The 50833-nt window shown below is 52.6% G+C and carries 48 protein-coding genes and 2 tRNA genes; 26 read left to right on the top strand and 24 right to left on the bottom strand.

The features are described from left to right. Nucleotides 1-306: 306 nt before the first annotated feature. Complete coding sequence (locus ACQY36_RS03155) at nucleotides 307-1620, top strand: ATP-dependent DNA helicase (protein WP_428077676.1); 1314 nt, start codon at nucleotides 307-309, stop codon at nucleotides 1618-1620. A 62-nt stretch (nucleotides 1621-1682) separates the two neighbouring features. Here the strand turns inward: ACQY36_RS03155 and ACQY36_RS03150 are convergent, their stop codons facing one another. The 4 genes from ACQY36_RS03150 to ACQY36_RS03135 all read right to left on the bottom strand — a co-directional run bounded on the left by ACQY36_RS03150 (nucleotide 1683) and on the right by ACQY36_RS03135 (nucleotide 5545). Then, complete coding sequence (locus ACQY36_RS03150; protein ID WP_428070843.1) at nucleotides 1683-2897, bottom strand: iron-containing alcohol dehydrogenase; 1215 nt, start codon at nucleotides 2895-2897, stop codon at nucleotides 1683-1685. An 81-nt stretch (nucleotides 2898-2978) separates the two neighbouring features. Continuing rightward, nucleotides 2979-3923, bottom strand: coding sequence for an NAD-dependent epimerase/dehydratase family protein (locus ACQY36_RS03145; protein WP_428077674.1), 945 nt, complete (start codon nucleotides 3921-3923; stop codon nucleotides 2979-2981). 141 nt (nucleotides 3924-4064) lie between these two features. Further along, the gene (locus ACQY36_RS03140; protein ID WP_428077672.1) at nucleotides 4065-4958 is read right to left on the bottom strand and encodes an HAD family hydrolase; all 894 of its coding nucleotides are present in this window, start codon (nucleotides 4956-4958) and stop codon (nucleotides 4065-4067) included. 188 nt (nucleotides 4959-5146) lie between these two features. Continuing rightward, complete coding sequence (locus ACQY36_RS03135; RefSeq protein WP_428055243.1) at nucleotides 5147-5545, bottom strand: DUF302 domain-containing protein; 399 nt, start codon at nucleotides 5543-5545, stop codon at nucleotides 5147-5149. A 275-nt stretch (nucleotides 5546-5820) separates the two neighbouring features. Here ACQY36_RS03135 and ACQY36_RS03130 point away from each other — a divergent pair, with 275 nt between their 5' ends. The 13 genes from ACQY36_RS03130 (at nucleotide 5821) to ACQY36_RS03070 (ending at nucleotide 16758) form a co-directional block, all read left to right on the top strand. Beyond that, a complete protein-coding gene (locus ACQY36_RS03130) occupies nucleotides 5821-7053 on the top strand; it encodes a multidrug effflux MFS transporter (protein ID WP_428070851.1) in 1233 nt (410 codons plus the stop codon). Between the two features lie 129 nt (nucleotides 7054-7182). Beyond that, nucleotides 7183-7560 (top strand): MerR family transcriptional regulator, encoded by a 378-nt coding sequence (locus tag ACQY36_RS03125; protein WP_428055239.1) that lies wholly within the window; start codon nucleotides 7183-7185, stop codon nucleotides 7558-7560. Nucleotides 7561-7570: 10 nt separating this feature from the next. Next, a complete protein-coding gene (locus ACQY36_RS03120; RefSeq protein ID WP_428055237.1) occupies nucleotides 7571-8110 on the top strand; it encodes a flavodoxin family protein in 540 nt (179 codons plus the stop codon). 190 nt (nucleotides 8111-8300) lie between these two features. Continuing rightward, the gene (locus tag ACQY36_RS03115; protein ID WP_428077670.1) at nucleotides 8301-9392 is read left to right on the top strand and encodes an MBL fold metallo-hydrolase; all 1092 of its coding nucleotides are present in this window, start codon (nucleotides 8301-8303) and stop codon (nucleotides 9390-9392) included. Between the two features lie 17 nt (nucleotides 9393-9409). Continuing rightward, nucleotides 9410-10141: a carboxymuconolactone decarboxylase family protein gene (locus ACQY36_RS03110; RefSeq protein WP_428077669.1), complete on the top strand. Its 732-nt coding sequence runs from the start codon at nucleotides 9410-9412 to the stop codon at nucleotides 10139-10141. Between the two features lie 173 nt (nucleotides 10142-10314). After that, nucleotides 10315-10722 carry a cupin domain-containing protein gene (locus tag ACQY36_RS03105; protein ID WP_428055496.1) on the top strand — a complete coding sequence of 136 codons (408 nt, stop codon included), beginning with the start codon at nucleotides 10315-10317 and terminating at the stop codon, nucleotides 10720-10722. A 20-nt stretch (nucleotides 10723-10742) separates the two neighbouring features. Beyond that, nucleotides 10743-12503, top strand: coding sequence for a 1-deoxy-D-xylulose-5-phosphate synthase (locus ACQY36_RS03100; protein ID WP_428077667.1), 1761 nt, complete (start codon nucleotides 10743-10745; stop codon nucleotides 12501-12503). Continuing rightward, nucleotides 12500-13126: a flavodoxin family protein gene (locus tag ACQY36_RS03095; RefSeq protein ID WP_428077666.1), complete on the top strand. Its 627-nt coding sequence runs from the start codon at nucleotides 12500-12502 to the stop codon at nucleotides 13124-13126. The genes ACQY36_RS03100 and ACQY36_RS03095 overlap by 4 nt, the downstream gene beginning before the upstream one ends. Further along, the gene (locus ACQY36_RS03090; RefSeq protein ID WP_428077664.1) at nucleotides 13123-13722 is read left to right on the top strand and encodes a flavodoxin; all 600 of its coding nucleotides are present in this window, start codon (nucleotides 13123-13125) and stop codon (nucleotides 13720-13722) included. The genes ACQY36_RS03095 and ACQY36_RS03090 overlap by 4 nt, the downstream gene beginning before the upstream one ends. 13 nt (nucleotides 13723-13735) lie before the next feature. Beyond that, the gene (locus ACQY36_RS03085) at nucleotides 13736-14362 is read left to right on the top strand and encodes a flavodoxin (protein WP_428077662.1); all 627 of its coding nucleotides are present in this window, start codon (nucleotides 13736-13738) and stop codon (nucleotides 14360-14362) included. Nucleotides 14363-14465: 103 nt separating this feature from the next. Next, a complete protein-coding gene (locus ACQY36_RS03080; protein ID WP_428077660.1) occupies nucleotides 14466-14966 on the top strand; it encodes an RNA polymerase sigma factor in 501 nt (166 codons plus the stop codon). Further along, nucleotides 14963-15448 (top strand): hypothetical protein, encoded by a 486-nt coding sequence (locus ACQY36_RS03075; protein ID WP_428055222.1) that lies wholly within the window; start codon nucleotides 14963-14965, stop codon nucleotides 15446-15448. The genes ACQY36_RS03080 and ACQY36_RS03075 overlap by 4 nt, the downstream gene beginning before the upstream one ends. A gap of 11 nt (nucleotides 15449-15459) precedes the next feature. Then, nucleotides 15460-16758 (top strand): cytochrome c biogenesis protein, encoded by a 1299-nt coding sequence (locus tag ACQY36_RS03070; protein ID WP_428077658.1) that lies wholly within the window; start codon nucleotides 15460-15462, stop codon nucleotides 16756-16758. 171 nt (nucleotides 16759-16929) lie between these two features. Here ACQY36_RS03070 and ACQY36_RS03065 read toward each other — a convergent pair whose 3' ends face one another. The 8 genes from ACQY36_RS03065 to ACQY36_RS03030 all read right to left on the bottom strand — a co-directional run bounded on the left by ACQY36_RS03065 (nucleotide 16930) and on the right by ACQY36_RS03030 (nucleotide 25324). Next, the gene (locus ACQY36_RS03065) at nucleotides 16930-20004 is read right to left on the bottom strand and encodes a type I restriction endonuclease subunit R (RefSeq protein ID WP_428077678.1); all 3075 of its coding nucleotides are present in this window, start codon (nucleotides 20002-20004) and stop codon (nucleotides 16930-16932) included. A gap of 10 nt (nucleotides 20005-20014) precedes the next feature. Beyond that, nucleotides 20015-20872, bottom strand: coding sequence for a hypothetical protein (locus tag ACQY36_RS03060; RefSeq protein WP_428077656.1), 858 nt, complete (start codon nucleotides 20870-20872; stop codon nucleotides 20015-20017). Nucleotides 20873-20902: 30 nt separating this feature from the next. After that, nucleotides 20903-21331 (bottom strand): hypothetical protein, encoded by a 429-nt coding sequence (locus ACQY36_RS03055; protein ID WP_428077654.1) that lies wholly within the window; start codon nucleotides 21329-21331, stop codon nucleotides 20903-20905. Nucleotides 21332-21334: 3 nt separating this feature from the next. Then, entirely contained in the window at nucleotides 21335-22603 is a 1269-nt protein-coding gene (locus ACQY36_RS03050; protein ID WP_428077652.1) for a restriction endonuclease subunit S, read from the bottom strand. 48 nt (nucleotides 22604-22651) lie between these two features. Then, nucleotides 22652-22960, bottom strand: a complete 309-nt coding sequence (locus ACQY36_RS03045) for an HNH endonuclease signature motif containing protein (RefSeq protein ID WP_428077650.1) — start codon at nucleotides 22958-22960, stop codon at nucleotides 22652-22654. A 136-nt stretch (nucleotides 22961-23096) separates the two neighbouring features. Further along, a complete protein-coding gene (locus ACQY36_RS03040) occupies nucleotides 23097-23231 on the bottom strand; it encodes a hypothetical protein (protein ID WP_428077648.1) in 135 nt (44 codons plus the stop codon). A gap of 362 nt (nucleotides 23232-23593) precedes the next feature. Beyond that, nucleotides 23594-25114: a type I restriction-modification system subunit M gene (locus ACQY36_RS03035; protein ID WP_428077646.1), complete on the bottom strand. Its 1521-nt coding sequence runs from the start codon at nucleotides 25112-25114 to the stop codon at nucleotides 23594-23596. A 120-nt stretch (nucleotides 25115-25234) separates the two neighbouring features. Next, nucleotides 25235-25324, bottom strand: a tRNA-Ser gene (locus ACQY36_RS03030). 180 nt (nucleotides 25325-25504) lie between these two features. Here ACQY36_RS03030 and ACQY36_RS03025 point away from each other — a divergent pair. Next, a complete protein-coding gene (locus ACQY36_RS03025) occupies nucleotides 25505-26263 on the top strand; it encodes a hypothetical protein (protein ID WP_428070875.1) in 759 nt (252 codons plus the stop codon). A gap of 59 nt (nucleotides 26264-26322) precedes the next feature. Here ACQY36_RS03025 and ACQY36_RS03020 read toward each other — a convergent pair whose 3' ends face one another. Next, complete coding sequence (locus tag ACQY36_RS03020; RefSeq protein WP_428077644.1) at nucleotides 26323-26589, bottom strand: hypothetical protein; 267 nt, start codon at nucleotides 26587-26589, stop codon at nucleotides 26323-26325. A 126-nt stretch (nucleotides 26590-26715) separates the two neighbouring features. Here ACQY36_RS03020 and ACQY36_RS03015 point away from each other — a divergent pair, with 126 nt between their 5' ends. The 6 genes from ACQY36_RS03015 to rdgB all read left to right on the top strand — a co-directional run bounded on the left by ACQY36_RS03015 (nucleotide 26716) and on the right by rdgB (nucleotide 35976). Next, nucleotides 26716-28368 (top strand): phosphoethanolamine transferase, encoded by a 1653-nt coding sequence (locus ACQY36_RS03015; RefSeq protein ID WP_428077642.1) that lies wholly within the window; start codon nucleotides 26716-26718, stop codon nucleotides 28366-28368. Between the two features lie 115 nt (nucleotides 28369-28483). Further along, entirely contained in the window at nucleotides 28484-29569 is a 1086-nt protein-coding gene (locus ACQY36_RS03010; RefSeq protein WP_428070881.1) for a glycerol dehydrogenase, read from the top strand. Nucleotides 29570-29702: 133 nt separating this feature from the next. After that, nucleotides 29703-32420, top strand: coding sequence for a valine--tRNA ligase (locus tag ACQY36_RS03005; RefSeq protein WP_428077640.1), 2718 nt, complete (start codon nucleotides 29703-29705; stop codon nucleotides 32418-32420). Next, nucleotides 32420-33778 (top strand): peptidase T, encoded by a 1359-nt coding sequence (pepT, locus tag ACQY36_RS03000; protein ID WP_428077638.1) that lies wholly within the window; start codon nucleotides 32420-32422, stop codon nucleotides 33776-33778. The genes ACQY36_RS03005 and pepT (ACQY36_RS03000) overlap by 1 nt, the downstream gene beginning before the upstream one ends. Before the next feature lie 187 nt (nucleotides 33779-33965). Continuing rightward, a complete protein-coding gene (gene pepT / locus ACQY36_RS02995; protein WP_428077637.1) occupies nucleotides 33966-35360 on the top strand; it encodes a tripeptide aminopeptidase PepT in 1395 nt (464 codons plus the stop codon). 1 nt (nucleotide 35361) lies between these two features. Next, entirely contained in the window at nucleotides 35362-35976 is a 615-nt protein-coding gene (gene rdgB, locus ACQY36_RS02990) for an RdgB/HAM1 family non-canonical purine NTP pyrophosphatase (RefSeq protein ID WP_428070887.1), read from the top strand. A 282-nt stretch (nucleotides 35977-36258) separates the two neighbouring features. On the opposite strand, the gene ACQY36_RS02985 is transcribed toward rdgB, so the two are convergent. From ACQY36_RS02985 to ACQY36_RS02970, 4 genes are all read right to left on the bottom strand, one after another. Continuing rightward, nucleotides 36259-37044 carry a prepilin peptidase gene (locus ACQY36_RS02985; RefSeq protein ID WP_428077635.1) on the bottom strand — a complete coding sequence of 262 codons (786 nt, stop codon included), beginning with the start codon at nucleotides 37042-37044 and terminating at the stop codon, nucleotides 36259-36261. A gap of 69 nt (nucleotides 37045-37113) precedes the next feature. Continuing rightward, a complete protein-coding gene (locus tag ACQY36_RS02980; RefSeq protein WP_428055195.1) occupies nucleotides 37114-37530 on the bottom strand; it encodes a type II secretion system protein in 417 nt (138 codons plus the stop codon). A gap of 8 nt (nucleotides 37531-37538) precedes the next feature. Beyond that, complete coding sequence (locus ACQY36_RS02975) at nucleotides 37539-38768, bottom strand: M20 family metallo-hydrolase (protein WP_428077633.1); 1230 nt, start codon at nucleotides 38766-38768, stop codon at nucleotides 37539-37541. A gap of 19 nt (nucleotides 38769-38787) precedes the next feature. Then, nucleotides 38788-39540, bottom strand: a complete 753-nt coding sequence (locus ACQY36_RS02970; protein WP_428072189.1) for a Nif3-like dinuclear metal center hexameric protein — start codon at nucleotides 39538-39540, stop codon at nucleotides 38788-38790. 25 nt (nucleotides 39541-39565) lie between these two features. Here ACQY36_RS02970 and ACQY36_RS02965 point away from each other — a divergent pair, with 25 nt between their 5' ends. After that, nucleotides 39566-41470, top strand: a complete 1905-nt coding sequence (locus tag ACQY36_RS02965; RefSeq protein WP_428072186.1) for an N-acetylmuramoyl-L-alanine amidase — start codon at nucleotides 39566-39568, stop codon at nucleotides 41468-41470. A 38-nt stretch (nucleotides 41471-41508) separates the two neighbouring features. On the opposite strand, the gene ACQY36_RS02960 is transcribed toward ACQY36_RS02965, so the two are convergent. Continuing rightward, the gene (locus ACQY36_RS02960; protein WP_428077631.1) at nucleotides 41509-42129 is read right to left on the bottom strand and encodes a hypothetical protein; all 621 of its coding nucleotides are present in this window, start codon (nucleotides 42127-42129) and stop codon (nucleotides 41509-41511) included. Nucleotides 42130-42610: 481 nt separating this feature from the next. Here ACQY36_RS02960 and ACQY36_RS02955 point away from each other — a divergent pair, with 481 nt between their 5' ends. After that, nucleotides 42611-43132: a hypothetical protein gene (locus ACQY36_RS02955; protein ID WP_428077629.1), complete on the top strand. Its 522-nt coding sequence runs from the start codon at nucleotides 42611-42613 to the stop codon at nucleotides 43130-43132. 12 nt (nucleotides 43133-43144) lie between these two features. Further along, nucleotides 43145-44113 (top strand): outer membrane beta-barrel protein, encoded by a 969-nt coding sequence (locus ACQY36_RS02950; RefSeq protein WP_428077627.1) that lies wholly within the window; start codon nucleotides 43145-43147, stop codon nucleotides 44111-44113. Between the two features lie 87 nt (nucleotides 44114-44200). Here the strand turns inward: ACQY36_RS02950 and ACQY36_RS02945 are convergent. The 5 genes from ACQY36_RS02945 to ACQY36_RS02925 all read right to left on the bottom strand — a co-directional run bounded on the left by ACQY36_RS02945 (nucleotide 44201) and on the right by ACQY36_RS02925 (nucleotide 47445). Further along, a tRNA-Leu gene (locus tag ACQY36_RS02945) sits at nucleotides 44201-44284 on the bottom strand. A 210-nt stretch (nucleotides 44285-44494) separates the two neighbouring features. Further along, nucleotides 44495-45403: a PfkB family carbohydrate kinase gene (locus ACQY36_RS02940; RefSeq protein ID WP_428077625.1), complete on the bottom strand. Its 909-nt coding sequence runs from the start codon at nucleotides 45401-45403 to the stop codon at nucleotides 44495-44497. 3 nt (nucleotides 45404-45406) lie between these two features. Further along, complete coding sequence (locus ACQY36_RS02935) at nucleotides 45407-46090, bottom strand: SurA N-terminal domain-containing protein (protein WP_428055177.1); 684 nt, start codon at nucleotides 46088-46090, stop codon at nucleotides 45407-45409. Nucleotides 46091-46108: 18 nt separating this feature from the next. Then, on the bottom strand, nucleotides 46109-46507 hold the full coding sequence (locus ACQY36_RS02930) for a bactofilin family protein (protein WP_428055175.1): 399 nt from the start codon (nucleotides 46505-46507) through the stop codon (nucleotides 46109-46111). Nucleotides 46508-46524: 17 nt separating this feature from the next. Then, nucleotides 46525-47445 (bottom strand): M23 family metallopeptidase, encoded by a 921-nt coding sequence (locus ACQY36_RS02925; RefSeq protein WP_428055173.1) that lies wholly within the window; start codon nucleotides 47443-47445, stop codon nucleotides 46525-46527. A gap of 63 nt (nucleotides 47446-47508) precedes the next feature. Between ACQY36_RS02925 and ACQY36_RS02920 the strand changes: the two genes are divergently transcribed. Together ACQY36_RS02920 and ACQY36_RS02915 are read left to right on the top strand one after the other, a co-directional pair. Then, a complete protein-coding gene (locus ACQY36_RS02920) occupies nucleotides 47509-47991 on the top strand; it encodes a TlpA family protein disulfide reductase (protein WP_428077623.1) in 483 nt (160 codons plus the stop codon). 32 nt (nucleotides 47992-48023) lie between these two features. Continuing rightward, nucleotides 48024-50030, top strand: a complete 2007-nt coding sequence (locus ACQY36_RS02915; protein WP_428077621.1) for a DUF2339 domain-containing protein — start codon at nucleotides 48024-48026, stop codon at nucleotides 50028-50030. A gap of 55 nt (nucleotides 50031-50085) precedes the next feature. Here ACQY36_RS02915 and ACQY36_RS02910 read toward each other — a convergent pair. Next, nucleotides 50086-50833 (bottom strand): type IV pilin protein (locus tag ACQY36_RS02910; protein ID WP_428077619.1); only part of this gene is annotated, 748 nt, incomplete at its 5' end.

Raw genomic sequence — 50833 nt, 5'->3', positions numbered from 1 at the left:
TGCCGGCCAATGCCCATAAAATCCAGTTTTACGCGGCGCGTTTTACAACTCGCTATCGCTCAAACAAATAAAACGCTTCTCCCGCGTAAAACGGATTTTATAGACGGGCTATGGCCGGAACCACAACGGCAACAACAGGGCTAAGATCTGCATAAAACGGCAAAACGACTTTCCAGGCCTGCAAGGCCCCCTTCCAGGGGACGGTTCTCTATGCGGATATATCCGACTAATTGAGCCACACTGTTTAAACAATATTGCCAAATAACGTAAGCAAAGCCCCGGAGTGTTTAATTGCTATAATAAAGTATGTCCGCAAGCAAACCGGAAATCATCCTGACCGACGAATTCAAAGACGCGTTAACCCTCTTGGAATCCCAGCCGCCCGTCAAACCCCTCATTTTTATCACGGGGCGCGCCGGCACGGGCAAGACCACGCTTCTTCGGTATTTCGCCCGGCATTCCGCACAAAACACCGTGGTGCTGGCCACCACGGGGCTGGCGGCCATCAATGTGCGCGGGCAAACCGTTCATTCGTTTTTTCACTTAAAACCCGGCAACCTGCTGGATAAAGCCAATCTAAAACGCCTGCCGCGCAAAACCGTGGACGCGGTGGACACCATCATCATTGACGAAGCCTCCATGCTCCGCGCCGATTTGCTGGACGCCATAGACCATATCCTGCAAATTTCCACCCACTCGCAGGAACCGTTCGGCGGGAAAAAAATTGTGCTGTTCGGCGATTTATTCCAGCTGCCGCCCGTGGAGGAACAGGCTTCCGGCGGACTGTTTGACTATTTCCGCGAGGTTTACCCCAGCCCGTATTTTTTTGAAGCCCACGTGCTGCGCCGCCTGCCGACCGAGGTGTTTGAACTGCGGCGCATTTTCCGCCAGAAAGCCGACCCGGATTTCGCACGCCTTTTAAACCTCATCCGCGAAGGGCGGGTAACCCAGCCCGAGCTGGACGCCCTGTTAAACACCCGCAAAACCTTTGAACTGCCGGAAAAATTTGACGGGAGCATCATCCTCGCGCCCACCAACCGCGACGCGGCCTGGCGCAACGTACACTACCTGTCCATGCTGCCGGGGCGGGAATTTACTTACACCGCCACGGCGGACGAATCTTTCCGGAACAAAACCACGCCCGCAGAACAGGTGCTTCGCCTAAAAAAAGGCGCCAAAATTATGATGCTGGTAAATGACGACAACTGGGTAAACGGCGATATCGGCACCGTCTACGATTTGGGGCCGGATTTTATTAAGGTGGAGCTGAACGGCTGCGTGTACCAGGTGGAACCGCACGTGTGGGAAGACGTACGCTACGAATTTAACGCGCTTTCGCAAAAACTCCAGCCCAAAGTGAAAGGGTTTTTCAAACAATATCCGTTAAAACTGGCCTGGGCGATTACCATCCACAAATCCCAGGGGCTGACGTTTGACAGCATTTACCTGGACATCGGGCGCGGCGCGTTTGCGCCGGGGCAGACGTATGTCGCCCTCAGCCGCTGCCGCACGCTGGCCGGCGTGCACTTAAAAAAGGACATTTCCGTCAAAGACGTTCTGTGCGACGCGCGCGTCAAACAATTTTTTGAATATGTGCGCGGAAACCGCATTTTAAAATAATATCCCTTTTTACAAACCAAAAGCCCCGGCCGAAAGACCGGGGCTTTTTCCCTTCCAAATACTTATTTATTGTACGGTTTGAGCGATTCGGTATAAATCGCGCGGACCGATTCTTTGGTGGCTTCCGTCGGAGCAATGCCCAACAGTCCGCCCAAAGACGGCGTGTTGAAAGCCAGGTCAACCAGCTTGTCCACGTCTTCGGCTTTGAAGCCTTCGTCTTCCAGTTTATGCGTAGAACCCACGGAGAACAGCCATTTTTCCACGCCCTGGGCCACTTTGTCGGCTTCGCAGGGGCAGCCGGTCAGGCCGGGCACGATGGGAGCCAGCACATCGGCCAGCGTAGCCGGTTTGGCGGCATAGATGTTCTTGATAACGGCGGGCAGCAGCATCGCCAGGCCCAAGCCGTGCGTCAGGTTCGGGTTCACGCCGGAAAGCGGATGCTCCAGGGCGTGCGTGTAGTGCAGGAGGCCGTTGTCAAAGCTGATGCCGGCAATCAACGCCGCATAAGCCAGGAAGTAGCGCGCTTCCAGATTGTTCGGGTCTTTCAGCGCTACGGGCAGGTATTCCGCCACCAGCTTTACGACGGAAATAGCCAAATCAATCGCATAAGGCGAGGTGGCCTTGGTGGTGGAGGCTTCCACCACGTGGTTCACCGCGTCAATGGATACGTAGCGGGTCTGGTTTTCGGCCAAGCCCGTCATCAGGGCCGGGTCGTCAATGGAGTAGAGCGGATAGATGCAGTCGTACGCGATGGCGGGTTTGAAGTTCTTTTCTTCAATGCTCACCACGGCAAAGCGGTTGGCTTCGGAGCCGGTGCCGTGCGTCAGGTTGATGGCGATGATGGGCGCGGCTTCGGTCGGCGTAAACTGGAACTCGTAGAGTTCTTCGGCCGTCTTGCCCGGATTTTTCATCAAAATAGCCACGCTTTTGCCCGCGTCAATGGCGGAACCGCCGCCAATGGCCAGCATCGCCTGCGCGCCGAAATCGGCGGCCATTTTGGCGGCTTCGTTGACGTGGTGCGTATTCGGGTTCGGGGTTACCTGGTCGTAATGGACGTAGGTAATGCCGTTCTCCGCAAACGCTTTGGTAACGTGGTCCCACGCGCCCGTTTTTTTGTAGGCGCCGCGGCCCGTCATCACGATAAGTTTACTGATCCCCCGGGCTTTTAAATCTTTGCAAATATCCGAGATTTTCGCAATCGCGCCCACGCCGAAATAAACCAGCGTGCGGCTGCGGATCTCGCGTACTTCGTTAATATTAATGTCTTTTTCCCACATAAATTCCCCTCCTTTAATATGGTACTTCCATCTCTTTAAATATACCATATTGCAAGGACGCGGGAAACACCTTCAAAAGGGCTAGTTTTTAGGAAGGGAAGCGGCGGTTTGCCACAGGCGGAGCAGACCGTCTTTTAACGCCACGCGGGGCGTAAAACCCAGGCGTTTGAATTTGGAAATATCCGCCGAAGAGGTGCGCACGTCTCCCGCGCGTTTGGGCTTAAAAACGCGGGCCAGTTTTTTACCCGAAATCCGTTCAATCAGCCGGATGAGCGCAAGCAGGGAATGGCTCCCGCCAAAGGCTACGTTGTACGTCTCGCCGGGTTTGCCTTTCCGGGCGGCCAGCACATTGGCGCGGGCCACGTCCTCCACCGCGATAAAATCGCGGCTTTGGCGGCCGTCCCACTCCACGCTTAATGTCTCGCCCCGGCGGGCGAGATCTAAAAATTTGGCGATGACGGCCGAATACGGCGCATGCGGGTTCTGGCCCGGGCCGTACACGTTAAAATAACACAAACAAACGGTTTCCAATCCGTAAACGGCGGTATAAAAGCGGCAGAGTTCTTCGCCGATTTGTTTGGAAAGCGCATACGGAGAGCCGGGTTTTTTGGGGTTAGTTTCTTTGCACGGCTTGGAAGACGTGCCGTATACACTGCACGAAGAAGCGAACACCACGCGCTTTACACCCGTACGCCGGGCGGCTTCCAGCACGTTGGCGGTGCCCGTTACGTTAATCCGCCAGGTATCCAGCGGCTCCTCCACCGAACGCGGCACGGACACCAGCGCGGCGTGGTGCAACACATAATCCGCCCCTTTAAACGCTTGTAACAAGGCCGGCAGTTCGCGCACGTCCCCCTCCACCAGACGGATGTGTTTTTTTACATCTGCCAGGTTAGACGCAGCGCCGGACGAAAAATTATCCACCACGGTTACGCGCTGGCCCAAAGAAACGAGTTCTTTTACAATGTGCGAGCCGATAAACCCGGCCCCGCCCGTAACCACCCAATGTTTAACGTTTGCACGCACGCGCCCCACCCCGGTAATTAAAATAAAATTATGTTTTATTATAACTTTTTTGGCGCACCGCCGGAACCGGAGAACCCGCGGCGCGTGAGATAAAAAAATCCCGCCGGTAAAAAAACCGGCGGGAATGCGGAAAGGAAAAGCTCAGCGGCCTTCAATACGGCACGCTGTGAAAGAGGGAATATAATAATCCGCCAGGCGGCGCAGGACAGGCTGGTCCGCCGCGGCGTGCGCGTCCGATATGCCCGCCGTTAAAAAGCCGGCTTTTTTAGCGGTTTGAAGCGCGTACAGCGCGTCTTCGGCCACCAGCGTGCGGGACTTGTCCGTCCCCAGGCGTTTTAACGCGGCCTCATACACGGCGGGGCTGCGCTTGCCCGCGCCCACTTCGTCGCACGTAATAATAAAATCAAACAGTTCCATAAGCCCCGTCCGCTCCAGAGCCGCCTGCGCCAGCTCCCGGTCCGAAGCCGTCGCCACGCACAATTTAACGCCCTGGGCTTTTAAAAAACGCAGCAGTTCGGGCACCCCGGGTTTGGGTTCCAGGTCGCGATAATACCGCTCGCGGATGGGCTGCAAGGTAAGCCGCAGGATTTCTTCCGGCGTCTGCGGCAGGTTAAAGCGTTCTTTCACCAGGCGTGCGCCGTCCATAAGCGACAGTTTAACCAGCTCCTCGTCCAGCCCTTCCGGCGGCGTAATGCCCTGCGTACGCAAAAAGTTGGAACCGGAATGCTCCCACGCCGAAAGCGAATCCAGCAGCGTACCGTCCAAATCAAAAATAACGGCGTCCACCGTTTTTTTACCGGGGAACACCGGCATACGCGGCGGGGGCGCAATTACCAGGCGCGACAAATCCGGCACTATCGGCACGGCGGAAGAAACGGACGGCACGGCCGAAAAAGCGGAAGAAACAGAAGGCAGCGGGTAGCGTACGGACTGAGGGCTCTTCCACACGCCGGCGGGACGCACGCCAAGACCGGGCACCCCGCCTACCCAGCGGTTGGAAAGCGTTTGGGCGGCTTCTTTGCTAAGCGCGCGCACAGCGGGCAGCAACTGCTTTTGCGCAGATACGGGAGAGTAAAAAAATAAACAGAAACATACAGCTAAGAACGGCCGAAAACGGTGTAAACGATTCATATTTATATTTTACTCGTTTCTGAGGATACCCGGCAAGCCGCATAAAGCGTCCCCGGCCGCGGCCGGAGACGCTGAAAGCGGACGGTATAAACTCAGCACCTATTGCTTTTTTTCTTAGCGGGATGGCAGGCGCGGTGGGAAATGTTTTCCATCATATGTTCCAGATACGCAATTTCCGGCAGATTCTTAACGCCGTAGCGTCTGGCCATCTGGGCGATGCGTACGTAACCGACCCACACGCGTTTTTTGGCGTCTTCCCACACCAGCATTCTAAGCGGCAGGAGTATCCCCAGGCGCTGTTCGGCCTGCAAAAGACGCGTACGCATAGCGGGAGAACCAAACATAATTGTAACGGTCGGGCGGAGTTTCAACCCCATCTCCAAAGCGGCTTTTGTATGGTCAAACACAAAAAATACGGGGATCATCTTCTCTTGCAGGATACAGCGCACGCGAGCGATGGTCTCCTCTACCCCCAAACAGCTTTGGACCATATATAACTCTTTATCAACAATATCTCGGGTTTTTGTGCCGGTGCCAGTCATAACGTTACCTCCTTTCTCTTGGCTTCCGCCCCGGGCGGATGAAGACCAACATTTTTTATTGTACTTTAACGGCCGCGCCCCGGCGGACGAAATAAAGGGTTAGTTTGCCGTTTTTTTCGGGCGTCTTCCAAACCGCCGCCGCACGCTTTTTATACGCGCAAACACCTGCCGGACAATTGACGTAAATTTGAAACTTCTCTTCTTAAAAAGATAAAATATTAAAGATGAAACACCTCAAAAAAACCTGGCAGGGATCCTCCGCAAAAAGGCGCAATACGGCCTTGTTTTTATTTGTCTTTCTGGGTATGCTTACCGCGTTTGGCCCGTTCGTAACCGATATGTATCTGCCCAGCCTTCCGGCGATGACATCCTATTTCAACGCCGGAACTTCCGCCGTACAGCTGGGGCTGACGTTTTCCATGCTGGGCCTGGCCGCCGGGCAGATTCTGTTCGGCCCGCTAAGCGACAAATACGGCCGCCGCGCGCCGCTGCTTATTTCCATGTGGCTGTTTTTGGCTTCCACGCTGGCGTGTATTTTTGCGCCGAACATCCAAACGTTCGTCGTGCTGCGTTTGGTGCAGGGCATGGCCGCCGCGGGCGGAATCGTGATTTCCCGCTCCATCGCTACGGATAAATTTAAAGGCGCCAACCTCGCCAAAGCGCTCGCCATTATCGGCGCGATTAACGGTATTGCCCCGGTGGCCGCGCCCGTACTGGGCGGGGCGGTGTTAAAAGTAACCGGCTGGCGCGGCGTATTCGGCATTTTGTTTGTACTGGGCCTGGCGCTGACCGCCGCCTGCGTACACTTTAACGAGTCGCTTTCCCGCGCCAAGCGTTCCCGCGAAAAGCTGTCCCAAACGTTCAGCCTGTTTAAAACCGTGCTCCGCAAGCGCAAATACGTGTTTTGCGTATTGCAAATGGCGTTTGCACTGGCCATTTTATTCGGATATATCGCGGCTTCGCCGTTTATCATCCAGCAGCACTACGGCTTCAGCCCGTTTGCCTTCAGCCTGTTTTTTGCCGCCAACGCGGTAGCCATCGGCACCGGGGCGGGAATATCCGTTAAATTTAAACGCCTGGAAAATTGCATTTTAACCAGCTGCATCGGCATGTTGGTTTTCAGCGGCCTCTCCCTTGCGGCGATGGCGGCGGGCGCGGGCGTAGCCCTTTTTGAAGGACTGCTGTTTGCCCTGCTTTTCACGGTGGGCATGACGCTTACCGCGGCCACCACGCTTGCGATGGACGCCGCGCGCGATCAGGCGGGCACGGCTTCGGCGCTTTTAGGCGCGGCGGGCTTCCTGTTCGGCAGCGTTGTGTCCCCCTTGGTCGGGCTCGGGGATATTTTGATTTCCACCGGCACGGCGTTCGTCGTGTGCGCGGCGGGCTCGTTCGTTTGCGGCCTCATCGCCATCCGCCGCGAACCCTGCACCAAATGCGCCGGGGAGGCGGCCGTTTAAACTGTTTTTATTCCGCTAAAAAAGCTCCCGAAAGGGAGCTTTTTTGCATACCAGATTTAAAAAGCTTGACTTGGAGCCCGCTCCAGGTATTACAATGTAAGCAGTACTATTTTCCCGGGAGAAGAATATATGACTATTTCAGAAGTAAGCGAAAAATACGGCCTGCCCGTTGACACGCTGCGCTACTACGAAAAAGCGGGGCTCATCCCGCCCGTCAACCGCAAAGAAAGCGGCATACGCGATTATACGGAAGCGGACTGCGGCTGGGTGGAATTTATTAAATGTATGCGCTCGGCGGGACTTTCCATTGAAATGCTGACGGAATACATCCGCTTATACGGGCAGGGCAACCGCACCCTGCAAAAGCGCAAAAACCTGCTGGTGGCGGAGCGGGACCGCCTGGCCCAGCGCATAGCGGAAATGCAAAAAACGCTGGACCGCCTGGACCACAAAATAGCCGTTTACGACGATAAAATCGTGGCGTGTGAGAAAAAACTTTTAAAATAAGGAAAACCAAATGTCTAAAAACGTACTGATTATTTCGGCCAGCCCCAGAAAGGGCGGCAATTCCGATTTGCTGTGCGACCAGTTTTTAAAAGGCGCGCGGGAAGCCGGGCACACGGCGGAAAAAGTGTTCCTGCCGGCGCATAAAATCAATTACTGCCTGGGGTGCGGCGTATGCAACACCACGCACGCCTGCGTGCAAAAAGACGATATGGCCGCCCTGCTGGACAAGATGGTAAAGGCGGACGTTATCGCCCTGGCCACGCCCGTGTATTTTTATTCCATGGACGGCCAGCTTAAAACGTTTATTGACCGCACCGTCCCCCGCTACACCGAAATTTCCGGCAAGGATTTCTACTTCATCCTCGCCGCGGCGGACACCAGCAAAAAGAATATGACCCGCACCTTGGAAGCCCTGCGCGGATTCACCGAAGACTGCCTGGACGGCGCGAAAGAAAAGGGCGTCATTTACGGCACGGGCGCGTGGCAAAAAGGCGAAGTCAAAAACACCCCGGCGTTTGAAGAAGCCTACCGGGCGGGCAAAAACTGCTAGCGCGTTTTCTTCCCCTCCTCCCCCGGCGCGGACACGTTCCCGCGCCGGGATTTTTTGTTTTTTCGCGCCTTGCGTCCGCCAAAACAAAATAATTTTAAGACGATAAATAAAATTTTTCCTTGACTTGGAGCAAACTCCAGACTGTATACTTTTTAGGTGCCCGACAGCACACCAAAAAACAGGGGGACGCATGAAAATGATTCTTATTTCTCTTTTACTTCTCGCGCTGGCGGCGGCCGGAGCCGCCGGGTATTTTTTATGCCAGGCCGGCGCCGCGCCGGACGCGGAACAATTAAAACAGTTTGAACGCCTGGCCTATTTTAAAAACGGCCGGTTTACGGCGGAAAACGACGTAAGCGTCCACCCGGAAAAAATGACGGGCGGAAGCACTTTCTCGTTTTTCTCCGTTAAAAAGTATGCGCCCGACACGCCGCTTCCGCAGAAAAAGCTGGACAAAAATTCTTTCCCGCAAACGCCCGGCGAACTGGCGGTTTACTGGCTGGGGCATTCGTCGTTTATTTTGGAAATCGGGGCCCGGTGCATCATCCTGGACCCGGTGCTGGGCAACGCCGCCCCGCTGTCGGGCTTGTTTAAACGCTACGGGCAGGCGCCGATTACCCGCGAGGATTTCCCCCCAGCGGATATCGTGCTTATTACGCACAACCACTACGACCATCTGGAACGCGCCTCCGTGCGGGCCCTGGCCAAACGGGGCGCGGCATTTGTCGTGCCGCTGGGCGTGGGAGCCGCGCTTAAAAGCTGGGGCGTAAAAGCGCAGCATATCCATGAACTGGGGTGGAACGATACGTTTACGCACAACGGCCTGACCATAACGGCCCAGCGCGCGGAACATTATTCCAGCCGGCGCGGCACGGACAAAAACAAAACCCTGTGGAACGGATACACGCTGGAAGCGGGCGGACGTAAAATCTACGTCAGCGGAGATACGGGTTACAACGAACGGCTGTTTAAAGAAATCGGCCGCTGGCACGGCCCGTTTGACGCAGCCCTCGTGGAAATTGACGCCTGGAACCCGGGCTGGCCCGGTATGCATCTGTTTCCCGCGCAAGCCGTTCGCGCAGTCCAGGACGTAAACGCCAAACAGTTAATCCCCGCGCATTGGGGCCTATTTAATTTGGGGCTGCACCGCTGGGATGAATCCATCCGCGCCGTACAGCGGCTGGCGGATGAAAACAACGTCCGCGTCAGCGCGCCGGTGATGGGCGAGCGGTTTGAACCCGGCAAAACACTTACCCGCCGCTGGTGGGAAAATTTGAATTAAGCAGAAAGAGAAGCCATATGAACATTACGAAAAAACACCTTACGGGGGTTGTGGCGGCGGGGATACTGGGAACCGCCTCCCTCCACGCCTACGACTGGAAAGAAGCGCAAAAAGCCCTTTCCCCCAAACAGCAAAGCATCGCGGCCGCAGCCGCTTTAAGCGCAGCGGGCCGGCTGAGCAAATTGGAAACCGCTTTTGAGCGCGCGCTGGACAGCGGGCTTACGGTAAACGAACTCAAAGAAATCGTTTTACAGCTCTACGCTTACACGGGTTTCCCGCGCTGTTTAAACGCGGCTTCCGTGCTGGAAAAAGTGGTAAACGAACGCCGCGTGCGCGGCGCGGGCGATTTGACCGGCCCCGAACCGCAGTCCATTCCCGCCGGGACGGACAGATATGAACTCGGCAAACGGAACCTGGAAGTATTGGTGGCGGCGCCGCTTCCGAGCCATCCGGACTCGTTTATTCCGGCCACGGATACGTTTTTAAAAGAACATTTGTTTGCGGATATTTTCGCGCGCGGCGTGCTGTCCTACCGGGACCGGGAAACCGCCACCGTGGCCGCGCTGGCCGCCCTGGGCGACGTCAACCCTCAGTTAGAAGCGCATATCGGCATGGCGCTTAATACGGGCGTAACGCCGGAAGAAATCGCGGGGATAATGGCCGTTATCAAAACGCAGCTGGGCCGCAAAACCGCGGCAAACGGACTGGAAATGCTGGAAAAAGTATTACAAACGCGGAATAAAAAATAAATATTCCCGACGGGAAAATAAAAATCCCTTGACTTGGAGCCAACTCCAGGCTATATACTTTCTACATAAGGAAAAAACAAATGAAATCACACAAATTCACGCTTGTCTGCCTGGCCGCCGCGCTGTTACTGGCTGCGGGGCTCGCGCAGGGAAAATTAAAAGAGGAAAAAACTATGACGGAAAAATCACCGATTGACACCATTTTTGCGCAGGGCGAAGTAAACCCCTACAGCAAATTCTTCACGGGCACCACGTATTTGACGATGCTGAGCCTTAAAGACAATGTATGGAATGCCCCCATAGGCAACGTAACCTTTGAGCCGGGCGCGCGCACCCATTGGCACAAACACGACGGCGGCCAGATTTTGCTGGTTTTAAACGGCGAAGGCCGCTACCAGGAAAAAGGCAAAGAAATCCGCACGCTTAAAAAAGGCGACGTGGTGCGCATCGCGCCCGGCGTGATTCATTGGCACGGGGCCGCGCCGGACAGCTGGTTTGTGCACATATCGCTGGAAACCAACGCGCACCAAAACGGTTCCACCGACTGGCTGGACCCGGTAACCGACCAGGAATATAAATAAATTACAAGGAATGGATAAGAATGAAAGTATTAGAGCAAGTAAACCAACCCGACGATTTGAAAAAACTGTCCGTATCTGAACTGGAAACGCTGTCTGCGGAAATCCGCGAAGTGTTAATCCGCAAAATAAACGCCACGGGCGGCCATTTCGGCCCGAACCTGGGGTTTATTGAGCCGACCGTAGCCATGCACTATGTGTTTAACTCTCCGGCGGACAAATTCGTGTTTGACGTGTCCCACCAATGCTATACGCACAAAATGCTTACGGGCCGCAAACAGTATTTTACCGACCCGGCCAAATACCGCGAAATTTCCGGCTACACGAACCCGCAGGAAAGCGCGCACGACGCGTTTACGGTCGGCCATACGTCCACCGCGCCCAGCCTGGCCGTGGGGCTCGCCATGGCGCGCGACTTAAAAGGCGAAAAGCACAACGTCATCGCCGTCATCGGCGACGGCTCTTTAATCGGCGGGGAAGCGTTTGAAGGGCTGGATAACGCCGCCGCCTTAAAAAGCAACATTATCATCGTGGTAAACGATAACGAAATGTCCATCGCCCCCAACCACGGCGGCCTGTACGGCAACCTGGCGCTCCTGCGTCAAACGCGCGGCCAGGCGGAAAACAACTATTTCAAAACGCTCGGCTTTGATTATGTATACGTGGAAAACGGCAACGATATCTCCGCGCTGGTAGAAGCCTTTAAACGGGTAAAAGACGCGCCGCGCCCCACCGTCGTGCACCTGCATACGTTAAAAGGCAAAGGCGTTGCGCAGGCCGAAGCCAACAAAGAAGCCTTCCACTGGATTTTGCCCGGCACGCTGGATAACAAAACCGCCGCGCCGGCCGCGCCTACGTACGATTCCGTTACCGTGGACTATATGCTTCAAAAACGCGCCAAGGACCCGGCTTTTATCGTGTTAAATCCGGCTACGCCCGGCGCGTGCGGCCTCACGCCGCAGGTGCGCGAAAAGCTCGGCAAAGGCTTTGCGGACGTGGGCATCGCCGAAGAACACGCCGTGGCGGCGGCTTCCGCCCTGGCCAAAGGCGGGGCCAAACCCGTGCTGGCCGTTTTAAGTTCGTTCGTCCAGCGCACGTATGACCAGCTGTCGCAGGATTTGGCGTTAAACAACAGTCCCGCCACCCTGCTGGTTTACTGGGGTTCCATTTCGGGAGCGGACGCGACGCACCTGGAATGCTTTGATATTTCGCTCATCGGCAACATTCCCAATATCGTCTATCTCGCGCCCACGTCCAAACAGGAATACCTCGCCATGCTGGACTGGTCGGTAGAACAGCAAAAATACCCCGTAGCCATCCGCGTGCCGTTTGGCCCGCTGGCGGAATCGGACCGCCCGGTGCCGCAGGACTATTCCGAGCTGAACCGCTACGAAGTCGTGTCCAAAGGCGGCGAAGTGGCCATTATCGGCGCGGGCAATTTCTTTCACCTGGGCAGACAGGTAAAAGAAGAACTCAAACGCGCGCTGGGGATTGACGCCACGCTGATTAATCTGCGCTACCTCTCGGGCCTGGACGAAGCACTGCTGGAAAGCCTGAAAAAGGACCACCGGCTCGTCATCACGCTGGAAGACGGCGTCGTCAACGGCGGCTTCGGCGAGAAAATCGCCTCGTTCTACGGCGGCTCCGATATGAAGGTGCTCAACTTCGGCGCGAAAAAAGAGTTTACGGACCGCGTACCGCTGGACGAACTGTACCGCCAGTTCCATCTGACCAAAGAACAAATCGCGCAGGACGCGGCGGCTTGTTTAAAGGAGGCAAAATGAAAGTATTGCTTATTAACGGCAGTCCGCACGTAAAAGGAAACACCTTTACCGCCCTGTCCGAAGCCGCCAAAGCGCTGCAGGCGGAAGGCGTGGAAACGGAAATTGTTTCCATCGGCACAAACGCCGTACGCGGCTGTATAGCCTGCCGCAAGTGCGCCCAAACGGGCCGCTGTATTTTTTCGGACGAGCCCTACAATACCCTGTACGCCAAACTGGACGAAGCGGACGGCCTGATTGTGGGTTCTCCGGTATATTATGCCGGCCCCAACGGCTCGCTGTGCGCGCTGCTGGACCGCCTGTTTTTTTCCGGCGGGAAAAAACTTTCCTATAAGCCGGCCGCATCCGTGGCCGTGTGCCGCCGGGGCGGCGCCAGCGCGGCGTTTGACCGCCTAAACAAGTACTTCACCATCAACAATATGCCCGTGGTTTCGTCGCAATACTGGAACAGCGTGCACGGGCGGGAACCCGGCGAAGCCGCGCGGGACGCGGAAGGCCTGCAGACCATGCGCACCCTGGGGCGCAATATGGCCTGGCTGCTGAAAAAAATTCATTATGGCGGCGTTTCTTACCCGCAGCGGGAAACGCCGGTATTTACCAACTTTATACGGGAGGAAGCAAAATGAAAAAAAGTATGGGCATTTTATTTTCGGGAATGATGTTTTTATCCGCGGCCGCCTGCGGCAGTAATGCGGGCGGCACGGCGGACGGCGCCGCCAAACAGGCGGACGTCCAGGCGCCGGCAGGCAAAAAAGTGCTGGTGGCGTACTACTCGCGCTCCGGCAACACCAAAGCCGTCGCGCAGCAAATCCAACGCTTAACGGGCGGAGATTTGTTTGAAATTCAAACGGTTAAAGAATATCCAGCTTCCTATTCGGAAATGACGGAAATCGCCAAAAAAGAACTGGCGGAGGGATATAGGCCGGAACTGAAAAACAAAGCGGAAAACTGGGCCGCGTACGACGTGGTATTTATCGGCTCGCCGGATTGGTGGGGCACGTACGCCCCGGCGGTGCGTTCGTTTATCGCGCAATATAACTTTGGCGGAAAAACCGTCGCGCCGTTTTTTACCAACGGGGGCGGCGGCATGCAAAACTGCGAAAGCGATATGAAAAAACAGCTCGCCGGCGTATCTGTGGCTCCGGGCATTACCTTTCCGGGCCGTTCTTCGGGCGCGCCGGAGCAGGAACTTAAAAACTGGATTCAGCGCGTGCTGAAATAAAGTACCATAAGGAATGATGATGCTTAAATACGTCTTATTTGTGTTGGCGGCGGCAGCCGTCATCGGCGGGGCAATCGGCGGGATTCACTTGGTAAAAGTGGCCCACCGCAACCAAAAAGAAATGGCCTCCTTCCAGGGTGCGCCCGTGCCCTATACGGCCAACCTGGGCAAAACGCTGGTGATTTACTATTCCATGACGGGGCACACGCAGGACATCGCCCGGCGTATCCAACAACGGACCGGGGCCGACGTTTACCGCCTGGAAACGGAGGAACCGCTTAAAGCCAGCCCGGCGTTCTACGCCAAGGTAAAAAAACAGCTTAAAACCGGGCAATACCCGCGCCTGGCCGGCCCCGCGCCGGAGCTGGACGGCTATGACGTTATTTTCGTGGGCGCACCCGTCTGGTGGTACACGGCGGCCACCCCGATGCTGGCTTTTTTACAGCAGACGGACTTTAAGGGGAAAAAGGTGGTTCCGTTCTCCACCCAGGGCAGTAATTACGGCGCGTTTTTTGAAGATTTTGAGAAAAACGCCCGAAACGCCCGCATAGTAACCGGAGCCTCGTTTAACAACCTGGGCGACGAATACAACAGCGCCGTGGACAATAAAATCACCGCGTGGCTGAACGCCTTAAACTAATACGCTTTCCCCGGCGGTTTCAATGCGCCGGGGATTTTTTTGCCCTCCATAAAAGCTACAATAATATGTGATACTTTCCGCGCCGGAGCATAATATAAATAGAATGACGTCATTTGAAGAGCTCTACAATACTTATTTTAAACGCGTGTACGCTTATATTTTTTCGCGCGTGCGCAATGCCGCCCTGGCGGAAGACTTGTGCGCCTGCACCTGGAAAAAATGCTACGAGCACCTGAACTCTTTTAATGAAGAAAAAGGCGAATTTGCCCAGTGGCTCTTTACCATCGCCCGCAACGAAACCAATATGCACTGGCGGACGTACTGGGTGAAAAACGTGTTTTCGCTGGCGGAAACGGAAGACGACGTGCCCGAAACTTCCCGCCAAACGCCGCTTGAACAGCTGGAAGAAGCCAATTTCCGCGCGGATTTGCTGCGCGCGCTCGCCCGGCTGAGCGGCAAAGAGCGGGACTTGGTATCGCTTAAATTCTATTCCGGCCTGAACAACCGCCAAATTGCGGCGGTTACGCGGCTGAGCGAGAGCAACGTCGGCACGGTCATTCACCGAGCCGTACAAAAAATGCGCCGCTTTATGGAGAACGTATGACCCCCGAGAAAGACTGGCTGACCAAAGCCGAAAAAGCTGATTTTGACCCAAACGGCCGCGCCCAGCGCCGCGTGTGGGCGCGCCTGCAAGAGAAAAAGACCGTTTTTCACTGGAAAAAACCGTTGGCCTGGGGTGCGTGCGCCGCGCTGCTGCTGGCGGCGGGCGGACTCGTCGGCCTGCGCTGGAGCGCCTACCTGCACTGCCCGGCCGCCGCGCCGGAAGCGGCGGATTCCTTCGCCGGGGCGCAGTGTAAAAATGCGACAAGCCGTTACCTGCTTTCGGCCGAACTGGAATGCGACGGAGCCACCTGCTCCTGCACCAAAACGCTGACTATCTGCGACGAACACCCCGTCACCCGCGTCAGCCGTAAAACGTGCACCGCAGCCGAACACGATTTTTCCCCGCAGGACCCCTGGAAACTGTGGGAAAATAATTCAACCGATTCAATTCAGGATCCGGCTTCCTGCCGGAACCAATGCTAGGAGTTAACACTATGAAATTAAGCCGTATTTTTAAACCGCTGTTAGCCGCCGTGTTGTTTGCCGGCATTTCCTGCGCCGCGTGGGCGGCCCCGGTAGAAGCTGTCTTATTCAGCTCCCCCTACTGCCCGCACTGCCGCCATTTAAAGCAGGACGGCTTCCCGGAGCAGTTCCGCGCCAAACACAAAGGCACCGTACACCTGACCGAATACGATTTGACCGAAGGCGCCAATAACGTGCTCTTTTCGCAGACGCTGGAAGCCTATCAGCTAAACTCCGCCGGCATTCCGATGCTGATTGTGGGCGAAACCGTTTTGCAGGGCTACCCGAACCAAATCGTTTCCGGAGCGGACGAAGCCGTGCGCAAAGCCGCGGCCAATAAAGAAAAAACGCGCGTTCCCGGCCTTACATCCGAAGAAGAAAAACCCGCTCCCGCGGCCGTTCAGACCCCGGATACGGTAACCGAACCGACGGCCGCCCCGGCCGCTGAGCAAACCCCGGCCGCCGAACGGGAAGCGGCGCCCGCCGAAGAGGAGGAACAGGATTCCGCTTTATCGGCCCACCAGTCCCTGTTCAGCCAAATTACGGTATGGGCGATTATCGGCGCGGGCCTGGCGGACGGAATCAACCCGTGCGCGTTTGCCGTGATTGTGTTCTTTGTATCGTTTTTAGCGGCGTATAAATACAATAAAAAAGAAATCATCATTGTAGGCAGTGCGTACTGCACCGCCGTATTTTTGGCTTACGTGCTGATGGGGCTGGGGGCGTTCCATCTGCTCTACGCCATGAAAGGCTTCCGCTACATTACGCTGGCCGTACAGTGGGGCACCGTCGGGCTGTGTGCGCTGTTTTTGGTGCTGTGCACATATGATTTCATCGTCTACCAGCGCACGAAAAAATCCGAAAAAATGTTGTTACAGCTGCCCAAAAGCTATAAAGAATACATCCATAAAGTAATGCGCTTCTTCTTAAAAGACAAACACAGCGCCATGTGGCGGCTGATGCTGGCGGCGTTTATTGTGGGGTTTGTGGTCTCGGGCGTGGAAGCGGTGTGCACCGGGCAGGTATATTTACCCACCATCATCGTAATTTTAAAAGAAGCGGACCGGTATTTCTGGAAAGCGACGGAGTACCTCCTGCTCTACAATCTGATGTTTGTGGCGCCGCTGGTGCTGGTGTTTATTCTGACGCTGTGCGGCAAAGAATCGGCCGCATTTAACAACTGGCTTAAAAAACACTTGGGGCTTTCCAAATTCCTGCTGTGCTGTGTATTTTTAGGACTGCTGATTTTACTGCTGGCAACGATGTTTTAAACAGGCTGCGGTTGATATACAAAAACCCCGCCCCGGCAATTCCGGAGCGGGGTTTTAATTTCTTATGAATTCCCCTAGTCCAATGCTCTTTTTACACCTTTTCCCTGCTAAGCAGGGAAGATGAACGCATAACTCGTGTGTATATGACCTATTCTTGAGATAAACTTAACGTCACTTTACCAATTCATCGCTAATAAGTTCCGCCTGCTCTAATACGCGCTCAATAGCGGCCGGCTGCTGATCCGGCGGATAGTTGTACTTGCGCAAAATACGTTTTACTTGCAATAGAATACCCGCTTTTACACTTTCGCGTTTGCTCCAGTCCACTTTCACAGAGCCGCGCAGATAATTGGTGAGCTCCTGCGCAATCAGCTTGAGCGTCTTATCTCCCAGCTCCCGCACAGAGGCCTCATTTTCTTCAAGCGCATTATAAAAGGCCAGCTCCTTTTCGGAAAGCCCCAATTCTTCCCCTTGGCGGGCGGCGGCATTGGTTTGTTTGGCCAAATCAATCAACGCTTCAATAACCTGATAGGTTTCCAATGCGCCGTTGTTGTATTTATTAACGGTTTCTTTTAATTTTTCGGAAAACTTCTTAAACTGCGGCAGATTTAAGCGGAACCTGCTGTGGATTTCCCCCTCCACTAACCGGCGCAGTAATTCCGCCGCCAGGTCTTTTTGTTTCATCTGGCGGATTTTATCTAAAAATTTTTCATCTACCAACGACAAATTGGGCCGCTCTAACCCTACTTGCGTAAAAATATCAATTGGTTTATCCGTAGCCACCGCTTGAGCGACCAAAGCCCCTATTAATTCAGACAGCTGTTTTCTATTTGGTTTGTCATCCCCCGGCCTTTTATTCATAGCCGTGCGAATGAGAGAGAAAAACGCCAGTTCTTCCGTCAAAGCGGCGGCTTCCGGCAAACTTTGGCACAGGCCATAAGCCTTTTGGGCCGCCAGTACATTATCCGAAAAATCATTCTGTGCCGTTTCTTTATTAGGAGCGTGTGCCAAAACGTGATCCCACGCTCCGGGGATTAATTCGTAAGCATTAGTCTTAAACTCCGTATAATCAAACCCTTTTAAAAACTGTCGGCACACGTCCATATAGGCTTGCAGCTGTTCATAGGCGCGCCGGATATCCGCCGCCACATCGCCCTTTCCGCCGCCGTGGGTATAGTCCCGCACCGCTTCTTCCAAACTGCGTGCAATACCTATGTAATCCACCACTAACCCGGCATTTTTGCCTTTAAATACGCGGTTTACGCGGCTGATGGCCTGTATCAAGTTGTGCGCGCGGATAGGTTTATCAATATACATGGTATGCAGGCAGGGCACGTCAAACCCGGTCAGCCACATATCGCACACAATAACCAGTTTTAAAGGGTCTTGCGGGTCTTTCATGCGGTTTTCTATTTCTTTTTGGACAATGTCGTTATATAAATGCGGCTGATAGTTCTGCGGGTCAGACGCGGAACCCGTCATAATTACTTTAACAACTCCGGCGTGCGGGTCTGCGCTGTGCCACTGGGGCCTGATTTTGATAATTTCTTCGTACAACCGCACGGCAATATCCCGGCTCATACAAACAATCATGCCCTTGCCATCCGCCAGCTGTAAACGTTTTTCAAAATGGCTGATGATATCCCCCGCCAACACTTTTAAGCGTTCCGGTAGTCCGGCTAATTTTTCTACCGTCATCCAACGCACTTGCGCTTTTTCCACGTCGGACATATCCGCCGACAGTTTATTTACTTCTTCGTCAAAATGCCGAAGGAGCGCATCGCGCGTGTTGAGTTGAATATGCCGCGCTTCGTAGAATATCGGCACGGTGGCGCCGTCGCGGATGGCGTCCTGCATATCGTATACGTCCACATATGGGCCGAATACGGCTTGCGTATCCCGGTCGCTTTCCGATACGGGCGTACCCGTAAAGCCTAAAAAACAGGCGTTTGGCAGTGCGTCCCGCAGGTATTTGGCATAGCCGTATTTTAATCTGCCGCCGCGGAAATCCGCACTGAAACCGTATTGGGTGCGGTGGGCTTCGTCGGAAATCACCACGATATTGTGCCGTTCGGACAGCACCGGGAAAGTATCTTCCCCGCGGGCCGGCAGGAATTTTTGCATAGTGGTAAAAATTACGCCGCCGCTGGGTTTATTTTTCAGCAGGGCTTGCAATTCTTCCCGGCTGTTTGCCGCAACGGGGGACAGCTCCGGCGCACAGCGGGAAAAAGTGCCAAAAAGCTGGGTGTCCAAATCGTTTCGGTCGGTAATAAGGACGATAGTGGGGTTTTGCATAGCGGGCGTTTTCATGATTTTATGCGCTACGCAGACCATGGATAAACTCTTGCCCGAGCCGGTGGTATGCCAAATCACGCCGCCTTGGCGGCTGTTTGTCTGCAGCGCGTGCAAAACACGCTCTACCGTCTTGCGTCCGGCAAAAAATTGATGATACCCCGCTATTTTCTTAATGGTTTTTCCGGCGTCTTTTTCAAAAACCACAAAATATTTGAGATAATCCAACAGCTGGGATTTATCAAAAAAGCCTTTTACCAATACTTCGGCCTCGGTTTCTGTGGCATTGTCCCGCTTTTCCCCGTGGATACTGCGCCACGGCATATAGCGCTCTTCCGACGCGGACACGGAACCCACCCGCGCCACAATGCCGTCCGAGATAATGCAGGCCAAATTGTAATCAAACAAATCCGGGATATCCGTTTTATAGGTTTGGATTTGGTTATAAGCGGCGGTGGTGTCGGTTTTTTCGTTGGCGGGATTTTTTAGTTCAATAACCGAGAGCGGCAGACCGTTTATAAAGACGACGATGTCCGGCCGGCGCAGGTTGACGCGGCCTTGCAAAGCAAATTGATTGACGGCTAAAAAATCGTTATTTTCGGGATGGGCAAAATCTATAATCTGCACCAAAGCGGCGGTGTCTTCACCGGCGGCGTTTTTGTAATTTACTTTGATTCCGTCCGTGAGATAATGATAAATGGTTTCGTTACGGGCGATAAGGGACGGCTCGGACGGTTGGGTAAGCAGGGTATAGGCCTCGTCCAGCACGGAAGGCGGAAGCGTTGGATTTAGGTGCGCGAGGGCGTCCCGCACCGCCTGCGGCAAAAACGGCTGGCGGACATCTTCACGCAAAGGGATAGAGCCGTCCGGCAAAATATCCGGCCCATAGGCCGTTTGGTAGCCGATACTGCGGAAATACTCCAAACAATAGTTTTCTAAAGTGGCTTCGTTAATGAGAGACATATTATTTTGCCTTTAATTCTGTTTTTAAATTTTTTAATAGTTCGCTGACTTTTCCTTTACGCTCATAATTGTCTTTGCATAATACACAGAATAAAAGGAGTTGATATAATTCATCATACCAAGATTCTAATTCTTCCGGCGACATTTTTGCCACTATTTCATTTTTATTTTTTCCGGCTTTGTTGTTATGCCGAATATTTAAATTATTAAGCAACCCTGTGGTTTTTGCGAAGTAGTCTTTAAAACCTTCTACAGGTTTTTCTAACAAAGGTTCGTACTCATTGGCAATAGAAACTAATAATTTTCTTTTTTCCTCTAACTGTCCTTTTAAAGAGGCATGATTATACTTAAGAATAGCAAAAGCTATTTCTTCAGAGGATATTTCTGCTACCGCAGTAGCCGCTGGATTTTTTGGTACTAAAATAACTAGTTCTTCTTTAGGAAATTCTAAAGGTTTATAATTCAAATGCTCTAACAAAATATCTATATTGGAAACTAACATACGGCACTCATAAGAAGGCAATGCCAGAGGATTTTTAATATTAAAGCATTTTGCGTTTACTGCAAATAACACATTGATATAATATTCCAGAGTTAGCAGTATTTCTTCTATTTTGAGTGCAGAAAAAGATTGTGGTAGATGCAATTTGGCCTTAATTTCTTTATAGCTAAAAACAGTACCTCTTTGTTTCCAAGAGGGCAAAGCATAAAAATCAAAGAGTTCTTCAAGCGTTAATTTCTCACTAGAAAATTGAATTGTAGAAAAGCGCAACTTGTTAAAGATTCTTCTAATCTTATTCATTTCCTTTACAACATCATATTTTTCAGTTAACAATTCAAAAATGTTTCTTCTACTCATCTTTTATATTCCTTATAGAAAACTAATTCGTTAGTCCTCATCAAAATTGACGTTACCTTGGGTCAGTTTTACAAGACATTTTATAAGGTCATCGGAGACTTCAGTATACCCTTCTTTTGATATTTCTTGTAAAACATCTTGCCATTTATAAAGGCTATAATGCCCTAGAGCTTCCTCTATTTTTTCAGTAATATTTTTATGCGGCAAAACATGACAAGCAATTCTTAACACAGAAATAATGTCCTGCCTATAGTAAAAAGTTGTTGGATTATGAAATCTCCATAATTTTATTAACTCTGCTACGAGTTCATAAGTAACCTGTAAACCTAAATATTTGTCGGCCAATTCAATGTCATTATCTGTAAACCCTAGTTTTTTAAGACCACTATGTATAAATGGGGCCATCAATTCGGCTTTTAACAGAAGTTTTCGTTCTTCAAGATTTAATATAATTGCCATGATTTACACCCTTATTTTGCCGGAGATGAGACGAGGTAAGAGGGAATCGCGAAGCTCCGTTAATGTTTGAATTTGTTTTGTATTTATTAAAATTTTTTCAAATATATTTTCTACTTTTTGGCTAAAATATATTTGGGCTTGTACGGAAGGCCATAAAATATTGAGCTTCGAAAAAGAGGTCTTGTTTAAATTACCAAATACAGAGCCGCCACTGCCTTGAACTTTAATCTGTTCCGCTACAGAGCGTAAAATATAATAATTATAAAATTTTGTGTTCAAATCGGTAGGTATGACACTATTTATCTGTTGGTTGGTTTGAGAGATTTTCTCAGTCAACACGACCAAACCTGGAGTTGCAATACAACTTACACATGTAGAATAAGGAGGTAAATACTTGGTTTGTTGAGAATTTGCTCCCTCTTGGCTTAAATACCTTTCTGTATGGCTGGCAAATATAGCATTGTGCATATCTGGTATTGTAATAAAGGGAATATCTCCCCCATAATATTCTTTATGAGATGTTGAGGGAGTTTTTCCGCAAATAACTTCTCCTAGTTGCGCAACTTGTCCCACCTCCCAGCCGAGGGGAATGGGGCCAAGAGCGGAATCTGTAAACGAGGACGGGAATAAATCGTATAACTGCTCAGTTAAGTGATACTCCTGCATAATGTCGGCCTTGGCGTCGCCGCGTTGTTTGGCTTTGACGACATCAAAATCCACAAACCAGCTTTTAAAAGTGGCCTTTGCCATTTCTTCCAGCGTTTTATTCTGCTTTTGCAGTAATTCTATTTTATCGTCAAACGCCCCTAAAAACTCCGCTATCCGTTTCTGCTCATCTAAAGGCGGTAATTCTATTTCTATTGTGTCAAAAGTGTCTCTAGTAATAGTATTAAATACGGAGCCATGCCCTTTAGCTTGTAAGTCGTGAACAATATTTTTTAACAAGTAATATAGAAAATCGTTTGTGGTACATTCTTTCGCTACTATACCATAGCAGGACTGATTAAAAGCCATTGGTTTGGCAAGTTGTGCTAACGCGCCAACCGTTCCACGTGCAGACAGAATAAGTGCGCCTTGGGGTAAAATTTTAGTGGAACTATTTTGTACTCCATCTTCCGTAATTGTTTTTTCCGTAGTGTGTACATAACGATTGTCATTATTAAAATCTACAACAGAAAGCCATGGAATATCCCCGCCCCAAAACTGCGGATTTGAAGTTTTAGGTGTGCCACCGCCAACAAGTGTTAAAATGTCAGAAAGTTTAAAATGCATATTAATATAAAGAGCCCAAGATATGCTTGGGCTCTACAAAATTATTTACTAAAAGGCAATGTTGCTTTTTTTGTAAATATTATGGTCATGATCAGCGGTTACAGATGATTCCCAACTTGGATAGTTATCTGCTTTGGAACGATTATTTTCCCATTGCAAAGGCCTAAGATTACTGAAATTATCACTACCACCTTTGGATACTGGTTGAATGTGATCAACCTCCCAGCCATAGCCAAGTTCTTTTGTTATTCCATAATGCTCACGGTTAATCCATGCACCCGCTCTATCTTTTGCCCATTCGACATTTCCAAAACGCCCAATCCAAATTTTCAGGGCCGTTTCTTTATTAATTTCCATAAAATAATTCTCCTTATGGTTTTATTTTATGGCAAAAATGTAGTACAATGATATCTGCAAATACATGTACGGCACATTTTTGCCGTAAGGGAGCGTTTATATAAAACGCTTCCTTTTTTATGTTCTTTTAGTTTTACTATGCGATTTGTTCTTCTATATTGTCCTCCTGTATAATTGGTTTTAAAACGACTTCCAAATCTTCCCCATTTTTTTCACTGGCAAAAACTTCATACTTTTTAACTTTGCCAGAAGGAACTATCTTATATTGCATTACAAATCCTTTAATAGATAAATATAATGCCAGTTTCCCATCGGTGTTAGGCCGCGGATTAAGATGATACGCGTTATCTGTTTCTGTGTTACTAAATCTAATCCCAATTAGGTTTTGGGTCTTATTATAAAAAAAAGTGGCATATTGATATGCACAAATGTCTAGCCGCGCGCATACTGTAGAATTAAACGATATTCCTCCAGTGGCCGAAATTGAGATTCGGTCGTTATACGAGCGTGTTTTGGTGTATGATTCGAAATCTTCCAATAGGGCCATTTTTACCCTCCTTTTTTATATTATACAAATTTTCTTTTTGTTTGTCAACACCATCCATCCTGCCCACAAATTCCGCCAATTTTCTTTTATTGCTCAATCTTTTCCAAATTCTCTTTGATTTTCGTATCCAGTTTCGCACTTTCTTCCATTTGCGCGGTCAGCTCCGCCGTAAGGCGCGCCATTTTGGCGGAAAAGGCTTCGTCATCTTCTTGCGTTTCCGCTACGCCCACATAGCGGCCCGGCGTGAGGACATAGTCATTCGTGCGGATTTCGGCCAGCTTGGCGGACTTGCAAAAGCCCTTTATGTCCGCGTAGTCTTTATCTTTAGGGGCAAAGTCGTCCGCGCGCCAGGCGTGGTAGGTATCGGCTATTTGCGCGATATCCCCGTCCGTAAATTCGCGCCGCGTGCGATCCGCCATAAAGCCCAAGTTCCGCGCGTCTATAAACAGCACTTCTCCGGCGCGTTTTTTCTGCTTACGTAAAAACCACAGGCATACGGGGATTTGCGTATTAAAAAATAACTGCCCCGGCAGGGCTACCATACATTCCACTAAATCCGCCTCTATTAAGTTTTTGCGGATTTCCCCCTCGCCGCCCGTTTGGGAACTCATGGAGCCGTTAGCCAGCACCGTACCCATTACGCCCGTAGGGACCAGGTGGCTCAGCATATGTTGTACCCAAGCAAAGTTGGCGTTTCCGGCAGGCGGAATACCATACCGCCAGCGGGCGTCTTTCGTCAGTTTTTCGCCGCCCCAGTCGGACACGTTAAACGGCGGATTGGCCAAAATATAATCCGCGCGCAAATGCGGATGCTGGTCATTATGAAAGGTATCGGCAGGCTCTTTGCCCAAATCAAACTCAATCCCGCGGATAGCCAGGTTCATGGCCGCCAAACGCCAAGTGGTCGGGTTGCTCTCCTGCCCGTAAATAGATAAATTGCTCACGCCCTGATGAATATTGACAAAGCGTTCACTCTGCACGAACATACCGCCCGAGCCACAGCAAGGGTCATACACCGTATGGTTTTCCGTAGGGGCCATTACCGCCACCATGGTTTTAACCACAGAAGCCGCCGTGTAAAACTGTCCGCCGCGCTTGCCTTCCGCATCGGCAAACATACCTAAGAAATACTCGTACACTTCGCCCAGCGCGTCCGGCGCGGTCTGGCCGTTTTCAAAGCCGATGGAAGAAATCGTATTAATCAACTCCGCCAAGCGGCCCGCGGGCAAATTTAGGCGTGCATAGTTTTTGTTTAAAATATTTTTGAGCTTGGGGTTTTCCTGCTCAATAGACTGCATGGCTTCGTCTATTAATTTGCCGATGTTGGCCTGCGGGGCATTGTTGCGCAGAAACTCCCAGCGGGCGTTTTCCGGCACCCAAAAAACATGATTTGCTTTACAGTAATCCCGAATATCCCCATCTATATACTGCGGGTTTTGGGCGTAATAATCTTCCTGCTGCATTTTTTCGCGCAGGGCTGAAAAAGAATCCGAAATATATTTCAAAAAGATTAAACCGAGTACGACGTGTTTGTATTCGGCAGCATCCATATTGGAACGCAACTGATCCGCTGTTTTCCAAAGTTTTTGCTTGGTAGTGTTATTCATAAAGGGAAATCCTGTATAGTATAGATATTTTTTACTATATTAAATAAGCAAACAGCTTGCAAATCCCGTCTGATAAATTACGAAGGAATAGAAAAAGCTCCCTTTCGGGAGCTTTATAAATGGCGGAGAGGGAGAGATTCGAACTCTCGATACGGTTTCCCGTATGCAGTCTTTCCAGGACTGTGCCTTAAACCGCTCGGCCACCTCTCCAAAATCGGTGTGCGGTGTAAGAAGTACTTGATTATTATAGCAAATTAATAAAAGATTTTTAAATACCCATCTTCCGCCGAAGGTAAAGCTCCGCCTGAATTGAAGCCCCTTGGGTTTTTTGCTAAAATATTTCTGCTGCCCGTTCCATCGCGCCGCACAATCCCATTAACGGAGTATCGTATGTTTAAAAAAGCTTTCAGCTTTCTGCTGTTTGCCGTGCTGGCCGTTCCCGCCGCCGCGCAGCTGCAGGAAACGGTCTATATCCGCGGGGTTATCCCGACTGAAAACGTTACATCGCTGGAAATTAAACCGCGCTTTAAAGCCAAGGACGACAGCCGCAACGAAACCGTCGCCACCGTAGAAATCAAGCCGTCCTTCAAACTCAACGACAACTGGAAATTCGGCGCGGAAATTCCGCTCTCACGCTATTCCAAAAAAGATTTTTCCCAAAAAGGATTGGGCGACATTATGCTCTCCGGTTTTTTTACGGAATACTCCCCCGACGCCGTATTTTCGTATGGAGTAGGCGCGGAAATGACCTTCCCCACCGCCACCGGCCGGGAACTGGGCGACGGAAAAGCCGTAGCCGAGCCGGAAGTTTTTTTGGTGTGGAAACTCAGCCCCCATTTCTTTATTGAAACAGAATACCGCCACATTTTTTCCTATGCCGGAAGTTCCGGGCGGGACGATATCCACGAAAGCCGTTACCGGATGATTTTCGGTTATATGTCCGCAGACAAGTGGTGGTTTGAGTTTGACCCGCGCTATACCGTAGACTATAAAAATAAGTCCGAAGCGGAGCTGATTGGAGAATTTGAACTGGGAACGATGATTAACGTCGGTACGTCGGCCTATATCCGCGGAGGCTGGCACTTGGCCGGCAACAAATACTCCCAGGATTGGGAACTGATGCTGGGTTTTAAAATACTCTATTTCTAATTCACCGCACAATAGAAAGCCCCGGTCAAAAAACCGGGGCTTTTTACGCATAAAAATATTTACCGCCTAAACGTACGGACCTGAAGGCCTAAAATCCGGCCCAAAAGCATCAGCGGCAGGATAATAAAAATACTGAACGCGGCCACCAAAAGCGTAACGATAAACCCAAACGCCAGCACAAACACCCCGCCGATAATCCCCCCCGTATCCCCTTGCGGGCGGGCGGAATCTTTCGGCCGGGATTCATCTTCCACCGGGTTGCCGTTTTCGTCTAAAATTTCGGGCTCAATAATTTCTTCGGCCCGGACAATATCTTTCTCTTCCATATATATATTATGGCATAATGGACGCCCTTTGCCTAGACGGATAAAGAGGTTAGAAAACGTTATACACCGTATAGATAACATTAGTAAAATATTAAAGTAGGATTTTTATACAAGGAACCACCCCGCATGAAAAAGTTAATGAGCTTGCTGTTCAAAAAGCCCGAAGTGCCCGCCACCCGCCTGGTGGCCGCCTTATCCGCCTATTTTCTGCTGTTTTTAAACATCAGCTTTTGGCGCTTTGTGTTCACGCACGCGGAACCGTCCGGCCTAATCGGCGGGTTATTTATGCTTTCCGTACCCGTGCTCATATTTACGCTGTTGTACCTGTCCTTCAGCCTGTTGCTGCTGCCTTATATTGGCAAACCGCTCCTTATACTGCTGCTGATTATCTCCGCCGGAGTCAACTACCTGATGTATCAGTTCGGCGTGTTTATTGACGCGGATATGATCCGCAACACGTTTGAAACCCACCCCGGCGAAGTAAAGGATTTAATCACCCTGCGCTCCGTCTTGTGGCTTACGGCGCTGGGCATCGTGCCCGCCGTGATGCTGGCGCGGATTAAAATTGTGTTTAAACCGTTTTGGAAAGAAACCTTGGGCCGCTTGAAACGCTGCGGGCTGTTGCTGCTGTGCCTGCTGATTTTCCTGCCGTTCGTCTATAAAGAATACGCTTCTTTCGGCCGCAACAACAATCAGGTGCGCCGCCTGGTCAGTCCGCTTAATTATATCTACGCCACGGTGCGCTACTTCCAAATTGAACACCAGAAAAAACGCCCGTTTACCAAGCTGGACGAAGCCGCCGAACACGTGCCGTACCCGGACGAAGAAAAAACGGTGTTCATCCTGGTGCTGGGCGAAACGGCGCGCGCGATGAATTTTTCCCTCAACGGTTATGCGCGCGAAACCAACCCGAAGCTTAAAACACAGGATATCGTAAACTTTCCGCACGTTGAGTCCGCCGGTACGGCTACGGCATTTTCCGTACCGTCCATCTTCTCCTTCACGCCGCGCGGCGATTTCAGCCCCACGGACGCGAAATATACCGAAAACCTGCTGGACCTGCTGCAGCAGACGGGCTACGAAATCTTCTGGAAAGAGAACGACAACGGCTGTAAAGGCGTCTGCCAGCGCGTGCCCAACGTGGAAATGGACCTGAAAGACCAACGCTTCTGCGACGGCACCTACTGCCGGGACGAAATCCTGCTGGACGGACTGGAAGAATATCTGGCCAATATCCAGGGCGAGCATGCGTTTATCGTCCTGCACACCATCGGCAGCCACGGGCCGACGTATTACCGCCGCTATCCGCCGGAGTTTAAAAAATTCACCCCCACCTGCGATACGGAAGAAATCCAAACCTGCACGCAGGAGCAAATCATCAATACGTACGATAATACGATTCTGTACACCGACCATATCGTTTCGTCCGTCATTGATATTTTAAAGAAATTCCCCCACTACGAAAGCGGCCTGCTGTACGTGTCCGACCACGGGGAATCGCTGGGTGAAAACGGCGTCTACCTGCACGGGCTTCCGTATTCCATCGCCCCCAAAGAACAGACCTCCGTGCCAATGGTTCTCTGGATGAGCGAAGTGATGAAAAAATCCGACCATATAGACTACGACTGCCTGAAGAAAAAGGCCGCCGAGGGGAACTTTTCGCACGACAATTTGTCGCACTCGCTGCTGTCTCTGATGGAAGTGGACAGCAAATGGTACGACAAAAAGATGGACTTTTTTGAAGGCTGCCGCACCACGCCGCTGCCCCGCAAATCCTAACACGCTAAAAACCCGGCCCCATAAGCCGGGTTTTTTAACCCTTTATCACCGCTTGCCAAAAGCGGTTAAAGAGATACAATAAAAGAAGAAGCAAACCGTAAACTGGGGGTATTTTATGGACAGAGTCATTTATTCACCGATGAAATACGTACAGGGCGAAGGCGCCTGGCAGCGGCTGCACGAATACGCGGCCGCGCTGGGCCAAAAGGGCGCATACGCCGTAGCCGGCCCGCACGTGCTGGAGCATTACTGGAGCGACGTGGAAAAAGGATTTAAAGAGGCCAATTTCCCGCTGCACGCGCACCGCTTTGCGGGCGAATGCTCCATGAACGAAATCAACCGCATCGTAAACGAACTGCGGGAAGAAAACTGCGACGTCATCATCGGCATCGGCGGCGGGAAGACCTTGGACACCGCCAAAGCCGTCGGCTTCTACGCCAATCTGCCGGTTATTATTGCGCCGTCCATTGCGTCCACGGACGCGCCGTGCAGCGCGCTCTCCGTCATTTACACGGACGAAGGCGCCTTTGAAAGCTATTTGTTTTTACGCAACAACCCGAATGTCGTGCTGGTAGACACGGCCGTCATCGCCCGGTCGCCGGTGCGTATGCTGGTGGCGGGCATGGGCGACGCGCTGGCCACCTACTATGAAGCCCGCGCCTGCTTTAATTCCGGCGGCCGGACCACCGCGGGCGGGCGTTCGTCCCTTTCCGCGCTGGCGGTTGCGCGCGCCTGCCGCGACAGTCTGTTTAAAAACGGCCTGCGCGCCAAACTGGCGGCCGAAGCCAAAACCGTATCTTCCGCGCTGGACGACATTGTGGAAACCAACACCTATATGAGCGGCATCGGCTTTGAAAGCGGCGGCCTGGCGGCGGCGCACGCCATTCACAACGGGCTGACCGTGCTGCCCGGCGTGCACCACGCGATGCACGGGGAAAAGGTGTCTTTCGGCCTGCTTGCGCAGCTGGTGCTGGAAAACGCGCCGCAGGACGAGTTTAAACAAGTGCTGGACTTCTGCCGCGAGGTCGGCCTGCCCACTAACCTGGCCGCGCTGGGGCTTACAGACGTGTCCGACGGGGACCTGATGAAAGCCGCCCGCGCCGCCTGTGCGGAAGGCGAAACCATCCACAATATGCCGTTTAAAGTAACGCCCGAAGCGGTGTTCTCGGCCATGCGGGTGGCCGACAGGCTCGGCTCGTAATTTGTTCCACCTCTAAAGCCGCCCCGGTTTTTCCGGCCGGGGCGGCTGTCTTTTCATCCTCTTAAAGTGGTAAAATATAAATAAGCGCGTAACGTCACATTACGCGAAGAAACCAACACAAGAGGACCCCCCAATGTTACCCAAAGCGTATGAACCGCAGGAAGTAGAACAAAAATTGGCCGACAAATGGCAAAAAGCCCAACTGTTCGCCGCCAAAGCAGACAATACCAAAAAACCCTTTGTTATCGTTATCCCGCCGCCCAACATCACGGGCGCGCTGCATATGGGCCACGCGCTCAACAACACCCTGCAGGACGCGCTGATCCGCTCCCACCGTATGTTCGGCCAGGAAGCTTTCTGGGTGCCGGGAACGGACCACGGCGGCATCGCCACGCAGAACGTCATTGAAAAGAAGCTCGCCAAAGAAGAACACAAAACCCGCCACGACCTGGGACGCGAAGAATTCGTCAAAACCGTGTGGGACTGGTACCACGACTGCGGCAACGCCATTTTCAACCAATTTAAAAAAATGGGCTGGAGCCTGGACCTCGCGCCCGAAAACATCCGCTTTACCATGGACGAAAAACGCGCCAAATCCGTATACGAATGTTTCCGCCGCCTGTGGGAGAAAAAATACATCTACCGCGGCAAACGCATGATTAACTGGTGCGTGCGCTGTTCCACCGCGCTGTCGGACATTGAAGTGGAACACGAACAGCACGCGGGCAAACTCTGGCACCTGCGCTACAAAGGGGAAGACGGGTCGGAAGGCATCGTCATCGCCACCACCCGCCCCGAAACCATTTTCGCGGACGCGGCCATCGCCGTCAATCCCAAAGACAAACGCTACGCGGATATGATTGGCAAAAAAGTCATCATCCCGTTGGCGGGCCGCGCCATTCCCGTCATCGCCGACGAAGCGGTGGAGCTGGAATTCGGCACCGGGGCGTTAAAAATCACCCCCGCGCACGACCCGACCGACTACGAAGTCGGCCAGCGCCACAATTTAGAAGCCCTGGTGGTCATTTCGGACAAAGGCAAAATGATTAACTGCCCCGAAAAATACCTGGGGATGGACCGCGAACTCTGCCGCAAAGAAACCGTCAAGGATTTGGACGAAGCCGGCCTGCTGGTCAAAGAAGAAAAATACAACAACGCCGTGTCCGCCTGCTACCGCTGCCACAACGCCATTGAACCGTATTTAAGCGAACAATGGTTTGTGAAAATGGACGAACTGGCCAAGCCCGCCATTGAAGCCGCCGAATCCGGCGCCTTAAAATTTCACCCCGAATCGTGGAAAACGCCGTTTGTCAACTGGCTGAAAAACCTGCAGGACTGGTGTATTTCGCGCCAGATTTGGTGGGGCCACCGCATCCCGGTGTGGTACTGCCGCCACTGCAGCGAAAAAGGCTTGACCTTCTCCACCGACAAACAGGGCAGAGAACAGCTGACGAAAGTGTCCTTTGAAGAAGGCGCGCAGCCGATTGTGTCGTTTGAAAAACCCGAAAAATGCCCGCACTGCGGCGGACACGATTTGGTGCAGGACCCCGACGTGCTGGACACGTGGTTCTCGTCCGCGCTGTGGCCGATGTCCGTCTTCGGCTGGCCGGAAGAAACCGAGGATTTCAAATACTTCTATCCCACCAGCACGATGGTTACCGGGTACGAAATTCTGTACCTGTGGGTGGCCCGCATGGTGATGATGGGGCTGGAGTTTACGGGCAAACTGCCGTTTACGGACGTATTTTTAAACGGTATCGTGCGCGACCGGACGGGGAAGAAAATGTCCAAGTCGCTGGGCAACGTAATTGACCCGCTGGATATGACGGCCAAATACGGCACGGACGCGGTGCGCTTCTCGCTCCTGATGCAGGCGGTGCCCGGCAAAGATATTCCGTATTCCGAAGACAGCATCACCGGCGCGCGCAATTTCTGCAATAAAATTTACAACGCTTCCCGCTTTATCTTAATGAATATGGAAGGCATCCGGGGCCCGCTGGCCATGCCCAAAGACGTTACCGAACTGGCCGACAAGTGGATTTTGGACCGCTTCGCCAACGCCGTTAAAACCGCGCGCGAAGGCATTGAAAAATACAACCTTGCGCTGACGGCCAACACGCTCTACCACTTCCTGTGGGGCGACTTTTGCGACTGGTATGTGGAACTGGCTAAACAGCGCTTCCAAACCGAAGAGAAAGAAAAAGTAATGGCGCTCTGCGTCAACATTCTCTACGGTACGTTAAAGGCGCTGCACCCGCTGATTCCGTACATCACCGAAGAAATCGCCGCTTCCCTGCGCCCGTATGTGGACGAAAAGGAAGAGTTCTTGCTCAACCAGGCCTACCCGCAGTTCAACCCGGCTTTGTGCGATAAAGACGCCGTGCGCAAAATGGAAATCATCCAGGGCGTTACGCGCGAAATCCGCACCATCCGCGCGCAGTTTAACGTGCCGCCGGGCCTTAAAATCTCCGCGGTGCTCTCGGCCAAGGACGAAGCGGACCTCGCCGTCGTCAAAGCCTACGAAGGCTACGTCAAACTGATGGCTAAAGCGGAAAAGCTGGATATCGGCGTAAACCTGGAAAAACCCAAACAGACGGCCACCGCCGTGTTTGAAAACATCGCGGTTTACGTACCGCTCACCGGGCTGATTGACTTTGAAAAAGAGAAAAAACGCCTGGAAAAAGACCTCGCCGCCGCCAAGGCCAACATCGCTTCGCGCGAAGCGCGCCTGGCGCAGGAGAACTTTATCAAGCACGCTCCCAAAGAGCAGATTGAAAAGACGAAAGACGAACTAGCCGCCGCCAAAGTGGCGCTGGCGCAGGTAACGGCGTCTTTGGAGGATTTAGCCTAATGAACAAACTCGTCAAAACCGCCGTATTCGCCACGGCCGCGCTCCTGCCGCTGGCCGCCCAGGCGCAGAATATGGATTGGAAATCCGTTACCCGCTACGACAAAGCGGACGCTAAAAAACAGCTTATGGAGCGTTTCACCAAATACGTTATGTTTGATACGCAGTCCAGCGACCAAACGGATAAAGTGCCCAGCACGCCCGGCCAAACCAAAATGGCCAAAGCGCTGGCGAAAGAACTTAAAAAATACGGAGCCAAAAACGTAAAGGTGGACAAACATTCCATCGTTACGGGAGAGATTCCGTCCAACTCCGCCCGCCAGTCGCCCGTGGTTGCGTTCTTTGCGCATATGGACACGGCGCTGGAAGCCTCCGGCAAAGACGTTAAGCCCCAGGTGCATAAAAACTACCAGGGCGGGGACATTGTCATTAACGCCGCCCAAAACCTGGTGATTAACCCGGCCAATTCCCCCCAGCTCTCCCGCGCGCGCGGACACGATATCGTTACCGCCTCGGGCGGCACGCTCCTGGGCGCGGACGATAAAACCGGCGTGGCGGTTATTATGACGCTGGTCCAATACCTCTACGACCACCCGGAAATGGAACACGGCACGATTAAAATCGCATTTACGCCGGATGAAGAAATCGGCGCCGGCGTGGAAAAATTTGACGTCGCCTCCTTCGGCGCGGACTACGCCTACACCGTAGACGGTATGGACCTGGGCCAGCTGACCGACGAAACCTTCAACGCCAAAGCCTTTACCGCCGTGTTTGAAGGTATGCGCGCCGTACACCCCGGGGAAGCGATGAACTCGGCTTTCTCGGACAATGTACTTATGGCCTCGGACTTTCACACCCTGCTCCCCCGCCACCGCCGCCCGGAAAGCACGGCGGGCCGCCGCGGGTTTATCCTGGTGGACTCCATCACCACGCAGGGGGACCGCACGGAAGTAAAAGGCATTCTCCGCGCGTTTTCGGACGAAGAAACGCAGGACCTGGTAAACGAAGTAACCCGCGCGTTCAATACCGTAAAAGGAATGAACTACAAAGGCACCGGCTTTTCCCTGACGTTTACGGACCAATATAAAAATATGAAAACGCTGCTCCCCCGGCAGGTGGTGGCGCTGGCGGAACTGGCGATGAAGAACGAAGAAATCACCCCCGCGCTGACCGCCGCACGCGGCGGGACGGACGGCTCCGCCCTTTCGGTTATGGGTCTGCCGACGCCGGATATTTTTGCCGGCCAGTTCAACATCCACAGCGAAAGAGAATACGCCGACGTGGACGTGATGGAAGCTTCCCTGCGCACGCTTTTAAGGCTGGTGTCGCTGTGGAATATGCAGGAGCTCCCGGCCCGTTAGTATGTATGTGTTTTTAAAAACCCGCCTTTTACGGCGGGTTTTTTGTTGCCCTTCCGGGCCCCGCGCCGGGGCCGCGCTGTATTGGGAAAAGAGGGCCTAAACCCCTCTAGGTCTTTTGGCCCTTGCGGGTTTTTGCGGCAGATTACTACAATAATAAAAACCAACAGCCGTACCCAAAGGAGCCACTATGCAAATGAAACAGTTGTTCGCCGTCTTGTCTGTTTTCGTATTCGGCGCTTCGTTCGCGGGCCAAGCTTATGCTTCCAGCTTTTCCCTTTCCGCCCCTTATGAGCGCACTTATTTAAAATCTTCCGCCTCCGCACCGCAAGCCAAACTGGCTGAAAAATACCGCGCCGGCATGATACCGCGCTTTGTCAAATACGTGCAGATTGACAGCATGAGCGACAACGCCGCCGAGTGGATGACCCCCGGACAGGAAAAAATGGCCCAGGCCTTATACGAGGACATCCGGGCGTTCGGGTTCCCCACCTATTTATCCGAAGATAAATACATCTATGTAAACATTCCGTCCAATCTTAAAAACCGCAAAGCCCCCGTGCTGGGCCTCAGCGCGCACTACGACACCACGCCCGACATCATCGGCAACAATGTCAAGCCGCAGGTAATTAAGAATTACGACGGACAGCCTATTACGCTTAAAAACAACCACGTCATTGACTTTCAAAGCGATCCCTACCTGCGCAATATGATTGGCAAAACCATCGTAACTTCCGACGGCACCACCAACCTGGGCGCGGACGACAAAGCCGGCGTAACCATTGTGGTTACGCTGCTGCAGACACTGGCCGAAAACCCGAAAATGCCGCACGGCCCCATCCAGGTGGTTATCACCCCCAACGAAGACGTGGGCCGCAGCGCCGAACGCCTGGAGCTGGAATACTACCACCCCGACTACGCCTACGACTTTGACGGCGGCGTAAACGGCGAAGTGGTGGCGGCCAACTTCTCGGCCGACCGCGTGGTGGTTACCGCCCGCGGCGTGAACGGACACCAGTCCTATGCGGCCGAAAACGGCTACCGCAACTCCGCCAAACCCATCGGCGATTTAATTGCCGCCGCCGCTTTGTCCGAAAATCTGCCCAACAACAGCCGCGGCGAACAAGGCTATCTGGAACCGCATCACATTGAATACAATGCGGCCGAAAACACCCACAGCGTGGATTTCCGCCTGCGCTACTTTGACCAAAACGAAGGCAAACGCTACTTGCAGAGAATCCAAGAAAAAGCCGACAGCATCAGCAAAACGCTGGACGTAGCTATTGAAATACAGGTTATCAAACAGTATGAAAACGTGGAATACGGCGTTAAGCCCGAAGCGCTGGGCCTCTTAAAAGCCGCCATGCAGGAAGCCGGCGTAACGCCTAACATCAAAAAAGAACGCGCCGGCACCACTTCGGCCATGATTATGGCCAAACACGGATTCGGCGGCTACACCGTATTCACGGGCCAGAACAATCCGCACGCGTTTACCGAATGGCTCAGCGAAGAAGATATGTTTAAAGCGTATCAGGTAGCCTTGAATTTGGTCAAACAAGTGGCCCAGATGAAAGTAAGCAAATAGCATGAAAATTTTAATCGCCACGGGCAACCCGCATAAGCTAAAAGAACTGACAAATATGCTGCCCGCCAAGCTAAAAAACGGCACGCCGATTGAGTATGTCAGCCTGGCCGACTTTAACGGCCTGGTGCTGCCGCCGGAAACGGGCAGCACGCTGGAAGACAATGCGGAAATTAAAGCCGTTTACGCGGCGCGCGAAAGCGGACTGCCCGCCGTGTCCGACGATACGGGGCTGGAAGTGAAATTTCTGCACGGCGCGCCCGGCGTTCATACGGCGCGTTACGCCGGAGAACACGCGGACGCGGACGACAACAACCGCAAACTGCTCGCCGCCCTGGAAGGGCAGCTTCTGCCCGCGCGCGCGGCAAGCTTTCGCACCGTGGCGTGTCTGGCCACCCCGCAGGGGCGCGTCCAGACCTTTGACGGCACGCTGGACGGATACATCGGCTTTGGATACAGAGGCGAAAACGGCTTTGGCTACGACCCGCTGTTTCTGGTGGAAAACACCAAAAAAACACTGGCGGAGCTGACGGAGAAAGAGAAAAACAAAATCAGCCACCGCGCCAAAGCGTTTAAAAAACTGGCCGACCATTTAGTGCTGCTTAAAGCCAAAAAATAAAATTCATCACGGCAAAGACACCGGGAACCTCTGCTGTACGCGGTTCCCGGTTTTTTATGTCCTGACTACAGGGTTACAGCCCCGCATACACGGCAGACGCACCAATCCACGCTGCACAACCATGGCGCTTTTCTCCCGTAACCGGCGGACGCCCCTCATTTTACAAACGAAATTAGCCGTCGGGGGAGTGAATGGGTACGTTGCTTACAGATACCTCCGGGACGCAAAAAGAGGCAAAGAGCAATCTCTTTGCCTCTGTTCTGTTATTATTAAATCCGGCGTTTACAGTTCAATCACCAGCATGGACGGCTTAACCAAATAAAACAGGTTAATCAGCGCGCCCAAGCTTAAAAACGGACCGAAAGGAATCGCGTCGCCGCCTTTTTTGCCTTTAAAAATCATCAGGAACACGGCATACACCAACCCTAAAAAGGACGCAAATACAATCGTCGTAATCACGCCTTCCCAGCCAATCAGCGCGCCGATGCCACCCATCAGCTTGACGTCTCCTCCGCCCATGGCTTCCTTCTTAAACAACCACGTCCCTAAAAGCGCAATCGCCAGCACGCCAAACAGGCCCACGCCCGCACCCAGCAAAGACGCCAGCTCCTTCTGCCACCACGCGCCCGAAAAGTTCGGGTTGCACCAGGCAAACGCCAAGCCGAGCACAATCATCCCCAGCGAGAAACGGTCCGGGATAATCATAATATCCAAATCAATGACGGACAGAATAATCAGCGCATACACCGCCGCCAACACCACAAACGTCCATACGCTCAGCCCGTAACGCCACACAAACAAAAGCGTCAGCGCGCCGGTAAGCAGTTCCACAATCGGATACTGGATGGAAATGGGGCTTTTGCAGTTTCGGCATTTGCCGCGAAGCGCCAAAAAGCTCAGCACCGGGATATTGTCGTACCAATTGATACGCGCGCCGCAATTCGGGCAGGAAGACGGCGGCCATACGATTGATTTCTCGCGCGGAATACGGTAAATGCACACGTTTAAAAAACTGCCGAACAACAGCCCCAAAACGGTGGCGAAAAGAAGAATAAAAGAATTATCCATAAAACTCCTGTATCCAGTTGCGTCCTGCGGACGTAAAAATCCCCCGCCCAATCCAGCGGGGGAGAAAATCTAGTGCGTTTGCCAGGGCTTGCCGTAGCTGTCTTCTTTGTCGGAATTGACAAAGAAGTCGCCGTAACGCGGGTCGGACGGATCGCTCACGTACGCCCAGCCGCCGGTTTTGGTAAAGCACTGTTCAAAATTGCCGGTGGACACGTGCGAAGAGGGCGGATAGCCCGGCACGGTGGCCTGCGGAATTTTTTCAATATACGCGGGCACGAGGCTCGTCAGGTCGTCCGTCGGATAGGTGCCCTGATGCTCGCCGTAATAAGCGGCAATGGCGCTGCGCACTTTTACCAATTTATGCTTGGTGCTTCCCTCTTGGGCTTTATGCACCAGCGTGAGAAATTTCGGCACGGTAAACCCCAACAGCAGCGCAAACACCACCACCGTAATCAAGATTTCCGTTACCGTAAAACCTTTCCTCATAAACACCTCTACTTAAAGTTCAGCGCGATAAGAGCAAACACCTTTGCGTCGCCCAGCGTATTTTTAATGCTGGAATACTCGTTGGGCTGGTGCGCCATATCGTCTAACTTGGAATACACCACCGCCGGATAGCCCTGGTTGCGCAGATACGCCCCCACGGTGCCCCCGCCCACACCCATCGGGCGCGGCGCGTTTTTGTACACGGCCTTTACGGCGGCCTGCGTCAGTTTGACGACGGCGGCGTTTTTATCCGTCGGTTTGGAATTTTCGTTAATGGGCGTTTCCACTTTCACTTTTACTTTAAATTGTTTTTCAATGCTCTTGGCGATTTTTGCAATCTCCGCCAGCACGTCCGCATTTTTGTAGCAGGGCAGGACGCGGCAGTCCAGGTAAAACACGTCCGTGCCCGGAATGGTGTTGACGTTGGGCACATTGGCTTCGCGTTTGGTCGGCTCAAACGTGCTGGTGCTTTCCGGCGCGAACAATTTGTCTTTCTTGTTAAATTTCTTGTACAAATCGCCCAGTTTCACCACCAGGTGCGCCGAAGCGCGGTGGGCGTTGTTGCCGGAGTGCGGGGTGGACGCGTGCGTCTGGCGGCCGAAAACGGTAAATTTGACCCACAGCATATTCTTCTCGGCGATTTCCACCATCGTCCCTTCCGGGTTTCCGCCGTCGGGCACTAAGAAAGCGTCGTTCTTGCCGAACGTTTTGCCGTGTTTTTTAAGAATGGCGTCAATGCCGTACGTGCTGCCGATTTCTTCGTCGGCGTTCAGCAGAAGGGCATAGGTGCACGGCGGGCGTACGTTGCAGTCCATCATGGCCTTCACGGCCAGCAAGCCGGACACGAGGCCCTGCTGGTTGTCTTCGGAGCCGCGGCCGTAAATTTTGTCGCCTTTGACGACGGCTTTAAAAGGGTCGGTTTTCCACAGCGCCAGGTCGCCGGGGGGCACCACGTCCATATGGGCCATCACCCACAGGGTTTTCTGTTTGTTTTCGCCGTAGTATTTGGCCACGATATTGGGGCGCACTCCGTCCTGGGCTTTGGAATCTTTGATGTTGATGACGTATACTTCGTCAAATTTCATTTTTTTAAGAACGGAAAGCAAATAAGCGGCTTTGGCGTTTTCGCCTTTGCCGCCCTGGTGCGGAGAGACGGCCGGGCAGGCAATCATATTGGTTTGCAAATCTATCACCGTTTGTTTATAGGTGTCAATTTTCTTAAATAATTCTTTTTCCATTTTATCCTCCGGCGGCCGCTTAAAGCGGGTTAGCCACATCGATAAATTCAGTCTGTACGTCAAAGCGTTTGGACACCAGTTCCATTAAAGCCAAAACGCCCGGTTTTTCGGAATTGTAATGACCCAGGGCCACGCAGTTAATGCGGCCCTCGCGGCACCATTCCTGCGCGGGTTCGTCCAGCGCGCCGGTGACGTACAAGTCCAGTTTCTGTCCGATAGCCTGGGGCAGCAGGCTATACGCCCCGCCGCTCACAACACCCACCGTTTCCACCCGTTTCGGCCCGTACGCAAGCACCTGCGCTTTCGCCCCGCAATACGCTTCCAGCGCGCGTACCAGGTCCTCCAGCGGCGCGGGCTGCACCATCCCGCAAAAGCCGATCGGCGTGCCGTGATATTCGCCAAACGGTTTTAACCGTTCGGCCCGCAGGGCGCGCATTAAACAGGCGTTGTGCCCCACCACCGGATGCATATCCAGCGGCAGGTGATATCCGGCCAGGTTGATGTCGTTCTTGAGCAGGAAGGCGATACGGTCGCGAAACAGCCCGGTAATGGGCTGCTCCTGCCCCCACAAAAGCCCGTGATGCACGACGATTAAGTCCGCACCGGCCACTTTTGCCTTGCGAAACAGCTCCAGCGACGCCGAAACCCCAAACACGATTTTGCCCACGCGCGGCGTTCCCGCCACCTGCAGGCCGTTGCGGCTGACGTCGGTGATTTGTGCGCTGTTTAAATACGTATCCAGAAAGCGGATTACGTCTTCGCAATTAACCATAGAATTATGTTATCATTTTATAAGAATGAAAAGAACACTTTTTTTGCTGCTTTTTCTCTTCTCATTTTACTCCTTTGCCCACGGTGAAACCGTCCCTGTCGCGCCCTATCTGCCCGCCCAAAGCTCCGAGGCCGCGAAAAACGCCCCGGTAACGGTGCAGTATCCGCACGAAAAAATGAAGGTTGCGCGCGGGGCGGCCAGCATTTTCCTCATCGGGCAGGTGAACCTGCCCGGACCCGTTACGCTGGACATTAACGGCGAAAACGTACCCGTGCGCGAAAACGGCGCGTTCATCGCGTTTTTACCCGTAAAAAGCGGCGAGTTTGAGTTCCTGCTCACGGCGTCCAACGCCAAGGAAACCGTCCAAGCCGCGCGGCATATCATCGTGCCGGGCGCGGACATTAAAGATTTTACCGCCAAAGCCGAATTTGACCCCGAGGAAGTCTTCCCGCAAACGCCGGTGGAACTGGTGCCGGGCGACGTGGTGGGCCTGTCCGTACGCGGCACGCCGGGGGCGGAAGTGTCGTTTACGCTCTCCGGCCTTAAAGACGCCAAAAACATCCCCATGAAAGAAGACGTTTCCTCCCCCGGTATGTACCGCGCCAAGTACTTAATTGATTTGGAGCAAAAGCCCAAAACCGCCAAAGTAACGTACAAAATGGAAAAGGGCCCCAACGATACGGAAGCCAAAATCATCGCGCCGGCCAAAATAAAAGTGCTGAATTTAAAAGACCCGTTCACCCGCGCCCAAGTATTGGCCCCGGGCGTAAAGCTGCGCAAAATCCCCACCCCGCGCGAGAACCTCTACCCCTTTTACCGCGCTTACGGGGACGTGCTGCTTAACGGACGGATGAACGGGCAGTACCGCATTGCGCTTAACGAAAACGAATCGGCCTGGCTGGAAGAAAATAAACTTAAAACCGCGCTGTTTGCGGGCTACGAGCCGAACCGGATTTCCTCCCTGCGCACGTCTTCGTCCGAAGACAAAACGCGCCTGGCGTTTACGGGCAAACGCCCCGGCCCCATCAGCGTGCACGAATTTAACGACCGCATGGAACTGACGCTGTATTACGTGGAAGGATTTGACGAAAACTACAGCTTTGACACGACCAGCCCCATCGTGGACAGTATCACCTGGTCCCAGCCCGCGCGCGACACGCTGTTGTTTAAGATTTATTTCAAAAAAAATGCAGCTCTTTGGGGCCACGCCTATAATTTTGAAGGAAACGATTTGGTGCTGGACTTAATGCACCAGCCCGTGCTGACGCCGGAAAAGAACGCCCCTTTAAAAGGCGCGCGCATTTTAATTGACGCGGGGCACAGCCCCCGCCGCGCCGTGCCGTACGACGGGGCCGTCGGCCCTACCGGATACCTGGAATACGAGGCCAACCTCGCGCTGGCGGAAGAATTAAAACCGCTTTTGGAAAAAGACGGCGCCACCGTGATTATGACCCGCCAGGGCAAAAACCGCATGAGCCTGCAAAACCGCTACGAACACGCGCTCAAAGAAAAAGCGCACCTGTTCATCAGCCTGCACTACAACGCCCTGCCGGAAACGGTCAACCCGCTGACCCGCGCGCGGGGTTATTCGGTTTATTACAACTATCCGCACAGCTTCCAGCTGGCCCAGTCCGTCTACGACGCATTCACCCGCAACGTACCCCTGCCGGACAACGGTATGATTGCCAACGACGTACTGTTCATCCCGCGCATTCCGCAGATGCCCAGCATTTTGGTGGAAAACGCCTATATCATCCTGCCGGAGCAGGAGGAGATGGCAAAAAGCAAAGAAGGCCGCGCGGCGTTTGTACAGGCATTATATGAAGGCATTTTGAACTTCTACGGCGTAAAAACGGACCCCGTTAAAAAGCCGGCGCGGCGAAACGCATTTAAAAAGCCCGGACGCAATGTACTGATTCCCCATAAATAACAACCCCGCTTTCGGCGGGGCTGTTTGTTTTTATGTATTTAAAACCGTATGCCGGTATGCACGCGGAAGGAAGCGCTCCACCGGTGTTTTAAGTAGAAGTATGCGCCGATTTCCCGGTCAAAATGATATGTCCCTCTCCCTTCCATCCCAATAAACCACGCATCCGTTACATCCGTCTCCACACCCAGTCCAACGGCCGCATACGGCGAATCCTTTCGTTCCCTGCGTCCGCCCAGGTATTCAGTCTTATGTCGGGTAAGCCCCGCCCCAATCAAGATATACGTACGAGGCGCGGTGCTGGGCGTGAGCGTGAACTTGGCCGCCGCTCCCCAGCGTACAAAGCCGTATTTATGCAATAACGGCTCCGCCTCTTCGGAACGCGATACGGCTCCTTCCAGTCCTGCGGATACCCAGGGGGCCAGAGCATATAATACTGTCATCCCCAGGCCGGATTCCGAACGCAGGAGCGTAATGCCGGAAAGTTCTTTGATGGTATTGGAACCAATGAAAGCGTTTGCGGTGATTTCCAGGCGGCTGTCCAAGACGGCGGGCTTGGGCTGGGGTGAATAATAGTAATCTCCGGCACGGTAAATTTGGGAAAATAAAGGGGAATAAGACAGGGGAAGCAAAGCCGCACACAGCAGCAAAATCCGTTTCATATAATAATATTGTAACAAGATATCCCGCCCGACAAAATAATCCAATACCATTACATAAAACACAACCCAAAAATCACCACAAAGCGGATTTTTTTACTTGGAAAAACAAAAAGAGTAGCCAAGAGGCGGAAAAGTTTTTATAATAAATTATATTCAACATAAGGAGTTTTACATAAAAATAAGCCTTAAACGTGGCTTATATACAATTTGAATCTGTTTTTGGAACCGTATGAAGAATACGGTGCGCTGTTGGGATACCAATGGCACATTTTCCCTCCAAAAACAGCCGATTTAGGCACAAGGTAAACGGATTAATTACCCGGTTATCTTGTGCCGAGCGTTTCCTGCCCTTACGGGCAGGGAACCACGGCTGTTTATATTTGGGTTAGGGAAAATGGCTCAAATATAACAGCCGTTTTTGTTTCCCCATTTTTGCTTCTTGTTATAGTCTGAGCCCGACAAAATAATAAGGAGAATATAAATGAAGAACTTAACAAGTCTGCTTGCAGTTTGCCTCATGCTTTGCGCCTGCTCATCCGTAGAATATCACAATGGAAAGAGAGGCGTTTATTTAGGAAATATAGAGGCTGTGGAAATTTTACCGTTGCAGGCGGAAGTGGAAGTAGAAAATACGGTCATCAGCGGGGTAGCTGAATGCGAGCGCTGGTTTTGGTTTTTAACCAAAAAACCAGCTAAACAAACCTATGGCGTAAGTTTGCAGATACCTAACGGCAATTTTTCCCCCAATGCCTGTACGCGTGGAGCCTTATATGACGCTTTGTCCAAAAATAATGCGCAATATATTTTTGCCCCGCGCTATACCGCTGTGAAAAAAGGAAACTGGTGTATTTTGGGTCTTTGTTTGCACCAAGTAAACCAAATTATTGTAACTGGACAAAAAGCCAACATTAAACATGTACGCCAAACACAAGAAGACATTCTGGAACTCCGGCGGAAATCGCCCTATATCAAAGATACTTCCGCCGTTATCCATATTCAGTAAACGGAGTCCTGTATGAAAAAATACTTTTTATGCCTGCTGACCTTGTGCTGGGTTGCGGCGGGAGGCAGTGCAGCCCAGCTCTGCCATGATTTTGACGCGGATATGAACCTGATTACGGTGGATTGTATGACGGGAAAACGCATTATCACCGCAGAGGATAAAGCCCGGGTGGCCCAAGCCAAACAAGAAGCTGCCGATAAACAACGCCGCGCAGCCGAAAAAACCCGGCAGACGCGTATCCGCCAGGCGGAAGCCGAACAAAAGAAAATAGAAAAAGCTATTGAAAAACGTAAAAAAGAATTAGCCCAGCAACGCCAAAAACAGGCGCAACAGCCTAAACGCGTACAGATAGACGGCAAAACCTATTATTTGACGGAACAAGCCCATTCCGGCAACGGTTCCGCTATCCGTGCAGGCGAGTGGATGTTATCCGTTTATGGCGGAGCCGGGACTTATCTAAGCGGTAAAGTACAAACAGGACAGACTCAAATTAACGCCAAGCAGGTGGTACTTTGGAGCGGCGGGCTGTCAGGAATGTATTTTCTAAATTCATATTTTGGGATAGGCTTAGGCTTGGAAACAGACCAAGCCCCCGAATCTGACCGACAAGGCACGTCCTATTCTTATTATGGGAAGTCCACGTCTAAGGTATCGTTATATAAAGCTATGCTGCTGGGCCGCTTAAACCTCAATCCCGCCCATCCCGTGCGGTTATACGTACCGTTTGGGATTGGGTATGGTTATGTGCAGGATAAGCAAACCCATACGGAGTATGTCTATAATGGCATGTATACTTCCGCTGTCAATAATAATGCTACACATACGGATTCTACACTTGTGTACTTTGCGGGGCTGGGGTTGGAATTTGATTTAACCGCCACGGTCTCTTTAGGGTTGGAGGGGCGGTATAATCGGTTTGAATATGCCCACGAAACCTTTGCCTATGTAAATGGTCTGGCCAAAGTAAATATTAAGTTTTAACCGCCTTTAAACCAAAAACCCGCCTATCAAGGCGGGTTTTTTGCTATATAATAAAAAATCCGCTGAAAAGCGGATTCTATTAAAAAGTACCGGGGAAGGGACTTGAACCCTTAAGCCCGAAAGGGCAATGGTTTTTGAGACCATCCTGTATACCAATTCCAGCACCCCGGCATTAAATCTATATATTTATTTTAGCAAATTTTCACATAAAATAAAATTCTTCCGCCCTATGCCCCCGCACCCCTAAAAAGGCCTCCCCCGTTCTGCCCGCAGGCGGCCGCCCCGTATACAAGCGGATATCCGTCCTCTGTCCCGTTCTCTCCGCATTACCAAAAAAACGCCGCCCCAAAAAGAGGCGGCGCCTGCTCACAAAAAGCACTTTTAAAATTTCAGCATAGACGTATATTCTTTTAACCGTTTGTTAATGTCGCGCTGAGTTAAAGAAGCCAACCGCTCCACGCTAAACGATTCAATGGTAAACGAAGCCATCACGTTGCCAATCATCATCGCGCGTTTAATGGCGCTTAAGCTGTTCCAGTTTTTTAAACTCGCCAGGTAGCCGGTAAACCCGCCGCCGAAAGTGTCGCCCGCGCCGGTAGTATCGTGCACGTGCTCCAAAATATAAGGCGGCAGCTGGGCAATACCCTTTTTGCTGACGAGCATCGCGCCGTTGGAACCAAGCTTAATCACCACATACTTCACGCCCTTTTCCAACAGCATGCGCCCCGCTTTAATCAGGTTGTATTCCCCGGTCAGCTGGCGCGCTTCGGTTTCGTTTAAAAAGAAAATATCAATCCGCTTAACCACTTCCAACAGCGCGCTTTTTTTGGAAGAAATCCAATAATTCATCGTATCGCACGCCACCAGCCGCGGCTTTTTAACCTGCTTTAAGACGGAAAGCTGGAGCTCCGGATCAATGTTGGCGAGAAAAACGGCTTTGGCGTTTTTCTGCTCTTCGGTCAGCACCGGGTTAAAATCCTGGAATACGTTTAAATCCGTAAACTGGGTAACGGCGGTATTGAAATCTTTATCATAACGGCCGCCCCAATGGAACGTTTTGCCTTTTTTCACTTCCAGGCCCGCCAAGTTTACCTTGCGCTTGATAAAAGGCGCGCGGTCCTCGTCGGTAAAATCGGTGCCCACCACGGCCACCACACACGGGCTGGCGAAATAGCTCGCGCAGACCGAGGCGTAGCTGGCCGCACCGCCCAGCACGCGTTTGACGCGTCCGTTGGCGTTTTCAATGGTGTCAAAAGCGACGGATCCCACTACCAATACTTCGTTATTCACGCGTTAGTCCTGTAAAAAAGTTTTGATTTCTACTTCGTTGTTGAACTGGTCAAAAAACGCCTTTTGGGCGGTTTCCATTTTCGTGTCCATCAACTGTGCGGCGAAGTCCGCCTTGTTTTCGTCAAAATTTTTCAAATTGCCGTGCTGCACTTTATACGCGTGCTTGATTTCTTCGGGCGTGAGTTTATAAAAAGAATACAGCACGCCGCGGAAGCGGTCCGCCAGCTTGCCCTTGCGCAGCTGCGCTTCAAACTCTGCCGGGGTCAATCCCACGGAGCGTTTCAGCGCATATTCGTAAGCGGTTTTGTTGAACTGTCCGTTTTGGGCGAAGAAAGGCGAAGTTTGGATATCGTAGGCCACCTCGTAGTCGGACACTTCCAGCCCGGCTTTGTGCGCGGCCTGGTTTAACACTTCCTCGCTGATCAGCGCAGCCAACAGCTGCTGGCGCAGGTATTTCATCATATCTTCGTCCACGTCCACGCCCTGGTTGCGAAGCGCGCGGGCGCGGTCTTCGGTTACGCGGTACAGTTCGCGGTAAGTAATGTCGGCCGAGCCCACCTGCGCGGCGGTGCTGCTGAAGTTGCCGCGGCGGTACGCATCCGCCCCCAGGTATACGATACTGCCCAGGAAAAACGCCAGCGTGATGATAAGAATGACTTTTTTGTATTTAATCAGAAACGAAATCATATGGAAAAACTCCCGTTGTTATTTGTCTTCTTCGTCTTTGTCTTTTTTGGCGGCTTCTTCTTCCGTCCCGCCGCCGATGACGCACTGTCCGTCAATGCGTCCGCCTTCTTCCACAATCATTTTTTTGGCGCGGATATCGCCCTTAATGGAAGCGGCGGCCAGCACTTCAAGCATTTCGGCGCAGACGTTGCCTTCAATCACGCCCCCGCACACGACGATTTCCGCCGTTACGTCGCCCACGATTTTGCCGTCCGTCCCCACGATAACGTGGCGGGCGTTGTCCACGGAGCCTTCCAGGGTGCCGTCCACGCGCAGGGAACCCTGCACGCTAAGCGTGCCCTGAAAATAACACTCCGCACTGACTACGGAAAAATGTTCGCCGGACGAGAAATCCGAGTCCTTCTTTAAAAATCCCATAAACGTCCTCCTTAGGTTTACTTGAAATAGTCCCGCGGATTGACGGCCTGGCCGTCTTTCCATACTTCGTAATGCAAATGCGTGCCGGTAGAACGGCCGCTGGAGCCCATCGTGGCGATTTTGTCGCCGCGTTTTACCACATCGCCCGCTTTAACGCGGATAAGCGTGGTGTGGGCGTAAAGCGTGGAATAACCAAAACCGTGGTCCACCAAAATGGCCTGCCCGTAGCTGGGCACCCATCCCGCGTGGCGCACGACGCCGTCCGCGGTTACCACAATCGGGCTGTCGGGCTTGCCCGCAAAATCAACGCCGTTGTGCCGCTTGGTGGAACGGCGGCCGAACGGATCTAAGCGGTAGCCGAAGCCGGAGCTGATCCGTGCGGTGGACGGGCGGATGGACGGCGTGGAGTTTAATCCCTCGCGGCGGTTGGCAAAATACCAAGCGATTTCCTGGAAACTGGCCAGCCGTGTTTTGGCGGCGTCCTCAATAGAATCAATATAATGGTCAAATTCGTCGGTGTCCAAATCTTTCAAGTCCTGCCCCAGCATAGCTTTAAAGCGGGCGTCTTCTTTTTCTTTGGCTTCTTCCCACCCTTTGGGCAGGTTGATAAATTTACCGCCGGGCATACCCAGCATTTGACGCATTTGGGTGTCGGTGGTGCGGGTGAGCTCCAGGTATTTGCGGCCGCGTTCCAGTTCGTCGGCGATAAGCTTCATTTTCACGCGCATTAAATTATTGTCGGCCTTGGTAATATTATAGTCGTACGCGCGGATAAAAAACAGGAACCCGCACAACGTAACGAGCAGCCACAATACAAACACCAGCACGAGCGTAAGCACGCGCACTTTGAATTTTTTGGAAGACCCCAGGCGCGGCATAATCAGAATGTCCACGCGCTCGCCCAGCAGTCTTGCCAAAGAATTGATTAATTTACCCATCTTTTGTATTCTATCATATACAAAGCCCGCAAGGGCGGATTTAACGCCGTTACAGGAGAAAAAATGAAAAAATTATTGCTTTTAACCGCCGCAGCCGTATTGGCGGCGGCTTGTATGAGACTGCCGGAAGTGCCCACGCTGGGCACCGTAGAACTGCCCGTGGCCGCCGAAGAAGAAGCGGTGTGGACTTCCGCCGATTACGAAGGCAAACCCGTGCTGGTGGTGTTTATGGGTTCCTGGTGCCCGTATTGCAAAATGTCCATGCCGGCCGTAAACGCGGCGGCCGAAGCGTACGACGGCAAAGCCGAAGTGGTAAGCGTATTTATGGACGCGGACCCCGAAACCGTCATAAAAGTGGCCAAAGAACACAACTTAAAAGCCAAGGCGCTCTACAACGGGGGCGCGGTGGCGCAGGAAATGGAAGTAACGGGCCTGCCGCATGCGGCGTTGTTTGATAAAAAGCACCGCGCCGTAAAAGTGTGGGAAGGCTTCAGCCCCACGCTGGAACAGGAATTTAAAGAACACCTGGAACGCTTAACCAAATAAACCTTCGTCCCGCCGCAAGGCGGGACTTTTTCATGGGAGAAAGCATGACGGTTATCCTGGCTATTATCATTTTAGCGGAATTTATTTGGCTGCTTGCCCTGCAGGACAGCCTGGGCGGCCTGCGTTTTAAAATAAGACAGCTTGAAAAACGTCTGCCGCAGCAAACGGCCGAAACCGCGGAAAACGCTCCGGCCCAAACGCCGGTATCACAAGCGGCGCCCGCGACGCAAACGGCTGCCGGGCAAGAGGAGCCCGCCGTCCGGCAGGAACGCGCGGCAGAGCCGGCCAAACCGGCTTCGCCGGCCCCGCAGAAGCCCGATTTTACCGTTGCGAAACTGTTTTCGTGGATTGGCGGATTTACGCTCCTGCTCGGCGTTATTTTCTGGATTAAATACGCCATTGAAAACGATTTGATTTCTCCCGAACTGCGTATTGCGGCCAGCATGCTGCTGGGCGTGGGGTTGTGGACTGTGGGCGCGCTTATTCAAAAGCCCGCGCTTAAAACTACGTCCGACACGCTGTGCGCCAGCGGCCTGTGTATTTGTTACGCCGCGCTGTTTTCGGCCTATTATTTTTATCAGCTGCTCGGCCAGCCGGCCGCGTTTATCCTGCTGGGCCTTACCGCGCTGGCCGCGTTCGGCACCGCCGTGTGGAGAAACGCAAAATATATCGGCTTCCTGGCGCAAATTATCGGGTTTTTAACGCCCTTTTTATTCCCGTCTAAAGACCCCAACCTGTTTTTCCTGCTCTCTTACTTTGCGTTTATCAATGCGGCGGCCGCCGCCGCGGCGTTAAAACGCGGCTGGAACGGGCAGATTTTCTCCTCCGCCGCGTTCACCGCGCTGTGCCTGCTTTTTGTGGTGCCGGGAATGAAGAACACGCCCGAGGCCCTGCATATTTTGATGGGCTTTACGCTTTTTTTCGGCGCGTTATACGGCCTGGCGGCTTTTCTGCGCCGGAAAGGAGAATTTTTATTGGCGGCCTGCGTTTTAACCGCGCTGGTGCAGTTTGAATACCTGATTTTGTTCATTTGCACTTCTTCATACGGCAAGACCCTGCCGTTTTGTATTTGGACGGCGGCGGGGTGTGCCTTGTTCGCCGGTGCGCCGTTTGATTTCAAAGAACGCTTTTTTGCGGACAAATTTGCCTGGGCTGCCGTCTCCGTGTCCGGCGCGGCGGCCTGCCTGATTATCCTCCTGGCCCTGCGCCACGCATGTGATTGGAACAACGGCCTCGTCCCCTTGCTGTTTGCCGCCGCTTACGGCTTTATCGCCGCACATGTATACCGCTGGCAGCCGCTTGATGAGGGCATACAGCGCCTGCGGCTGACGTGGCTGGGCGGCGCGGCCGCGCTGTTTTTCACGCTGGCGGTGGTCTGCCAGCTGGAACGCGCCTGGCTGACGCTGGCGCTGGCGGGCGAAGGCTGTGCGCTTATTTGGCTGAACCATAAACTCGGCCACGGGGGCCTTACAGCGCTGGGCAAATGGCTGTTGGGCGCGGTATGCGTGCGGCTGGCGCTGAATCCGGCGGTGCTGGATTATTACGCCGGCGCCACTAAAATTTTCAACTGGTATTTGTACGCTTACGGCCTGAGCGCGGCGGCCATGCTGCTGGCGGCGCGCGGATGGCTGCCCCGCAAGGATGCCGGGTCCATTCATTTCTTACAGGCGCTGGCGGGCATCACGCTGTTTGCGCTGGTGAACATTGAAATAGCGGACTATTTTTCCGCAGGCGGCACGCTGGAGTTTGAGCTGTTTGGCGACGTAACCGCCGCCGCGGCCTACACCGTGGCCTGGGCGGTATGCGGCGCGGTATGCCTGTTCCTCGCGCTGGGCGACGCCAAAAGCTGGCTGCACAAGGCCGGGCTGGGGCTTGTGGCGGCGGCGCTGGCCAAATTGTTTTTGTCCGACGTGTGGAAGCTGGAAACGTCGTCGCGCATTATCGTACTGATTGGCGTAGCGGTCATTTTGATGGCGGTATCGTTTGCCTACCAGCAGTTCCGCGCGTCCAAGCGCAACCCGCCGGAAGAAGAGAAATAAACATTCTGACACGCCAAAAAGCCCCCGTTCACCGGGGCTTTTTTATGGCATATTGTTATTTAAACACACCGTCGGAAGTGCCGGTAATAGCCTTGCACATCTCCGGAACAATGGGATTGCCGCTTTTATACTGACATTTACGTGTCACAGTCCCATCTGCCGCCACGGATAATAAAATACCATAATCCAACTCCCCTCCCACAATATCCACCCCGTTCTTGGCACGAGAGGCAAAAGCTGTAAAGGTACTGGTGGCCAACGGATGTACGCTGACATCAAACTGCCAGTCGTTGGTGACAAAGGTATTTGCAGCATCTGCTTGTATGTTGGGCATTGCCACATCCAACTGGGTTAAATCCCCGGTATATCCGCCCGTCGCCAGTTTATACGCTTTTTGGGCGTTCAATAAATTATTCAGCAACCGTAACGCTTCGGACGCGCGGGATTTTTCCACCGCTTTGGTATATTCCGGCAAAGCCACTGCGGATAAAATACCAATAATAAGCACCACCACCAACAGTTCTATTAACGTGAAACCTTTTTGCATAGAAACTCCCGAGAAAACGCAAATTTGCCCGGCGCAGGAGCCATACAGGAAGGATAACAAAGCGGGCCGTGCTTTACCCACTTTATCAAAAAAAAAAAACGAGTCAAGCCCCCCTTCCAGGGGATGGTTTTCTATGCGGATACATCCGACTAATTGAGCCACACTGTCTAAACAATGTCGCCAAGCAACGTAACAGCAAGAAATAAACATCCCCCGGCGTAGCCGGGGGTTTTTCTCAATACGGGCGTAGCCCTCT

Source organism: Candidatus Avelusimicrobium alvi, assembly GCF_958451995.1.
Classification (GTDB): domain Bacteria; phylum Elusimicrobiota; class Elusimicrobia; order Elusimicrobiales; family Elusimicrobiaceae; genus Avelusimicrobium; species Avelusimicrobium alvi.
The sequence above is the reverse complement of the archived record's forward strand: the minus strand, read 5'-3'. Positions and strand labels throughout refer to the sequence as shown.

Bases quoted from the DNA above. Each gene is read 5' to 3' on its own strand.
- ACQY36_RS03155 (WP_428077676.1), top strand. From the start codon at position 307: ATGTCCGCAAGCAAACCGGAAATCATCCTGACCGACGAATTCAAAGAC.
- ACQY36_RS03150 (WP_428070843.1), bottom strand. From the start codon at position 2,897: ATGTGGGAAAAAGACATTAATATTAACGAAGTACGCGAGATCCGCAGC.
- ACQY36_RS03135 (WP_428055243.1), bottom strand. From the start codon at position 5,545: ATGGTCCAAAGCTGTTTGGGGGTAGAGGAGACCATCGCTCGCGTGCGC.
- ACQY36_RS03130 (WP_428070851.1), top strand. From the start codon at position 5,821: ATGAAACACCTCAAAAAAACCTGGCAGGGATCCTCCGCAAAAAGGCGC.
- ACQY36_RS03125 (WP_428055239.1), top strand. From the start codon at position 7,183: ATGACTATTTCAGAAGTAAGCGAAAAATACGGCCTGCCCGTTGACACG.
- ACQY36_RS03120 (WP_428055237.1), top strand. From the start codon at position 7,571: ATGTCTAAAAACGTACTGATTATTTCGGCCAGCCCCAGAAAGGGCGGC.
- ACQY36_RS03115 (WP_428077670.1), top strand. From the start codon at position 8,301: ATGAAAATGATTCTTATTTCTCTTTTACTTCTCGCGCTGGCGGCGGCC.
- ACQY36_RS03110 (WP_428077669.1), top strand. From the start codon at position 9,410: ATGAACATTACGAAAAAACACCTTACGGGGGTTGTGGCGGCGGGGATA.
- ACQY36_RS03105 (WP_428055496.1), top strand. From the start codon at position 10,315: ATGACGGAAAAATCACCGATTGACACCATTTTTGCGCAGGGCGAAGTA.
- ACQY36_RS03100 (WP_428077667.1), top strand. From the start codon at position 10,743: ATGAAAGTATTAGAGCAAGTAAACCAACCCGACGATTTGAAAAAACTG.
- ACQY36_RS03095 (WP_428077666.1), top strand. From the start codon at position 12,500: ATGAAAGTATTGCTTATTAACGGCAGTCCGCACGTAAAAGGAAACACC.
- ACQY36_RS03090 (WP_428077664.1), top strand. From the start codon at position 13,123: ATGAAAAAAAGTATGGGCATTTTATTTTCGGGAATGATGTTTTTATCC.
- ACQY36_RS03085 (WP_428077662.1), top strand. From the start codon at position 13,736: ATGATGATGCTTAAATACGTCTTATTTGTGTTGGCGGCGGCAGCCGTC.
- ACQY36_RS03080 (WP_428077660.1), top strand. From the start codon at position 14,466: ATGACGTCATTTGAAGAGCTCTACAATACTTATTTTAAACGCGTGTAC.
- ACQY36_RS03075 (WP_428055222.1), top strand. From the start codon at position 14,963: ATGACCCCCGAGAAAGACTGGCTGACCAAAGCCGAAAAAGCTGATTTT.
- ACQY36_RS03070 (WP_428077658.1), top strand. From the start codon at position 15,460: ATGAAATTAAGCCGTATTTTTAAACCGCTGTTAGCCGCCGTGTTGTTT.
- ACQY36_RS03060 (WP_428077656.1), bottom strand. From the start codon at position 20,872: ATGAGTAGAAGAAACATTTTTGAATTGTTAACTGAAAAATATGATGTT.
- ACQY36_RS03055 (WP_428077654.1), bottom strand. From the start codon at position 21,331: ATGGCAATTATATTAAATCTTGAAGAACGAAAACTTCTGTTAAAAGCC.
- ACQY36_RS03050 (WP_428077652.1), bottom strand. From the start codon at position 22,603: ATGCATTTTAAACTTTCTGACATTTTAACACTTGTTGGCGGTGGCACA.
- ACQY36_RS03045 (WP_428077650.1), bottom strand. From the start codon at position 22,960: ATGGAAATTAATAAAGAAACGGCCCTGAAAATTTGGATTGGGCGTTTT.
- ACQY36_RS03040 (WP_428077648.1), bottom strand. From the start codon at position 23,231: ATGCAATATAAGATAGTTCCTTCTGGCAAAGTTAAAAAGTATGAAGTT.
- ACQY36_RS03035 (WP_428077646.1), bottom strand. From the start codon at position 25,114: ATGAATAACACTACCAAGCAAAAACTTTGGAAAACAGCGGATCAGTTG.
- ACQY36_RS03025 (WP_428070875.1), top strand. From the start codon at position 25,505: ATGTTTAAAAAAGCTTTCAGCTTTCTGCTGTTTGCCGTGCTGGCCGTT.
- ACQY36_RS03020 (WP_428077644.1), bottom strand. From the start codon at position 26,589: ATGGAAGAGAAAGATATTGTCCGGGCCGAAGAAATTATTGAGCCCGAA.
- ACQY36_RS03015 (WP_428077642.1), top strand. From the start codon at position 26,716: ATGAAAAAGTTAATGAGCTTGCTGTTCAAAAAGCCCGAAGTGCCCGCC.
- ACQY36_RS03010 (WP_428070881.1), top strand. From the start codon at position 28,484: ATGGACAGAGTCATTTATTCACCGATGAAATACGTACAGGGCGAAGGC.
- ACQY36_RS03005 (WP_428077640.1), top strand. From the start codon at position 29,703: ATGTTACCCAAAGCGTATGAACCGCAGGAAGTAGAACAAAAATTGGCC.
- pepT (WP_428077638.1), top strand. From the start codon at position 32,420: ATGAACAAACTCGTCAAAACCGCCGTATTCGCCACGGCCGCGCTCCTG.
- pepT (WP_428077637.1), top strand. From the start codon at position 33,966: ATGCAAATGAAACAGTTGTTCGCCGTCTTGTCTGTTTTCGTATTCGGC.
- rdgB (WP_428070887.1), top strand. From the start codon at position 35,362: ATGAAAATTTTAATCGCCACGGGCAACCCGCATAAGCTAAAAGAACTG.
- ACQY36_RS02985 (WP_428077635.1), bottom strand. From the start codon at position 37,044: ATGGATAATTCTTTTATTCTTCTTTTCGCCACCGTTTTGGGGCTGTTG.
- ACQY36_RS02980 (WP_428055195.1), bottom strand. From the start codon at position 37,530: ATGAGGAAAGGTTTTACGGTAACGGAAATCTTGATTACGGTGGTGGTG.
- ACQY36_RS02975 (WP_428077633.1), bottom strand. From the start codon at position 38,768: ATGGAAAAAGAATTATTTAAGAAAATTGACACCTATAAACAAACGGTG.
- ACQY36_RS02970 (WP_428072189.1), bottom strand. From the start codon at position 39,540: ATGGTTAATTGCGAAGACGTAATCCGCTTTCTGGATACGTATTTAAAC.
- ACQY36_RS02965 (WP_428072186.1), top strand. From the start codon at position 39,566: ATGAAAAGAACACTTTTTTTGCTGCTTTTTCTCTTCTCATTTTACTCC.
- ACQY36_RS02960 (WP_428077631.1), bottom strand. From the start codon at position 42,129: ATGAAACGGATTTTGCTGCTGTGTGCGGCTTTGCTTCCCCTGTCTTAT.
- ACQY36_RS02955 (WP_428077629.1), top strand. From the start codon at position 42,611: ATGAAGAACTTAACAAGTCTGCTTGCAGTTTGCCTCATGCTTTGCGCC.
- ACQY36_RS02950 (WP_428077627.1), top strand. From the start codon at position 43,145: ATGAAAAAATACTTTTTATGCCTGCTGACCTTGTGCTGGGTTGCGGCG.
- ACQY36_RS02935 (WP_428055177.1), bottom strand. From the start codon at position 46,090: ATGATTTCGTTTCTGATTAAATACAAAAAAGTCATTCTTATCATCACG.
- ACQY36_RS02930 (WP_428055175.1), bottom strand. From the start codon at position 46,507: ATGGGATTTTTAAAGAAGGACTCGGATTTCTCGTCCGGCGAACATTTT.
- ACQY36_RS02925 (WP_428055173.1), bottom strand. From the start codon at position 47,445: ATGGGTAAATTAATCAATTCTTTGGCAAGACTGCTGGGCGAGCGCGTG.
- ACQY36_RS02920 (WP_428077623.1), top strand. From the start codon at position 47,509: ATGAAAAAATTATTGCTTTTAACCGCCGCAGCCGTATTGGCGGCGGCT.
- ACQY36_RS02915 (WP_428077621.1), top strand. From the start codon at position 48,024: ATGGGAGAAAGCATGACGGTTATCCTGGCTATTATCATTTTAGCGGAA.